Origin of the sequence: Lysinibacillus sp. FSL K6-0075 (assembly GCF_038592945.1) — a bacterium.
GTDB classification, from domain to species: Bacteria; Bacillota; Bacilli; order Bacillales_A; family Planococcaceae; genus Lysinibacillus; species Lysinibacillus fusiformis_F.
Genome location: NZ_CP151947.1, coordinates 4,265,005 through 4,322,675, shown reverse-complemented (window position 1 = coordinate 4,322,675; position 57,671 = coordinate 4,265,005). Strand labels below are relative to the sequence as shown.

Below are 57,671 nucleotides of genomic sequence, written 5' to 3'. Positions count from 1 at the left end.
CCTGTTGTGACAGATTACAAAGAAACATTAAATGCTTTATTAAAAGCACCGACGATTGCTTCTAAAGAGTGGGTTTATGATCAATACGATTATCAAGTACGTACATCAACAGTTGTTAAACCAGGCTCTGATGCTGCCGTTATTAGAGTACGTGGCACAAATAAAGGGTTAGCAATGACAACAGACTGTAACTCTCGTTATATCTATTTAGATCCAGAAGTGGGTGGTGCTATCGCGGTAGCCGAAGCAGCTCGTAATATCGTGGCAACTGGTGGTACGCCACTTGCGATTACAGACTGCTTAAACTTTGGTAATCCAGAGAAACCAGAAATCTTCTGGCAAATTGAAAAATCTGCTGATGGTATTTCGGCAGCTTGTACGGCATTAAATGCTCCAGTAATCGGAGGTAACGTTTCTCTTTACAATGAACGTTCAGGCGAAGCGGTGTATCCAACACCGACAATTGGTATGGTTGGTCTTATTGAAGACTTAGCACATGTAACGACACAGGATGTAAAAGCTGCAGGAGATATTGTCTTTGTTATTGGTGAGACAAAAACAGAATTTGGTGGTTCAGAGCTTCAAAAACTATTAAATAATGGTGTTATTTCAGGGAAAGCGCCAGCTATCGATTTAGAAGTTGAAGCGACACGTCAGCAAGCTTTATTAAAGGCGATTAAAGCAGGTCTTGTTCAATCTGCTCATGATGTAGCAGAGGGTGGTCTAGCTGTCGCGATTGCTGAAACAACATTTGGCGCTAACGGTCTTGGTGTGGATGTAACATTAACAGGCTCTGCAACAACTGCGTTATTCAGTGAGAGTCAATCTCGTTTTGTTGTCACTGTTAAAGAAGAAAATGCTGCAGCATTTGTAGAAATCATCAAAGATGCTCAAAAAATTGGTGTCGTAACAAACGATGCACTTGTGAAAATCAACGGGGACAAAGGTGTGCTTGTAGAAGGTACAGTGGAGGAATTCCGTTCTAATTGGAAAGGAGCAATCCCATGCTTGCTGAACTCAGAGGCTTAAACGAAGAATGTGGGGTGTTTGGTATTTGGGGTAACCCAAATCCAGCACACCTTAGCTATTACGGGCTTCATGCTCTTCAACACCGTGGACAAGAAGGTGCTGGAATTGTCGTTTCAGACGGACAGCATCTTCGCGCGGTGAAAGGCGAAGGACTAGTTAATGATGTTTTCAACGAAGATAAATTAAAAGCAGTGAACGGCAAAGCAGCTATTGCGCATGTTCGTTACACGACTGCTGGTGGTGGCGGTATCGAAAACGTACAGCCATTATTATTCCACTCCTCAACTGGTAGCCTTTCAATTGCCCATAACGGTAACTTAGTCAATGCGACACATTTAAAACAATATTTAGAGCGACAAGGTAGTATTTTCCATTCGAGCTCTGATACAGAAGTGTTGGCGCATCTTATTAAGAAAAGCTCGCATTCACCATTCCGTGCGAAGGTGAAAAATGCCCTATCTCTTTTAAAGGGTGCGTATTCTTTCTTAATTATGACAAAGGATGAAATGCTTGTTGCACGTGATCCACATGGTTTACGTCCATTATCTCTTGGAAAGCTAGGAGATGGCTGGGTGGTAGCTTCTGAAACTTGTGCATTTGATTTAATTGGTGCAGAATTCGTTCGTTCGGTAGAACCAGGCGAACTAATCATTATTAACGATGAGGGTGTAAAATCGGATCGTTTTGCTGACATGGAAAAACGTTCGATGTGTGCGATGGAGTATGTTTATTTAGCTCGTCCTGATTCGGATATTGATGGTATTAACGTTCATATGGCAAGAAAACGTATGGGTAAACAGCTTGCTCGTGAATGTACGCATATTGAGGCAGATGTTGTAACGGGTGTTCCTGATTCAAGTATTTCCGCAGCGATTGGTTTTGCAGAAGAAAGTGGAATTCCTTATGAATTAGGTCTTATTAAAAACCGTTATGTTGGGCGTACATTTATTCAGCCGACACAAGAGTTACGTGAACGTGGTGTAAAAATGAAACTTTCACCGGTTGTTCAAGTCGTAAAAGGAAAAAAAGTAGTAATGGTGGATGATTCCATTGTTCGTGGTACAACATCTCGTCGCATTGTCAAAATGTTAAAAGATGCTGGCGCAGCGGAAGTTCATGTTGTGATTTCTTCACCGCCAATGACAGATCCTTGTTATTATGGCATTGATACATCTACGCATGAAGAACTGATTGCTTCTAATCATAATGTAGATGAAATTCGTGAAGTAATTGGTGCAGATTCTCTGACTTTCCTTTCTGTTGAGGGGATGGTAGAGACTATTGCACGACCGTATGAAGATGAAAACCGAGGACTATGCCTAGCATGCTTTACAGGCAAATATCCAACAGAGATTTTCCCGGATACTATCTTGCCGCATGAAAAAGAATTATTACGTTAAGAAAAACATCGCAACAAATTAGTGTTCTCTAGTAGGTTTTACAGTCATTTCTATCTAGGAAACTTAGGCGACTTGGATGATAAGGAGGAACTCTGCGTGTCAAAGGCATATGAACAAGCAGGTGTAAATATTGAAGCGGGCTATGAAGCCGTAAAACGAATGAAGTCTCATGTTGAACGTACAAACCGTCTAGGTGTAATGGGGACGTTTGGTGGCTTTGGTGGCATGTTTGACTTGTCAGAACTGAATCTTAAAGAACCTGTTCTAATTTCTGGAACAGATGGTGTTGGAACAAAACTAAAACTGGCTTTCATGGTGGACAAGCACGATACAATCGGTGTGGACTGTGTAGCAATGTGTGTAAATGATATTGTTGCACAAGGAGCAGAGCCACTTTACTTTTTAGATTACGTAGCGCTTGGAAAAGCAGAGCCTGCAAAAATCGAACAAATTGTCAAAGGCGTTGCAGATGGCTGTGTGCAATCTGGTGCGGCACTAATAGGTGGCGAAACTGCAGAAATGCCTGGTCTTTATGAAGAAGATGAATATGATTTAGCTGGTTTTGCAGTTGGCGCCTGTGAAAAATCTGCCATTGTGACAGGTGAAAAAATTGTAGAAGGCGATGTACTTATTGGGATTGCTTCAAGTGGTGTACATTCAAACGGTTATTCTTTAGTGCGTAAAATTGTCTTTGCAGATCATCAATATGCGGTGGATGCGATTGTAGAAGGCTATGAAGATCTAGGACCAATCGGTGAGGCGCTTCTAGTGCCAACAAAGCTATATGCTAAACCTGTACTAGCAGCTTTAAAGGCAGCAGATGTACATGGTTGTGCACATGTTACAGGTGGAGGTTTCTATGAAAATCTACCACGCATGATGCCAGAAGGACTAGCAACGGAAATCGACTTAGGTTCTTGGCCTGTATTACGTATCTTTGAATTCTTAAAAGATAAAGGGCAGCTAGAAGATAAAGATTTATATAATGTGTTTAACATGGGTATTGGCTTTGTAATCGCTGTGCCAACAACTGAAGCTGATAAAGTAATCGCTGCAGTAGAAGCAAATGGTGAAAAGGCTTATACAATAGGACGTGTTATTAAAGGCGACGGGGTAGTATTTAATGGCTCACATGATGGGAGTTTAGTGTAATGACTGCACCAACAAAAATCGCCGTGTTCGCGTCAGGCAGCGGTAGTAATTTTCAAGCCATTCAAGAGGCCATTGAACGTGGTGAATTACATGCGAAGGTCGAACTTGTGGTCACAGATAAGCCTGGAGCATTTGTAGTAACACGTGCTGAAAACTTTGGGATTCCAGTATTAGCATTAAATCCAAAAGAGTTTACCTCGAAGGCAGCTTATGAAACAGCTATTATCGATGCTTTACATGAGTGCGATGTGAAATGGATTGTGCTTGCAGGTTATATGCGCTTAATCAGTGACGTATTATTAGCAGCCTTTCCACAGCGAATTGTGAATATTCACCCCTCCTTATTGCCGTCTTTTCCTGGAAAGGACGCTATTGGACAGGCCATCAATCATGGTGTGAAAATCACAGGTGTAACAGTGCATTTTGTTGATGAAGGAATGGATACTGGACCAATTATCGCTCAGGCAGCGGTACCTGTTATTGAAGGAAATCGTGAAGCAACAGAAGCTGAAATTCACAAGCAAGAGCATCTATTATATACAAAGGCTTTACAGCAATTATTACAGTAACTGAAGAAGGAGTTAGGTCGAGAACCATACTCAACAAGTAAGACCTAACTCTATGAATCTATTGAAGCAAGTCAGTTCGTGGACAGCACGATAAAAATTAGGAGGATATTGTTGTGACAAAACGTGCATTAATCAGTGTTTCCAATAAAGATGGTATTTTAGAATTTGCAAAGGAATTAGTAGCATTAGGTTATGAAATTTTATCAACTGGCGGTACAAAAAAAATGTTACAGGACAATGCAGTAGCTGTAACAGCGGTAGATGAAGTAACGAAGTTTCCTGAAATTTTAGATGGTCGTGTGAAAACATTAAATCCAATGATTCACGGTGGTCTATTAGGAAAATTTGACGATGCGTCTCATCAAGCACAGATGAATGAGCATGGAATTGAGCCAATTGAGATTGTTTGTGTTAATCTATATCCATTTGTTGAAACAATTTCAAAGCCTAATGTAACTTGGGATGATGCAATTGAAAACATTGATATCGGTGGTCCAACAATGTTACGTTCTGCTGCAAAAAACCATCAATATGTAACAGTAATCGTGGACAGCAATGACTATGCAACAGTATTAGAAGAACTAAAAGCAGACGGCGCAACAACGATTGAAACACGTCGTAAACTAGCTGCGAAAGTTTTCCGTCACACAGCCGCTTATGATTCTTATATCTCAAACTACCTGACTGAAGAAGAGTTCCCAGAGAGCTTAACGATGACATATGAATTAAAGCAAAATTTACGCTATGGCGAAAACCCTCATCAAAAAGCGGCTTTCTACCAAAAGCGTCTTGGCTCTGACTTTTCATTAGCCTATGCTACACAATTACATGGTAAAGAGTTATCTTACAACAATATTCAAGATGGTAATGCAGCATTGCAAATTGTGAAAGAATTTGAAATGCCAGCTGCTGTAGCAGTGAAACATATGAATCCATGTGGTGTTGGCACAGGTGTCACATTAGAGGCAGCTTTTGATAAAGCATATGAAGCAGATCCAACATCAATTTTTGGCGGTATTATCGCATTAAATATGGAAGTGGATGCAGCAACTGCAGAGAAGCTAAGCCATATTTTCCTAGAGATTATTATTGCACCTGCTTTCTCACAAGAAGCATTAGATATTTTAACGAAAAAGAAAAATATCCGCTTACTAACAATTCCTTTCGAGCAAGCGAAACAAGATTCATTCAATGTAGTATCAGTTGAGGGAGGCCTTCTTGTACAAGAGCCAGATCGCTATGGCTTTGGCAATGCGGATATTAAAGTAGTGACAGATCGTGAACCAACAGAACAAGAATGGGAAGCATTACAACTTGGTTGGTCTGTTGTCAAACATGTGAAATCAAATGCGATTGTTGTAACAGATTCTCAAATGACACTTGGCGTTGGCGCAGGTCAAATGAATCGCGTAGGTGCTGCTAAAATCGCCTTTGAACAAGCTGGAGAAAAAGCAAAAGGTGCTGCATTAGCATCAGATGCATTTTTCCCAATGAGTGATACTGTGGAAGCTGCAGCCGCTGCAGGAATTACAGCAATTATTCAACCAGGTGGTTCGATTAAAGATCAAGATTCCATTGATAAAGCTAATGAATACGGCATTGCTATGGTATTCACAGGCGTACGTCATTTTAAACATTAATTGTTGAAGCATATAGGAAACAAAACAGACCGAGATGTTGGTTCATCTCGGTCTTACTTACAAAGAGGAGGATTCTCTAAAATGAATGTATTAGTAATCGGAAGCGGCGGTCGTGAGCATGCAATCGCTAAACAATTTAGCATCTCTCCATCAGTTAACAACGTATTTGTAGCGCCAGGAAATGATGGGATGCGAGGCGAAGTAGAAGTTGTTGCTATTGATACAATGGATTTCGCAGGTCTCGCTCAATTTGCTAAGGAAAATGATATTGCATTAACATTTGTTGGCCCAGAACAGCCGCTTGCTGAAGGCATTGTCGATTTCTTTACAGCAAGAGGTTTACGTATTTTCGGCCCTACAAAGGCTGCTGCTCAAATAGAAAGCAGTAAATCCTATGCGAAAGAAATTATGAATAAATACAATATTCCTACAGCAGCACATGAAACGTTTACTGAAGCAGAAAAAGCCATAGCCTATATTAAAGAACAAGGGGCGCCTATTGTAATTAAAGCAGATGGTTTAGCGGCTGGTAAGGGCGTTGTTGTGGCAATGACAGAGGAAGAAGCAATTGAAGCTGTAGAGGATATGATTGGGAATCAACGCTTTGGTGAATCTTCTTCACGTGTTGTCATCGAGGAATTTTTAGACGGTGAAGAATTCTCCTTCATGTCCTTTGTACATAAAGGACAAATTTATCCAATGGTTATTGCACAAGACCATAAACGAGCTTATGACGGAGATAAAGGACCAAACACAGGAGGTATGGGTGCTTATTCTCCGGTACCACAAATCTCACAAGAGGTAGTCGATATTGCTTTTCAAACGATTGTAGAACCTACTGTTAAAGGGATGGAGGCAGATGGTGCTTCCTTTACAGGGATTTTATATGCAGGGTTAATTTTAACGAAAAAAGGCCCTCAAGTTATAGAATTTAATGCTCGTTTCGGTGATCCAGAAACGCAAGTCGTATTGCCACGTATGGTTTCAGATTTTGGTGCATTTATGATGGCATTAATGGATGAACAGCCTTTTGATTTACAATGGTCAGAAGAAGTAATGCTTGGTGTAGTCATTGCAGCAGAGGGTTACCCAGGAGACGTTGAAAAAGGTAAGGTATTACCGAATTTAGAGGCACTTTCTACATCACATGCAGTTTTCCATGCAGGTACAAAATTAGTAGACGGCCAATTCGTTGGTAACGGTGGGCGTGTACTGTTAGTTGGTGCAAAAGCAGCTACTTTACAAGAAGCACAGGAAAAGGTTTATGAAGGTATTGCAACGGAAACATGGGATCACTTTTTCTTCCGTAAAGATATTGGCTGGCGTACATTGAAGTAATTATTATTTTCACTAAATATTTTTTATCGTCTTTTGAAACCTCTTGTTGTTTCAAAACGTAAGAGGTAAGAGCCGTCTCAATAATAGATTGGGACGGCTCCTTTGACTAAGAAGGATTCTGAGCTTTATTCGTTGAAGAATCGCTACTATTTGAGGAATTTTGAGTTGAAGTACTGGTGTCAGATTGTTTTGAAGCAGTAGCTTGTGAACCTGAAGAATTGCCAGCTATAGCAGAGGAAAAATCCTTCATGAGCTTATCGATTTGTTCAGAAGACATAGAATTTTGCCCGCTGAACATACTTTGCATAGAGGTGTTCATGGCATTTTGCATATTGGAGCTTAAAATTGCTTTCGTTGGACAATATTTAAAGAGTCCCTCAGCCATTTTCATGGCACCTAATGCAATCATTAATCGACCTTTTGTACAATTAGGATTTCTAGAAACTTTAGCGATACCATATGCGGTCAAACTCGTCCCCATGGCAAAACGACAAAATGCATTCTTTTCGCTTAAATTTGCTTGCTGCATCATCATACTTCCTCCTTTAGTCATTGTGGAAAAAATAAGCGAGGTGCACTTTGCTTTATGAAAGTGCTGTGTTACGATTGAAACAAGATGATTGCATAAAGCATAATTTTTATGAAAATATGCGATTATGCAGTAGTAGTATGTGATTTCAAGTTGGATTTACACAATGAAAAATTACGTAATTTAGGAAGGAGCGAATAGCATGGATCCAGTATGGAAAATAACAAAAATACGTCAGCAATTAGCAGTAATCGATGGGAAAAAGGCACCAGATATCGTGCTGAAGAATGCACGTTATTTGCATAGTATGTTAAAACAATTTGTAGTAGGAAACATTTGGATTTTGGGAGATCGCATTGTCTATGCTGGTGACAGAATGCCTCCTTTATTAGAAGGAACAGAAGTGGTGGATTGTACAGGAAAAACAATTGTTCCAGGCTATATTGAACCACATGTACATCCATTCCAGCTTTATCATCCACAGTCATTTGCTGATTTTTGTGGTCAGCTTGGGACAACGACTTTTATTTCAGATAATTTAAGTTTTGTTTTAAATTTAGAAAATAAGAAAGCGTTTTCAATTTTAGAGAGTTTGAAAAAGCTACCATTTTCTTTTTATTGGTGGACGCGCTTTGATTCACAAACTGAATTGGAGCAAGAGGAAGAGGTTTTCTCTAATACCTCTATATTAGAGTGGTTAGAGCGAAGTGATGTCTTGCTTGGTGGAGAGTTGACAGGCTGGCCTAAGCTGTTGCATGGTGACGATCAAATGCTTTATCGTATGCAAATGGCTAAGGGACTGGGTAAAAAAATTGAAGGACATTTCCCAGGAGCTTCAGAAAGAACGTTGGCACGCATGAAACTGCTTGGTGCTGATGGGGATCATGAGGCAATGACAGTGGAAGAGGTAGAGCGTCGCATTATGCAGGGCTATGCTGTAACTTTACGTCATTCTTCCATTCGACCCGATTTACCACATCTACTAAAAGGAATAGTAGAAAAAGAACTTCCGATCTTTGATCACTTAATGATGACAACAGACGGTTCGACACCTTCATTCCATGAGGATGGTGTGATGGATAAATGTATTCAAGTAGCTTTAGATGCAGGGGTATCTCCTATTGATGCTTATCAAATGGCTTCCTATAATGTGGCACGTTATTATAACATGTCCAATTTACATGGTTTTATCGCGACAGGGCGTTTTGCTTCATTGAATATTTTACAAGATGAATATCACCCTGTTCCAGAAAGTGTTTTATCAAAGGGTGTCTGGTTGAAGCGTGATGGGAATCGTGTGCATAGATTAGCGACAATTGATTATTCTGCTATTCCAGCATTAGATTTAGATTTTTCATTAGATTCTCAAGATTTTCAGTTTTCTATGCCGTTTGGAATTCAATTAGTTAATGATGTGATTACAAAGCCTTATAACTCTTTAATTACGAAAGAAGGGCAGTTGGCGAATCATGATGAGTGTTATTTAATGCTAATTAATCGAAAAGGTAACTGGCATGTAAATACAATGATTAAAGGATTTGCAACAGATGTTCAAGGCTTTGCATCCTCTTATTCCAACACAGGTGACATATTGTTAATTGGAAAAAATAAAGAAGATATGATCAAAGCCTTCGAAGAAATGAAGGTAATGAATGGTGGTATTGTTCTTGTTGAAAAAGGTGAAGTGATAGCGGATATCCCATTAACAATTGGTGGACTTTTATATGATGGAGACTTAATCACATTAACGGAGAAAGAAAAGGCTTTAAAACAAGCTTTAGCAGATCGAGGCTATCAATTAGGAGATGCGATTTATACACTATTATTTTTACAATCTACTCATTTACCATATATTCGTATAACACCACAAGGGATTTTCGATGTGATGAAGAATAAGTTATTATTACCTGCTGTTATGCGCTAATTGATGAAAGTGTTTCAGTTGTTTAAACAGTTACAGATATGTGTAATTGTTCAAAGGAGAGATATGCTTGTGTTCAAATCGAAAAAATTATGGATTGCTATAGCATTTAGTGCTTTGGTAATCGGGGGATGTTCAAAGGATACACCAAAAGTCAAAGAAGATGATGAACCCATTGTAGAGGAAGAAACAGTAGTGGAGGAGCCTGTGCAACGACCAGCATTCGTCGCACCACTTACTGGGGAGGCTGTACAAGAAGAAATTACACAGAGACCTATTATCGTAACAATTAATAATCATCCAGCAGCACGTCCACAATCAGGATTAGCTGCTGCGGATATCGTTTATGAAATGCTTGCAGAAGGTAATGTAACACGCTTTTTAGCAGTATATCAAAGTGAACTGCCTGAAAATATTGGGCCCGTTCGTAGTGCACGCTCTTATTTTATCGATATGGCAAAGGGATTTGATGCCTTTTATGTAGCGCATGGCTATAGCCCAGAGGCGAAAACGATGCTTGATCATCGTATCGTCGACAATATCAATGGTATGGCTTATGATGGTATACTTTTTAAACGCTCTAACGACCGCGTTGCACCACACAATTCCTATATTACATCAGAAAACATTCTAAAAGGTGCTGAAATGGTAGGCGCTTCAATGAATTACAGTGAAAAAGTGCTTCAGGCTTTTTATGAACCTGATGAACGTGGTAAAATAGGTATTGAAACAAATCAAGTTGATATTTACTACGGAAATAATGAAGATTTCCATAACGCGTATGTGTATGATCATCAAAATAATCACTATGAACGACAATCGGCTGGCGTGGACACAAAAGATATGTTAACAGGCGAGACAGTGTCATTGGCAAATGTTCTATTTTTTGAAATGAATCACCGAACAATTGATGATATTGGTCGCCAAGCAATTGATTTAACGTCTGGTGGAAATGCGTATGTATTTCAAAATGGCTATTTGAGGGAAGTCAAATGGGCAAATGTTAATGGAATACCAATGGCTGTAGAGCAATCAGGGGAGCCTGTAAAGCTTGTACCAGGAAAGTCGTGGGTTCATTTCGTACCATCTTCACCAGGGTTACAAGCAATGGTGAAAACGCAGCCTTAAAGGGAGGAAAATTGCATGCAAATCGAAAAAATTCGGGGGCATCAAACAGATCAATTATTTAAAGCAGTGTTAGAGTTAAAGGACATCGAAGAATGCTATAAGTTTTTTGATGATTTATGTACGATTAGTGAAATTCAATCGTTGGCACAACGCTTTGAGGTCGCACATTTATTACGTTTAAAGAAAACCTACGAATCCATTAAAAAGGAAACAGGGGCAAGTACAGCAACGATTTCACGCGTGCGTCGCTGCTTTGATTATGGGAATGATACATATGATGAAATGTTAGGTCGTTTGTATCCTGATGAAAAACCGTTTCAAGCACCAAAAGAATAGTCAGACAAAAGGCTGAGTAGAAGTTCTACTCGGTCTTTTTCATTTTTTTGTCGTGAATCATAAGCTATACTTGTAAACGAATAGATAGAAAATGATAGGTGGTAAAATAGATGGATTATTTAGAATGGAGACATGTGTTCAAGCTAGATCCAGCGAAGGATATTTCAGATGAAGCACTAGAAAAAATTTGCGAGTCTGGGACAGACGTTATTTTAGTTGGGGGAACAGATAATGTAACGTTGGATGGCGTATTAGATTTACTTGTTCGCGTGCGTCGCTTTGAGGTACCGATAGCACTTGAAATTTCTACGATTGATGCGGTAACGCCAGGGTATGACTATTATTTCATTCCTACTGTATTAAATAGTGATGATCCAAAATGGATTAAAAATTTACATCATGAGGCTATTAAGGAATACGGCGATATTATGGTATGGGATGAATTGGTAGCGGAAGGATATTGTATTTTAAATTCTGATTGTAAAGTAGCCCATGTAACGGGTGCGAAAACAGATTTAACGATAGATGATGTGGTAGCTTATGCACGCATGGCAGAAAATTTCTTTAAGCTTCCTGTCTTTTATTTAGAGTACAGTGGAATGTATGGCGATCTGGAGGTTGTCAGTGCTGTGAAAAACGAACTGAAGCATACCAAACTCTTTTACGGTGGGGGCATAACATCTGCAAAGCAAGCAGAGGAAATGGCACAGATTGCAGATACGGTAGTAGTTGGAAATATTATTTATGAAGATTTAAAAGCTGCACTTGCGACTGTTAAGGCTGTTAAAAATACGTTATAATTTTAGAACAAATGTTTGTAAGGCGGTGCAAAATGGAACAGTTAACAAAAAATTTACTAGCAGGTATGAATCCTGAACAGGAAAGAGCGGTTAAAACAACTGAAGGACCATTACTCATTATGGCGGGTGCAGGGTCAGGGAAAACACGAGTTTTAACACATCGTATTGCTTACCTAGTTATCGAAAAGGAAGTATATCCTTCCAAGATTTTAGCGATTACATTCACAAATAAAGCAGCCAGAGAAATGCGTGATCGTATTGATGGCATTCTTGGTAATGGTACTGGCGATAGTATGTGGGTATCGACTTTCCACTCCATGTGCGTAAGAATTTTACGTCGTAATATCGATCAACTAGGCATTTCTCGTAATTTCTCTATTTTAGATTCGACAGATCAGCTTTCAGTCATTAAAAATGTGATGAAGGAAGAAAATATTGACCCAAAACGTTTTGAGCCACGAGCAATTTTAAATGCTATTAGTGCAGCAAAAAACGAGTGTATAACAGCGGATGAATACGCTGGACAAATGAACGATAAAAATCCTTATGAACAAACAGTTGCACGTGTCTATAAAGGCTACGAGAAAAGATTACGCCGCAACCAATCCCTCGATTTTGACGATTTGATTATGACGACGATTACGTTGTTTAAGCGTGTACCTGAAGTGCTTGAATATTATCAAAATAAATTTCAATATATTCATGTAGATGAATATCAGGATACCAATAAATCTCAGTATTTACTTGTGCAATTACTGGCAAAGAAATTTAAAAATATTTGTGTTGTAGGGGATTCAGATCAGTCTATTTATCGTTGGCGTGGTGCAGACATTGGGAATATCCTATCCTTTGAGAAGGATTATCCAGCTGCAAAGGTGATTATGCTTGAGCAAAATTATCGTTCAACTCAACGCATCCTACAGGCAGCCAATGACGTCATTCAAAATAATACAACACGATACCCAAAAGAATTGCGCACAGAAAATTCAGAGGGTGAAAAGATTGCACTATATAAAGCTTATAACGAGCAAGAAGAAGCGCAATTTGTTGTACAAACAATTCAACAGTTAATTGAAAAAGAAAATCGTTCATTTGATGACTTTGCTATTTTATATCGCACAAATGCTCAATCTCGTGTAATGGAGGAAGTACTAGTTAAATCCAATATGGCCTATCAAATAGTAGGCGGAACAAAGTTCTATGATCGAAAAGAGATAAAGGACTTACTAGCATACTTACGACTGATTGCCAATAATGACGATGATTTATCACTAGCACGTATTATTAATGAGCCAAAGCGCAGTATTGGCGCAACATCCTTTGAAAAAATGGCACGTTATGCGATAGATCAGGATCGTTCGATTTTTGACGCGATGAATGATCTTGTCTTCATGGGGCTATCAGGGAAAGCGGCAAATTCAGCTGAGCAATTTTATGCGATGATTAAAGGCTTTACACAAATGCAGGAATATTTATCTGTCACGGAAATTGTGGAGCAAGTTATTGATAAATCCGGTTATCGAGCAATGTTACAAAACGAAAAAACAATTGAAGCAGAAAGTCGTTTAGAAAATATTGAAGAGTTTTTATCTGTCACAAAGGCTTTTGAGGAGCGCAGTGATGATAAAAGCTTAATTGCCTTTTTAACAGATTTAGCTCTTATTGCTGATATTGATGCACTCGATAAAGAAGATACATCCAAGGGTAATATTATTTTAATGACGATGCATGCCGCTAAGGGCTTAGAGTTCCCAGTTGTCTTTATTATCGGTATGGAGGAAAACATCTTCCCACATTCTCGCTCACTAGACGATCAAGATGAAATGGAAGAGGAACGTCGCCTTATGTATGTTGGCGTGACACGTGCTGAGGAACGTTTATACTTAACATGTGCACAAAGCCGAACAATTTTTGGTCGTTCAAGCTTTAATAATGCATCACGATTTTTAGGTGAAATTTCTCAAGATATTACAGAGTCTATTTCTAAGGCAGGGACAAAATCAACAATACCATTTGCTACTAACAATCGTTCAACAGGTGGCCATCAAAAGCGTACACTTGGTGCTACTCAGCAAACACAACCTGCTACAGCACGTTTACAAGCAACGGGTGGAGATCAATTTGGGTGGAAGGCTGGAGATAAGGCGATTCATAAAAAATGGGGAACAGGTATGGTTGTTAGTGTAAAAGGTGAAGGTGATAGTACAGAGCTTGATATCGCATTCCCACAACCAATTGGTATTAAGCGATTACTTGCTCAATTTGCACCGATTGAAAAAGCGTAAGCGGAGGAACATAAATGAACGAAATAGAACAGCGTATAGCGGAGTTAAATAAATTATTGCATGAATATGGTTATGCCTATTATGTGTTAGATAAACCTGTCGTAGCTGATAGTGTCTATGACCAGTTATTACAGGAACTAATTGCATTAGAAGAAGCGAACCCATCACTCATATACCCTGATTCTCCTACGCAGCGTGTTGGTGGAGCAGTGGTAGAGGGCTTTAAAAAAGTGACTCATGATTACCCAATGCTTAGTCTTTCAAATGCTTTTAATGAAGCAGATTTACAAGAATTCGATCGTAAAGTTCGTCAGGCAATCGGAGATCAATTTTCATATGTATGTGAGCTGAAAATAGATGGTTTGGCTATTTCATTGAAGTATGAAAATGGCGTGTTTGTACAAGGGGCAACAAGAGGAGACGGTGTGGTAGGAGAAGATATTACTGCCAATTTAAAGACTATCCGAGCGATCCCACTACGTTTAAAAGAGCCTATTACAATCGAAGTACGCGGTGAGGCGTACATGCCGAAAAAATCATTTGAAAAATTAAATACGCAACGTGCTGACAATGGGGAAGAATCATTTGCTAATCCACGGAATGCCGCTGCTGGCTCATTGCGTCAATTAGATCCTAAAATTGCAGCAAGTCGCCAACTATCAACTTTTATCTATGCCATTGGTGGAGATGGTGAGATTTATGGAATGGATGGACATGCAGAAATGCTTGATTATTTAGAGGGGCTAGGCTTCCCTTCTAACAAAGAGCGCCAACGTTGCACAACCATTGAAGAAGTAATGGCCTTTATAGAACATTGGACAGAAAATCGTCCGAATTTAGCGTACGAAATTGATGGCATCGTGATTAAGGTGGATCGTTATGCGCAGCAAGACGAGCTAGGCTATACAGCAAAGAGTCCACGTTGGGCGATTGCTTATAAGTTCCCTGCAGAGGAAGTTGTGACAACGTTGCTGGACATTGATTTAACAGTAGGACGTACAGGTGTTGTTACTCCTACGGCTATTTTAACGCCAGTACAAGTTGCAGGGACGACGGTTCAACGTGCTTCTTTACACAATGAGGATTTAATTCGAGATAAGGATATTCGTCTTGGAGATACAGTTATTATTCGAAAAGCTGGAGATATTATCCCTCAAGTTGTAGGTGTGCTAATAGAGCAACGTCCTGAGGATTCAGCACCTTTTGTCATGCCAAAAAATTGCCCTGTTTGTGATAGTGAATTGATACGTATTGAAGGCGAAGTGGCCCTGCGCTGTGTAAACCCTGCTTGCTTTGCTCAAATTGCAGAAAGCATAAAATATTTTGTTTCTCGAAACGCGATGAATATCGATGGTCTTGGGGATAAAGTAGTGGAGCAATTATTGCGTGCAGATTTAATACATGATGTTTCGGATCTCTATCATTTAACGGTTGAGCAACTCGTGGAATTGGAACGCATGGGCGAGAAATCTGCAATGAATTTAGTCAATGCCATTCAAGCCTCGAAAGAAAATTCAATGGAGCGTTTATTAATTGGCTTAGGAATTCGACATGTGGGTGAAAAAGCAGCCAAAATCGTATCAGAGGAATTCGGTTCGATGGAAGCGGTGATGGCAGCAACGGAAGATCAGCTTGTGGCGATTTATGAGATTGGAGATAAAATGGCCTCATCGTTAGTGGAGTATTTCTCCAATGAAGATGCACGAGCAGTCATTGAGCGTCTTGCTGAGGTAGGCGTGAATATGACATATAAAGGTAAAAAAGTAGAAGTGGCGATAGGTGATAGTCCTTTTGCAGGTAAAACAATTGTCTTAACTGGTAAACTTGAGCAATTGACACGCAACGAAGCAAAAGCGAAAATAGAAGAGTTAGGTGGTACAGTCACGGGTAGTGTCAGCAAAAAAACGGATCTTGTGATCGCAGGTGCGGATGCGGGCTCTAAGCTAACAAAGGCTGAGCAATTAGGTATCGACGTTTGGACTGAAGATAACTTAATTGAACAACTTAACCTCATCTAATAAGTGCATGATGTCCTCCCCTTTATGAATTAGGAAGCGATGTCGAATGCACAACAGTTACATCAAGGCGTCGAGTAGTTTCGTCGACCTAAAATTGACTATTAGTAAAGGAGCACTAAATAATGAAGTCTTTTCGACTCATTCCAGCAATCGTAGCTGCTGCAATGCTAGTCGGCTGTGTGCCTTCTGACAAGAAGGAGACAGAGCTTACACAGGAAACGCAACAGAAAGAAAAAGCTGAAACAACAATTATCCCAAGCATACAAATTGATGAATCTTATTATAAGACGCTTATCCCTTATAAAGAGAGTGCAAGTAGAGGTCTAGTGGTATCTAACATTTATACGAAATACGATATGAAGGAAGTTGAATCGGGTTTAATGCGTCTATCTCAAAATGAGTTCGACACAGAAAACTACTACTTCCAAGAAGGTCAATATTTAGCTGAAAGTACAGTAAGCTCTTGGCTTGCTCGTAGTTCACAAACAGAAGATGGATTAAATCCACCGACAACAGACACAATGACACCAGAGGAACGAGCAATAAAGGCTCCAGTTTATTTATCCCATATTGTAGAGCAAAACTACTTAACAAAAACGAAGGATAATAAAGTGAAACTAGGTGGGATTTCAATTGGTCTTTCCTTAAATTCTATTTATTATTATCAAAAAGAACAGTATGGCGAATATTACGAGGAACCAATTTCAGAGGCTACTCTTATTGAGCAAGGCAAAAAAATGGCTGCTGAAATCGTTTCACGTTTACGTTCACGTGAAGAATTAAAAGATGTACCGATTGTTGTTGGTTTGTTTAAGCAGCAAGCCCGCAATCAAATTATTCCAGGAGCATATTTTAGCTATGGTGTAGCAAAAGCTGGACAGAACAACATTGCCGATTGGGAAGGAATAGATGAAAATTATGTCTTGTTCCCAACAGATGATTCACAGGATATATACCGAGATGTCAACAATAACTTCAAGAATTTCAAACAAGATGTTGATAAATATTTTTCGAACTATACAAGTGTGATCGGTACTGGTTTCTATCGCAATAAGCAAATACAAAATCTTTCGATTGAAATACCAATTCAATTTTTCGGCAAAGCAGAAATAATCGGATTTACGCAATATTTGACGGGTATTTTAATCAATCAATTTGATAATATTCATGTGGAAGTGAGCGTTACTTCAGTGAATGGTCCTGAGGCATTAATCATCAAAAAGGCCAATGATAAGGACCCTTACGTGCATGTCTATGATTAATATAGTCAGCCTTTGTGCTGACTATATTTTTTATTAGATGGATAGAAATAGAGGAACACAATAGGGAGATAGAGACAACACTTTGTTATAGTAGTGAAAGTTTCTATATTTTTAGTGAAAGTTGTGATTTTTAATATGAAAAATGTTATGATTATTGGCATGGTTAACTTTATTCAACCCTATTGTTATCAATAAAAACAATGAATTGAACAAGTATTCGGAGGTGTGAAAAATGGCTAAATTAACAAAAGAAGAAGTAAAGCACGTGGCAAATTTAGCACGTCTTGCAATTACAGAAGAAGAAGCAGAGAAATTTGCTGAACAGCTTGGAAAAATTACAGACTTTGCGGAGCAGTTAAATGAACTGGATACAACAAATGTTGAACCAACAACGCACGTTTTACCATTAGTGAATGTAATGCGTGAAGATGTAGCAGTAAAAGGTTTAGACCGCGAAGTAATGATGTTAAACGTAAAAGAACAAGAAGATGGTCAAGTAAAAGTACCAGCTATCATGTAATACTAAAACATAGGAGGATTCCTCATGACGTTATTTGAACGTTCAGCTAAGGAGTTACAAGCGGAAATTAAAGCGGGTAACTTATCAATCGCTGACTTAACGAAAGAAGCATACGAGCGTATTGCAAAGCTTGATGGCGATGTACAAGCATTCCTTGCTTCAAACGAAGAAAAAGCAACTGCACAAGCTGCTGAAATGGATAAAGTACCATTTGAAAAGCGTGGACCATTATTCGGTCTACCAATCGGTGTGAAAGACAACATCGTAACAGAAGGCTTAGAAACAACTTGTGCCTCTAAAATTCTGGAAGGCTTTATGCCAATCTACGACGCAACTGTTGTCAACAAGCTACGTGAAGCTGGCATGATTACAGTTGGTAAATTAAACATGGACGAGTTTGCAATGGGTTCTTCGAACGAAAACTCATACTATAAAACAACAAAAAATCCATGGAACTTAAACCACGTACCAGGAGGATCATCAGGTGCATCTGCAGCAGCAGTAGCAGCAGGTGAAGTACCATTCTCTCTTGGCTCAGATACAGGTGGTTCAATCCGTCAACCGGCAGCTTACTGTGGTGTTGTAGGGATGAAACCTACATATGGTCGTGTATCTCGTTTTGGTCTAGTTGCATTTGCATCTTCTCTAGATCAAATTGGACCAATTACACGCAATGTTGAAGATAATGCGCTATTACTAGAAGCTATTGCTGGATTAGATCCAAATGATTCGACTTCTGCAAATGTTGAGGTGCCAAATTACGCTGCAGCTCTTACTGGTGATGTAAAGGGCTTACGTATCGCTGTACCAAAAGAATTCCTTGGTGAAGGTGTTGGCGAAGCAGCTCGTCAATCAGTGCTTGCAGCATTAGAGGTATTAAAAGGCTTAGGCGCTACTGTAGAAGAAGTATCACTTCCTCATTCGAAATATGCACTTGCTGCGTACTATATCCTATCATCATCTGAAGCGTCTTCTAACTTATCTCGTTTTGATGGTATCCGTTACGGTTTCCGCGCAGAAAACGTGACAAATTTAATAGACCTTTATAAAGAAACACGTGCACAAGGCTTTGGTGATGAAGTAAAACGCCGTATCATGCTTGGAACATACTCACTAAGCGCAGGTACGTATGATGCGTACTACAAAAAAGCACAACAAGCACGTACACTGATTAAAGCGGACTACGATAAAGTATTTGAAGACTTTGATGTCATCATTGGACCAACAGCTCCAACACCTGCATTCAAAATTGGTGAAAATGTTGATGACCCAATGACGATGTATGCTAACGATATTTTAACAATCCCGATGAACTTAGCGGGCGTTCCAGCGATTTCAATTCCTTGTGGCTTTGAAAACGATCTACCACTAGGTTTACAAATTATTGGTAAATACTTCGATGAAGCAACAATTTACCGTGTAGCTCATGCTTTTGAACAAGCAACTGAGTTCCATAAACAAGTTCCTCAAATGTGGGAGGGAAAATAACATGAACTTTGAAACAGTCATTGGTTTAGAAGTACACGTTGAGTTGAAAACAAACTCAAAAATCTTCTCACCAGCACCAGCTCACTTTGGTGCTGAACCAAATACAAATACAACAGTAATCGATTTAGGCTATCCTGGTGTCCTACCAGTCCTAAACAAAAATGTAGTAGATTTCGCTATGCGTGCAGCGCTTGCACTCAATATGGAAATCGAACAAGAAACAAAATTTGACCGTAAAAACTACTTCTATCCAGATAATCCGAAAGCTTATCAAATTTCACAATTTGATAAACCAATCGGTAAAAACGGCTGGATTGATATTGAAGTAGACGGCTATACAAAACGTATCGGTATTACACGTCTTCATATGGAAGAAGATGCTGGTAAGCTTTCACATGCTGGTGACCACTCATTAGTCGACTTTAACCGTCAAGGTACACCGCTTGTTGAAATCGTTTCTGAGCCAGACATTCGTACACCAAACGAAGCATATGCCTACCTAGAAAAATTAAAATCAATTATTCAATATACAGACGTATCTGATTGTAAGATGGAAGAAGGCTCACTACGTTGTGATGCCAACATTTCTATTCGTCCTTATGGTCAAGAAGAATTTGGTACAAAAACAGAGCTTAAAAACCTGAACTCCTTTAACTATGTTCGTCGTGGTTTAGAGCATGAAGAATTACGTCAAGCAGATGTATTATTATCTGGTGGTGTGATTGAGCAAGAAACACGTCGTTTTGATGAAAAAACAGGTAAAACAATTTTAATGCGTATTAAAGAGGGAACAGATGATTACCGTTACTTCCCAGAGCCAGACTTAGTTCGTCTTTCAATTGATGATGCATGGTTAGAGCGTGTGAAATCTGAAATTCCTGAGCTTCCAGATGCTCGTAAAAAGCGTTATGTTGAAGAATTAGGCTTAACACCATATGATGCTGGAGTTCTTGTTATTTCTAAAGAAATCTCAGACTTCTTTGAGGCAATGATAGTGAAAGGTGCAGATGCAAAGCTTTCTGCTAACTGGTTAATGGGTGATGTTTCTGCTTACTTAAACGCAGAGCAAAAAGATCTTAAAGATACTGCACTAACACCAGAAAACCTTTCTGAAATGGTGAAATTAATCACGGACGGTACAATTTCTTCTAAGATCGGTAAAAAAGTATTTGCTGAGTTAGTAGAAAATGGCGGCTCTGCACAGGATATTGTGAAAGCAAAAGGCTTAGTACAAATTTCTGATGAAGGTGCATTACTAGCAATCGTAACAGAAGTTTTAGATAACAATGCACAATCTATCGAAGACTTCAAAAATGGTAAGGACCGTGCTATTGGCTTCTTAGTTGGTCAAATTATGAAGGCAACAAAAGGTCAAGCCAACCCACCAATGGTTAATAAATTATTACAACAAGAAATTGCCAAACGATAATACTCGTTGTAACATAATAGCCGAGAGAGCTTCATTGCTCCCTCGGCTATTAATTTTCAAAAATGTAACAAATTTGCATTTTGCGAAACTTAATAGTTGTTTAAAAAGAGTATTCATAGCAAAATATAGAATAGACAATAATAAGGGGGACGAGCCAATGAAAACAGAACAACAATATTTTAACGAAGCTATATCAATACAACAATATATGGAGAACATGACGACATTGAAAGAAGAAAGCTTTCGTATTTATGATGGCTTTGAAGTACCAACAACTGATGGCTTTATCGAGTTATTAAAGGATAAGCAACCAAAGATTTTAACGATTACAGAAGATTGGTGCGGCGACGCAATGCTAAACAATCCGATTATTCGTCGTATTGCTGAAGCGGCAGGATTAGACATGCGTACCGTTTTCCGCGATGCAGATACAGAGCTAATTGATCGTTATTTAACAAATGGTGGTCGTGCAATCCCAATTTATCTATTGTTAGATGATGCTGGTGAGGTTGTTGGAAAATGGGGACCCCGTGCACCTGAATTACAAGAGTTAGTCGTAACGAAACGAGCAAGCTTACCAGATAAAGAAGATCCAACATTTGAAGAGGCGCAAAAGGCTCTTTATGCAGAAATTCGTGAGGAAAATATCTCGAATCAAACATATTGGACATATGTTTATGAGGATTTTAAAAAGCAAGTAACAGAAGCATTACAAAAATAACAAGAGCATTGCAACATTTCAGCGTATAAATCGTTGAATGAAGTAGAATCTTATGAAGCAGGAAGGTATGTTATGAAACGAGCAAGAATCATTTATAATCCTACATCTGGACGCGAAGTGTTTAAGAAACATCTACCAGAGGTGTTGGAAAAACTAGAGGTAGCAGGCTATGAGACATCCTGTCACGCAACAACATGTGAAGGCGATGCAACGCTTGCAGCAAAAAATGCGGTAGAACGCGGTTTTGATATCATCATCGCAGTTGGTGGAGATGGCACATTAAATGAAGTTGTTTCAGGTGTAAGTCCATTTGAAAACCGTCCAAAAGTTGGTCTAATTCCGATGGGCACTACAAATGATTTTGCCCGTGCCGTGCATATCCCTCGAAATATTGAAGAGGCTGTAGACATTATTATTCAAGGCGACACATTACCAGTGGATGTAGGTCTCTTAAATGGCGAACGCTATTTCATCAATATTGCTGCTGGCGGACGTATTACAGAACTAACTTACGAAGTACCAAGCAAAATGAAAACAATGCTTGGTCAGTTAGCCTATTATGTGAAGGCGGTTGAGATGATTCCTTCCATCAAAGCCTCACATATGCGTATTGAATATGATGGCGAAGTATTTGATGGCGACGCTATGATGTTCCTATGTGGTTTAACGAATTCAGTAGGAGGCTTTGAAAAACTAGCGCCTGATGCAAGTATTAATGATGGTTACTTTACTTTAATCGTACTAAAAAAAGTAAGCCTTCCTGAGTTTATTCAACTAGCTGCCATGGCATTAAGAGGCGAACATTTAAATGATGATCGTGTCATCTATAAAAAAGCTAGCGTTGTCAAAGTCACTACAGAAAATGAAGTCCACCTTAACCTAGATGGCGAATATGGCGGAGACGCTCCCGCTACATTTGAAAACCTGAAGCGTCACATCGAAATCTTTGTTCCTCTCGCAGATATTCGAGAGGAAGACCGTATTTAATGGTTAATGAACCCGAAAAGCTCATCCGATTTTATTGAGGATGAGCTTTATTTTGTATTTCTATTTGATTGGTTGCTTGAAGTTGGTGTACTTCACTCGAAAGGATGTCTAGAACACTCCAAAAGGTGAGGACTCCTCTAGGGAAGTCGATTGAAGCGCTCATATAAGTGAGGAAGCCGCTCCAGAAGTTGATTGAAGTGCTCAAAAAGGTGAGGAAGCCGCTCCAGAAGAAGTGAAAAGTGATCAAAAAGATAAGGAAGCCGCTCCAAAAGAAGTGAAAAGTGATCAAAAAGATAAGGAAGCCACTCCTAATGATGTGAAAAGTGACCAAAAAGGTGAGGGAGCCGCTCCAAAAGAAGTGAAAAGTGATCAAAAAGATGAGGAAGCCGCTCCAAAAGAAGTTAAAAGTGATCAAAAAGGTGAGGAAGCCGCTCCAAAAGAAGTGAAAAGTGATCAAGAAGATAAGGAAGCCGCTCCAAAAGAAGTGAAAAGTGATCAAAAAAGTGAGGAAGCCGCTCCAAAAGAAGTGAAAAGTGATCAAAAAGATAAGGAAGCCGCTCCAAATGATGTGAAAAGTGCTCCAAGGTAAGGAAGCCGCTCCAAAAGAAGTGAAAAGTGATCAAAAAGGTAAGGAAGCAGCTCCAAAGGAAGTGAAGAGTGATCAAAAAGATAAGGAAGCCGCTCCATAAGAAGTGAAAAGTGATCAAAAGGATGAGGAAGCCGCTCCAAAAGAAGTGAAAAGTGATCAAAAAGATAAGGAAGCCGCTCTATAAGAAGTGAAAAGCGCTCCAAGGTAAGGATACTGCTCCAAAGGAAGTGAAAAGTGATCAAAAAGGTGAGGAAGCCGCTCCAAAAAAAGTGAAAAGTGATCAAAAAGGTGAGGAAGCCGCTCCAAAAGAAGTGAAAAGTGATCAAAAAGATAAGGAAGCCGCTCCAAATGATGTGAAAAGTGATCAAAAAGATAAGGAAGCCGCTCCAAAAGAAGTGAAAAGTGATCAAAAAGGTGAGGGAGCCGCTCCAAAGGAAGTGAAAAGCGCTCCAAAAGGTAAGGACCCCGCTCAAAATCCTCTTAACTGAATTTCCAGCACTAGAATAAAACTGGCTAAATCCCATAAACGAAGCTTTAGAAGTAAGATTGTGAATGAAATTAGAAAAATGTTTGGCAAATGTGCGTATATTACTTGAACAAAATTTGAAACCTTAATAATAGACTGAAATTTCGGTCCGTTATTAAGGTTTTTTTCGTTGGAATAGTGGAAAATGGGGGTATGGATAAGGGAAAGGAAGTGTTGCCTTTGTATAAGTCACAAGAAAAGAAGCTTATATGGCTAAGCTTTGGTGTTGCAATTATTATGCTACTTTCTATTCTTGGAAGAATATTCGGAAGTTAAGGGGGGCAATGAGATGATTAATGAATCAGCGGTCTATTGGAGTCGAGCATTAACGGAGTTAACATTATCGTTCCATATTATTTATGCAACGATTGGTGTGGGCGTCCCCTTAATGATTATGATTGCTCAATGGACTGGGTATAAAAAGAATGATGAGCATTATATCTTAATGGCAAGACGTTGGGCCCGCGGTTTTGTCATTACTGTAGCAGTTGGTGTTGTAACTGGAACTGCAATTGGCTTACAACTTTCATTATTGTGGCCAAACTTTATGCAACTTGCTGGTCAAACAATTGCGTTACCACTTTTTATGGAAACGTTTGCATTTTTCTTTGAGGCCATATTCTTAGGCATCTATTTATATACATGGGATCGCTTTGATAGTCAGAAAAAGCATATGCTACTGTTAATCCCTGTTGCTGTGGGAGCATCGATGTCAGCAGTATTCATTACAATCGTCAATGCTTTTATGAACGCACCAAGAGGATTTGATATTGTAGACGGAGAACTTGTTAATATTCAACCTTTTCTTGCAATGTTTAACCCCGCTATGCCAACAAAGGTTGCACATGTACTTGTGACAGCGTATATGACATCGGCATTTGTGCTAGCAGCTATTGCAGGATATAGAATGCTAAAAGGCTCGAAGCATGTATACCATAAAAAATCATTACTTTTACTAATGAAAATTGGCTTGATTTTCTCCATTGCAGCAGCTATTATAGGAGATTTTTCAGGAAAATACTTAGCTGAATATCAACCCGAAAAACTAGCCGCAGCAGAATGGCATTTTGAAACAGAGGGTAAGGCATCACTTGTATTATTTGGTGTCTTAGATGGGGAGGAAGTAAAATATGCTATCAAAATTCCGTATGCTTTAAGTATTCTTGCACATTTTAATCCTAATGAAGAGGTAATCGGCTTAGATCAATTTGAGGAACAGGATCTACCGCCACTCTATATTCACTATCTCTTTGATATCATGGTTTCCATTGGTATGTTTATGGTGCTAGTTTCATTACTTTATGTTGTAGGGAAAGCACGGGGCTGGCAGTTTATTCATTCACGATGGTATAGATGGATTATCGTAGCGGGAGGACCACTATCAATTATCGCGATTGAAGCAGGTTGGTGGCTTGCTGAAGTTGGACGTCAACCATGGATACTTTATGGCCTAATGCGCACACCTGAAGGAGCTACGACGAGTGACCATGTGGATTTAATGCTGCTTTTATTCGCAGGAGTCTATGCAGTATTAGCAGTGGGAAGTATTGTCGTATTGGTAAGAATGTTTAAAAAGAACCCAATCGAACGCGAGATTGAAGATCGCCACTCTGAAAAAGGCGGTGACATCCTATGACGTTAGAGATTTTAGGTATTTCAGTATTATGGATATTCCTATTCGGCTATGTCATTGTCGCATCGATCGATTTCGGTGCTGGTTTCTTTAATGCATACAGCCTACTTATTGGAAAAAATCATATTTTAACAAATATTATTAAACGTTATTTATCGCCTGTCTGGGAAGTTACCAATGTCTTTTTAGTGTTCTTCTTTGTAGGAATCGTAGGATTTTTCCCGCAAACTGCTTTTTATTACGGAACGATTTTACTTGTGCCAGTCAGTATTTCGCTTGTGCTATTGGCAATTCGTGGCTCCTACTATGCCTTTGAATCGTATGGTACACGGGGACATATCGGATATACGCTGACATATGGTGTAGCAGGTTTATTAATTCCCGCTTCTTTATCGGTTGTCTTTGCTATTGCAGGAGGAGGCTATGTTGATCTAATTAATGGGCAACCTGTGCTAAACTACTGGACTTTATATACAAGTCCATTTGCTTGGAGCATTGTGGTACTGAGTATCGCCGCTGTATTGTATATTTCAGCCGTATTTTTAACATGGTACGCACATAAAGCAAATGACATCGAAGCAACAAAACTGATGCGAAAATATGCACTTGTGTGGGCAGCACCGCTAATGATCAGTGCACTTGGCATTATGTATGAAATGAAATCCATCAACCCAGAGAGCTATAGTCATATGGTAAATTTATGGTGGATGTTTGCGATTTCAGCTGTCTTATTTATTGTCACAGTCGTACTCATTGCCATGCGTAAAAAGTACGGACTTGCAGTTGGACTCCTGATTGCTCAATTTGCTGTAGCCTTCTTTGCTTATGGAATTGCTCAATATCCGTACTTACTGTATCCGTATTTAACAATTTACGATAGCTTTACAAGCACACAAATGGCGATTGCTTTAGTTATCGCATTTATTTTAGGGCTATGTCTCCTTCTTCCTTCACTTTATTTATTGATGAAATTATTCTTGTTCAATAAAAATTATGTGACAGGAAAAGAAGACAATCACGCATAGGAGGAAAGCAGATATGCAAAGTTTTTTAATTTTTTATGCACCTTTTATTGTCGTCATTCTAGGGATCTTGTGTGCATTTTGGTGGGCACCAAGGGATTATCATATTACAAAAGAGCAGGAAAAGAGTCGCGAATAGCGACTCTTTTTTCAAGTTAATTAGCAGAGATACGTAACCACCATGTCTTGTTCTTTTTTCATTCGCCAACACATGCTACAATAAGGAGATTGAAATGGAGGATGTACGAATGTCAGCACCCGTGAAAAAAAATGAAAGACTTTCAGTTTATATAGAAGATCTAACGCATGATGGCAATGGTGTCGCAAAGGTTGGTGGTTATCCACTATTCATACAAGGCGCACTGCCAAACGAAACGGCCGAAATCCATGTGGTAAAAACCTTAAAAAACTACGGCTTTGCAAAGGTAATAGATATCATCAAGCCATCTCCAGACCGTGTTGAAGCACCTTGTGATTACTTCAAGCAGTGTGGCGGCTGTCAATTACAGCATTTATCCTATGAGGGACAGCTCAAATGGAAAGAAAATATGGTGCGCAATGTGATGCAGCGCATTGGTAAAATTAATGCACCTGTCCACCCAGTAAAAGGTATGAAAGAACCTTGGCACTACCGTAATAAAGCGCAAATTCCTTTCTCTGAAAATGAAGCAGGACAAGCGATTGCAGGCTTTTATAAAACAAAAACGCATAGCATTGTGGATATGGATCGCTGCTTGATTCAAACAGGAGAAGCAGATGCTATCCTTGCAGGCTTGAAAAAAGAATTAGCAGCGCTAGGTATTCGCTCTTACAATGAGCATACACATGAGGGCATGTTGCGTCATGTCGTTATCCGTAAAGCACGAGCAACAGGCGAAGTCATGGTTGTTCTTGTAACGAAAAAGAAAAAGTTCCCACAAAAAGAGGCAGCTATTGCAGTAATTCAAAAGCTAGTGCCAAACGTTACATCGATTATGCAAAATGTGAACAGTGAGAAAACCAATGTTATTTTTGGTGATGACACAATCAACCTTTGGGGTAAAGACGTTATAATTGATACAATTGGTGACGTACGTTTTGAAATCTCTGCTCGTTCCTTCTACCAAGTCAACCCAGAGCAAACAGAGGTCCTCTACAAGCAAGCATTGGATTATGCTGACTTGCAGGGAGATGAACGTGTCATTGATGCGTATTGTGGAATTGGTACGATCTCTTTATTCCTAGCACAAAAAGCCAAGGCTGTCATGGGCGTGGAAATTGTCCCACAAGCAATTGAAGATGCCAAACGTAACGCACAGCTTAATGGTTTTACAAATACTTATTTTGAGGCAGGCCCAGCAGAGGAAGTTATCCCAAGATGGTATAAAGAAGGCAAGGAAGCAGACGTACTAGTAGTTGATCCACCGCGCAAAGGCTGCGATGAAGCACTGCTAACTACTATTCTAGAGCAACGCCCAAAACGAGTGGTCTATGTATCCTGTAATCCAGCCACACTAGCACGCGATCTTCGCATTTTAGAGGACGGCGGCTATCAAACACAGGAAATCCAGCCAGTGGATATGTTCCCGCATTCGACGCATGTGGAGTGTGTCTCGCAACTCATTTTAAAAGAAGGCAACTAACCATGGCTAGTTGCCCTTCTAAACAGTTTTTATTCTACTTGTAAGGGGTTCATCCGTTGTACCTTTTTATGATTGATGACATAGCCTTGTACTTTTAATTCAAATAAAATGCGGCGATATCCATATTTTCCTTCATGTGTTTTAAAAAGTTGTAAAATAATTTCTTTCCACTCTTTATCTGGCTCTTCTTTCTTAAGTTGGTGTACTTGATAATGATACGTTGCTTCTGGAATGCCTACTACCTGAAGTATATCGATTAATCGGAACCCTTCTTCTTTGAGTTCGAATGCCATCGCTGCTTGTGCTTTTCGAGGTAGGCACTCGGGTTCTCCTGAAAAGCGTCTAACTTTTTTAAATAGGCAATTTCTAAACGCGAAGAAGCTCATTTTCACGTTCTAATTGTTCTTCACGAGATAATTCTTTTTCTACGTTCACTGGTTTCACTTTTTGTTTTTTAGATATAGGAGGTTGTCCTTTCGCTTTTTCTTTTAGACTTTCTATACCTACTTTTAGAAAAATACTGTTCCAGCCCGCGATTAAAGAGGGATTATTCATGTTAAATTCCATCGCTGTATCTAGGTAAGAAGCTCCTGTTTGCTTCATAAAGTTTAATACATCTAATTTGAATTGAACAGAATAAACTTGCTTTGTCCGCTTTCTACATAGCCCATCTTCACCAAATTCTTTATTGGCACGTACCCATTTTTTTAGTTGAGATTCAGCTGGAATACCATATTTAATGGCTAATAATTTATAGCCTAAAGTACCTTCTAAATATTCTTTAACAACGATTAGTTTAAAATCATCGCTATATTTTGCCATATGAAAACACCCCAAAAATTAGATTTTAACTCTAACTTTTAGGGTGCAGTATAAAATGGGCTTCTTTTTTGTAGGCACTTCTATCTGTTTTTTCTACTTATTAAACTTTCTAATAATATAGTATATGCTTTTTTGTGTAATTAATTTTTATTTTTTCATATGGAGTTAATAAATATATAGAATTACCTTCATTTAACAACTCCATATCTAATTCACCAATAGATGAAATCGAATTTAACGACTCTTCTCCAGTAACATTTGTACCCACATTTGTTCTTAATGGATATTTTTTATCGTTAATAACGATATTTAATTCCTTCCAATTTGAGGGATTTCCTAAAGGACTATTTAATTTAATTTTTACAATATCATCTTCAAGCGTAAAATTAGTTAATTCGATATAGCTATCTTTATGATGTATTTGAATTTTATCACTTAACATGAAAATATCTGCATCACTGAATATAACATTTTTTTTAATAAATACTACGGGTGAAGCTATTACGCAAAATATAATTACTATAAATAATAGATTTCTTTTATTATTCATCTTAGGCATATTAAGAAGTCTTTACAGAAAATGTAATTTGTCCTGAAGTATTGCCTGTATTACGAATGTATAATTTATAATCTGCAAGCCCTGAATCTAAATTAAATGTAAATTCACCCGTGCTATTAAAATTTGTAGAATCCACCGTTGCTCCAGTATCTCTGTTTATAAGAGTTACCTTTAAAGGTAGTGATGGATTTTTTTTAATAGTCACTTTAACTTTTGAATGTGTACCCCATAATACTCCACTATTGTCAAAGCTTACTAATGTATCCATACCCGCTCCTAAAGTTACAGTTAGAGTATCATTATAACTTCTCGGGCCAATCTCGATCGGTTGCGCAACATATTCTCCCTCTACAGATGTTTCAACTAATGTATAGGATACTTCAGTCGATTGTTCTTCTTGTATTGAAGATGTGTCTAACTCACTAGCAAATGCTTGTGGAGATAAACCTGGAAAAGTTAGAGTAGCTAATCCTAAAGCCATTACTGTTTTAAATTTTTTCATTTCTAATCCTCCAAAATATGTTTTTTGCCCACATATAAATATTACAATAATGTAAATTTATTGTAAATATGTATTTTGATTATTTTTGTATAAAATTGTCTTTTTGTGTCTAAGTTTTGCACATGCTCTGCTATGTTCTGAAGGATTTCATAGTTTGATGAATTTACTAACAATCAAATATAAAGACTAAATAATAGTTATATAAGTAATAAAAAACCCCATAAAAGGCCTGATAAGCTCCCCAATAGGTAGACAGATTATAAAATAAAATCTGTTTATCAGATGGGGAGTTTTTCTCATGCCTAAAAATCATTTTCATTAGATATAAAATTATTAGCACTTCAATATTTTGATTGGATAGAAGGAAAACTTAAAGATTTTAAATTAACAGATATACTTATCTTTTTAATGAAAAATAAAGAGGTAGAAAAAGTAATTAATAGGTATAAACTTCGAAAGGTTTGGGATGATATTGGTATGAATCTAAATAACTTTGTACATGCAAATGTTTTTTTGTATGTTCGGATGAAATATGCTAATTTTAATTCCAAAAGTATAGAAAGAATTTTAAAAGATATTAAATTTAAAATGGAATATATCATTTCAATATTTGTTATATTAATAATTTTAATAAAACCAAATTTGATAGCAGCTAGCGATTATGTAGATGCATTAGATTTGGGTATTCAACCCGAAATAGGTAGCCAGTATTTTGTAGCACCTTTCATTCAAAATTATCTTGATGAACATATTGTAAATCTTAATCCGGAGATAAAAACTTTATTAAAGATAGTGTGTATATGGATATTAATTAGTACTTGTTGATTGGAAATTCATAGGGAATTATTTCACTGAGCGACTTGAGAACATTGAATGGAGCCAAATAAATAGATCTGTTATAACCGCATTAACAAAACACTCTAATTTAACGAAGTATTATATTTGTGTACCTAGGGATTTTAACGACAGTAGAAAAAAAGCCCGAATGGAAAGTCTATTACTTCCTCATTGGGTAAATGGCAGCAGTACGTTAAAGAGTGGACTGAATTAGCTCAGTCGAAAAAAGTGAATGTGGAGTTTATTTATTCGCGACGCCACGAGTTGAACATGATGTTACAAACAGAAGATACTAATTATATCGGAAGATAAATTATTAGAATTGTTAAAAGTTCAGGAAGAAAAAACGAAAATAAAATTATTGAGGCTTATGAAATTTACTGAAAAATAAAAGAGTAGATACTTGGATGCTCGTATACTATTTAATAAATCATCAAACAAAATTTCAGAATCAAAATTTAAATCTAAGTAGAGAGTTATACTTTGAGTATAAAAATAATTCAAATATTTTTAACGTAAGAAAAAATATGCTGGTTGCTAAAGATTTATAGGGAGAACATATTAAATCAGTTTCTGAATGATTGTAGGTGTTAGCTCCGTTATTGGTTGTTTAGGGTTAAGTTGTCGTAGAATATGTGTTTTTTAATTCGGCAACATCTAAATTTGCATTATTATCCTCAAATTGAAGTTGATAATCATTATCATTTATATTACCATACAAATATGATGTGGATTGAAGGAGTCGAGATATATGTTGGAAGATGTGGATTCAACTAATCATTTTACAAAAGAAATGATCGATATGGCTGTACAGTTATGGACACGCTCATCCATTTCATTAATAGATGTTCGTTACAAAATGCTTCATCCAGACAAGCCGATCCAAAGTTACAGGATGCCGACTAGTATGTTGGTATATACCTGTGGGGGAACGGCTAATGTAAAACTGGATCACACATTATATCAATCGGAACGCTTTGGTATTTTTCATGGAGGGAAAGGAACGGAATTATCGATTCATCCTACTAGCAGAAGTCTTGAGACTTACATGGTGCTGTATAGAGCAGAAACTCCTCCAATTTACAAAAGACAAATTTATCGTTTGTTAGAACATATTAATCCGTTTATACAAACGTATGGATTCTCACCAGGGAATCCCATTTTTTTTAAGGAGAAGTTTTTGAATATGAAAGACCATTGGGATCAGGAATCTGTGTTAAATCAATTTTATTCAAAGATTGTTCTGTATCAGATTGTCTATGAGATTTACAATGAGTTGGAGAAGGGAGATATTCTTTATTTCCAGCCCGATTATGTGGCTTTAGCCAAGCAATATCTGGAGCAACACTATAGCGAACCTGTGTCTATTCAACAGCTTATTGAAATGCTACCCATTAGTAGGAGCCAGTTAATTAGGCTTTTTAAAAAACGCGAGCATAAAAGCCTTCAGGAGTACTTGAATGAGATAAGGCTGGATTCGGCAAAGCGGCATTTGCAATACACAAATGCTACTATTCAAGAAATCGCAGCTGGGTGTGGATTTGTGGACGGATTAAATTTAATCCGCATGTTTAAAAAATATAATCATATGACGCCAAGTGAGTATCGGATAAAAATGATAACTGAAATGGACATTAATGATATTGATAATGATTATCATCCTCATTACAATGAGAGAGTACTAGATAAATTAGTCAAATCTAAGGGAAATGAGGAATTATTAATGTTCGGAAAGATAAGAAATAAGGAAATAATATTGGCGGCAGCCATGAGTTTGATGTTGTTGTTATCGGGGTGTTCATCGACTGCGCCTGTCAATAATGGAGCGACGACGAGCCCGTCAGAGACGCAAACACAGACAACATCAAATGCTGATACTAAGGAGACGCCGCAAACGAGAATTGTACCCACGCTCAAAGGAGATGTGGAAGTGCCTGTTAACCCACAGCGGGTCGTTGTCTTGTATTTGATGGGCGATCTGCTTGCTCTAGGAATAAAGCCTGTTGGTATCTCCACTCTGGTGGGAGAAGGTGATGCGGCTATCGCTAGCGAATTGGATGGTATTACCACTTTGGGAGATGGGCAACCGAGCCCAGAAGCGGTGCTTGCCCTAGATCCGGATCTCATTATTGTTACAACAGATGAAATTTACGACAATCTTAATAAAATCGCCCCGACTCTTTATATACCATATGATTTACCTGTAGAAGAACGCATGGAAATCTTGGGGAAAGCATTTGGTAAAGAAGACCAGGCCAAAGAACTTTTGGACAATTTTTATAATAAGGTGGAACTAAGCAAGCAGAAGTTGCAGCAAGCTGGTATTTTGGACAAAACCGTCACAATTATGGAAAGCAACAAAGGTTCTATGGCTGTAATGGTGGGGATGGGTTACGGACGTGGGTCACAGATTATTTATCAATATTTAGGGATGAAAGCACCTGAAATTGTGCAACAGAAAATAGAAACCTCCAAAAATGATGCTACTAGCATGGATGTTTCCTACGAAGTATTGACTCAGTATGCTGGTGATTATGTCTTTCGCTCTGCCTTTGAAGGAATGGAAGATTTATCAGACAACCGCATTTGGAATAACATTCCGGCAGTGAAGGAGGACAGACTTATCGATATGAGCTTTGGGTTGTTCTTCTACAATGATATCTTTTCGCTAGATAAGCAGCTTGACTTTGTCGTGGATAGCTTGCTGAATACTGTGAAATAAGAGGAACCCCAATGAATGTAATAACGTAGATAATTAATCTGATAACGGTATCCTTAAAATCAAAAAAATTCTGCCTACAGTTTAATTACAGAATAGATGAGATAAAATTGACCATGGATAGATTGTGAAGCTGTCACGTGCTTGAAGTGGGTATAATAAAAGTAGATGAGATAGAGAAAATCTATACCATCTGCTTTTTTGTTTTTTAAAATACCATTTAGGACTGATTTTCGTTAAAATTAACATTGTTGATTTTTACATTGGCTAATGAGATAAATGTAACATTTGACTTTATAATTTTTAACTGAGAGCATAGAGTTTTATCCATAGTGAGAGGATTTGGAATTAACATGATAGATAATTTTTGGCGTGATTTACCAAGACCATTTTTTGTGCTTGCACCGATGGAAGATGTGACAGATGTTGTTTTTCGTCACGTTGTAAGTGAAGCTGGTCGACCAGATGTGTTTTTTACTGAGTTTACAAATTCGGATAGCTACTGTCATCCAGAGGGAAAGAAAAGTGTGCGTGGCCGTTTGCTCTTTACAGAAGATGAGCAGCCAATGGTGGCACATATTTGGGGAGATAATCCCGAGTATTTCCGTGAAATGAGTATTGGTATGGCAGAGCTGGGTTTTAAAGGAATTGATATTAATATGGGCTGCCCTGTACCGAATGTAGCATCAAGAGGGAAGGGGAGTGGCCTTATTCTCCGTCCAGATGTCGCGGCAGAATTGATTCAAGCAGCAAAAGCGGGTGGACTGCCTGTCAGCGTGAAAACGCGACTTGGTTACAAGGATGTAAATGAGTGGGAGGATTGGCTAACGCATATTTTAAAGCAGGATATTGCGAACCTTTCGATTCATCTGCGAACAAGAAAGGAAATGAGCCTAGTAGATGCGCATTGGGAGCTTATTCCGGAAATCAAAAAGTTACGTGACCGTATTGCACCCAATACGCTACTAACAATCAATGGAGATATTCCTGACCGTCAAACGGGACTGCAGCTAGCTGAACAATACGGTATTGATGGCGTGATGATTGGGCGAGGTATTTTTAAAAATCCTTTTGCTTTTGAAAAAGAGCCAAAAGAGCATAGCAGTAAAGAGTATCTTGATCTTTTAAGACTGCAGCTAGATCTTCAAGATCAATATGCGGAAGAACTACCATGTTCCATCACAGGGCTTCATCGTTTCTTCAAAATTTATGTCAAAGGATTCCGTGGAGCAGGCGAATTAAGAAGTCAATTGATGAACACAAAATCAACGGATGAAGTGCGTGCCTTACTGGATAACTTTGAATCAAACAATATTGAATGACAATGAAATAATGGAACTGCCAATAAAGTCGTAGTAAATAACATTAGAAGTAGGAGCAAAGATTTGGAGATAAGATTTTCCTTTCTTTGCTCCTTTTAATTTATCGCTGTTGGGGCGGCTTTTTATTTATACAAGCCCTACTTTTAGTCATACTAATTTAGAAAGGTGAAGAAAAAGTTCAATGTAGATTTGAAATAAAGTCACGATATTTATAAAAAGATTTGATTAAAAATCCTGTGTTGCTATGCAGGATTTTTTACTTGTTCCACAAACGGGCCAGATTGTTGAATAACATTATTTTACGCAATGGTACAAAAATCCGCTTATATGTTATAATTTACCAATAATATTAATTGAGGAGCGATTATCTTTTGAAAAAGCGATTTTTACATAGAAATGATTGGACTAGAATTATACAACGCGACTATTCCATAGAGCAGATAAATGACAAAGATTTTAATGGATTTATTGCTCTTATAAAAATGAATGAAGTAAAAGAACTGTTAATAACTGAATATTTAATTAAAAATCTTTGTATTGTTGATAACAATTACTTATGGTTACAACAACTACCACTCAATGAAAATTTCGCTATTACATCAATGTTTAATGAAAATGGAGAAATTATTCAGTGGTACATAGATATCACATATGAAAATGGCGTTGAGAATGGAGAACCCTATATGATGGACTTATTTTTAGATATTGTTGTATTACCAACTGGAGAAATCATTGAAAAAGATAAAGATGAATTAGAAGAGGCTCTACACAATGATTGGATTACAAAATCACAATACGATTTTGCCTATCGAGTTTTTAATCAAGTGTTGAAACAAATACACGAAGGTACTTTTAAATACTTTGATTTAAGTTTGAAGCATCGAGACTATTTATTAGGTAAGATTCGTGAATAAATCATGCTTTAATATTTCATTACCAAATGAAAGTTTGAGTTTTACTTTAGGGGCAGTTTAAAAAAGGATGTTCAACAATCGGACGCTATTCTTGAAGGTGAATTGTGACTTTTTCAGCAACTGGGCTATTTAATTGAATAAAATACAAGAATTAAATTGGACGTGGAAATTGTGAAGAAAAGTACTTAAACTAACGGCAATTTAGTAGAATAAGAATCATTATATAAGGAGGTTTTTTTATGGAAAATAATTCATTTCGCAAGTTTCTTGATTTTTATCTAGAAGTTTGGAGAAATTCATCATTAACAGACTTGAAAAATATAATTTCCAAGGATTATAAAGCAAGAGAGATTTCAAGTGGCGAATTAGTAGACTTTGGTTATGAAGAGTCAATAATTGGTTGGGAACAAGGCTTTAATTTCGCAAAAGAAAAAGAAAATAAATGGGATTTAAATGAAATTTCAATAATTCCTTTACGGGAAGATGAATTTATGGCTATCTTGTCTGCTACATTAGTTATCGGTGGAAAGAAGTTAGAGAATGTTAGCTTATTTTTTCAAACGTTTAAAAAGAAAGAAAACGATGATTGGAATTTGATACGAAGTTACATAGAAACAGGAGTACCTAATGATAATGTAAAAAAAATCCAATGCAACTAACGTGATTTTAGTTCAATAACAATCTTCAACAATCTGGCCAATAATTAAATTGGACGTAGAGGGTGTAAAGAAAAGTACTTAAACTCCTCCGAACTTAATCATCTTTCATTTTCTGTGATGTAGCGTTGGTTTTTAAGCTACTTGGATGGCTAAAGAGGCAGTTTAGTTCAATAGGAGTCGTTTATAGTGACAATTTTTTATAATAAGTAAAAAAATTTTTTATTGTAAATTATAGGTAAATTTGATAAAATACATTAATTTGTGTATTTGGCGATGGATCGCACGAAATCGCAAATTTTATGGGGGGAGACGTTTCGTTGGAATTTAAGGGATTTAGCGTTTACGATCAAACGAACTTTTTAAAAAATTACATGACTAGAAGAAACAGAAAAGATAGTCCGAATAATGCCATTGAAGGTCCGATTATCTATGAATTAATTGGGAGCTTTCAAGATAGTAGTATTTTAGATTTAGGGTGTGGAGATGCATCGTTTGGTAAAGAACTCTTACATTTAGGAGCAAAAAAATACACAGGAGTAGAAGGTTCAGAACAAATGGTTGAAGTGGCGCGCTCTAACATACTTGGGCAAAATGGAGAAATACACCTAGAAACAATGGAGTCCTATAATTATCCAATAGAGGCATTTGATCTTGTAACGTCTCGATTTGCTATTCATTATGTTTCAGACATTGACCGCCTGTTTCAAAATGTTCATAAAACACTTAAAGAAAACGGAAGATTTGCTTTTAGTATCCAACATCCACTTACAACTTCGTCTTTTGCTAGTAAGCAATCAGGGGATAAACGTGGCAATTGGATTGTCGATGACTATTTCTGTGAGGGGGAAAGAAAAGAGCCTTGGATTGACCAAATAGTGGTGAAGTATCATCGTACAATCGAACATTATTTTATAGCACTTAAACAAGCTGGTTTTTCAGTTCTAGATTTACGTGAAGGTACACCAAAGCGTGAACATTTTAGTAGTGAAGATGAATTTATTAGAAGACAACGAATTCCGATTTTACTGGCTTTTTCTTGTGTGAAGTAAATAAATTTCCTAATATTGATTCTTGAACTAATAGGGGCTTTAGTCGAATAACGATCTTCCACAATAGGGCGCGTTTGTTGAACAACATAGCTGGTAAATGATCAAACTTTTTTTCAAAAATCTCATACTTATAATCAATCTTTACTCCAAAGCTACGTCCAATTCTTTATAGAGTTGGGCTTTTTTGTTTGCAACGAATAGAGGATTTAGAGAAACATCAGAGAATTGTATATAAGTACCATTATATGTAATGACGTGCTTATAGGAGTTGTATGAAGATGATTGTGACAACTAGACCGTTAAAAATTAAATATAAAAAATCAGTAAATACTTTTCAGGAGTTTATGCAAATTAATCACAACAAACATTCCCTTACGAAGGAAGTTGTTTTTCTACGATATATAGGTATACCTGATTCTGTAGATTTTTATAAAGAAGATATTCTAAAAATGGAGGAGTATTTCTCCAAGCAAAACGTATTTTATTTACGACTACATAAGCTTGAGATCATCCGCAATAAGGAAGATGTAGATAGATTGTCGGAAAGTTGGAGAACGTGGCAGACCGCTGCTGACAACACGCAATTACTGTATAAGCTACCTATGTGCAGTAAATTAGCGAGCGATCAACTTGAATGGACAAAAAAGCTAAGCTTTAAACAGATGATTCAACTATTTAAAGAAAATCAGCCTTATCCTAATGAAACGTTGTTAAAAAATTTTGCAGTTAAATTTTTATACTGGATGGATTATTATTTACCACAAATTTTTTCTGAGGAAAATCAAACGTCCCAAAAAATTGTTTTTATAGGTGACATCACGCAGCATGAATTATTGTTTTTATATTTCTTATCGACACTGGGGTGCGATATTTGTTACATGAATCCTAAAGGAGATATGGCCAATTTGTACCCTATTATAGAAACGTCATCTACCTTACATATGTGTCGTCATTTCTATGAAAAAGAAATACCATTGCCTACTAAAAGTACTACAAGACAATTGAACATTCCGGCTCAAAATACGAATACGACAGAGGAGTGGAGCTATGAGCAATTAGCTTCCTTAGCCACATCTGTTGTGATGATTAAGACATTCGGAGAGGATGACAAGGTTTTATGCTTTGGCTCTGGTGTCGTTCTCCATCAAGCGGGTTATATATTGACGAACTTGCATGTTGTGGGCGGTGGAAAATATTATTCTGTGCTATATGAAAATGATACCAACGAGTATATTACCCATCAATTTGTGAAATATCATGATATGCATGATTTGGCTATTTTAAAGGTAGACAGAATAAGCCATCCTTTACCTGTTAAAATGGATGGACAATTAGTTCGAGGGCAAAAAATTGTGGCGATTGGCAGTCCTTTAGGATTGTTTAATTCGGTTTCTGATGGGATTGTTTCCGGCTTTCGTGATATACGACAAATGTCTATGATTCAATTTACGGCTGCTATTTCAAACGGCAGTTCGGGTGGTGCTTTATTGGATATGCATGGTCGATTGGTCGGATTGATTACAGCAGGCTTCGATGATGGTCAAAACCTTAATTTGGCTGTACCTGCCTATTTAATTTATCAGTTTGCTCAAAACTTTATAGAAATAGCGACTTAAATTTCCACTATTCAACCATTGCTTTTTCATTCGAAATCTTATAGAATGTAGAACGGTATAAATGAACGATATAAAAATCCTTTAATACGGTCCAGAGAGGCTGAAAAGGGCTATGTGATATTTTTAAGCTAATATCTTTGCTTTGTCATGCCCTTTTGTCCTCTGTGACGGAAGGGCTTTATTTTGTTCCATACCCCTCTTTTAAAGGAAGTCCCGTGAGGCTTCAAAAGAGAATGGACAAGACAGCTATAATCCATTCACTAAAAGAGATCGACAACTAGAAAATTGGAGGCTAGAAAGAATGGATTATCGTAAAAAAACCGTGGTCGCTTCAGTGGCTGGGTTAACGCTAGAAGGAATGGACATTATGTTTATTTCTTTTGCTATGACAATGATTATTGCAGAATTTAATATTGACCTTGCAACAGGTGGATTGATTTCATCCATCACGAATATTGGGATGCTACTGGGTGGTATTGTTTTCGGAGTGTTAGCAGATAAATATGGTCGAGTAAAAGTGTTTACGTATACGATTATTTTATTTGCCATCGGAACGGCCTTAACAGGAGTAGCAACAAGTATTGAACAAGTTTATGTGTATAGATTTATTGCTGGCTTAGGTGCAGGTGGGGAATACGGTATTGGTATGGCGCTTGTGGCAGAGGCTTGGCCAAAAAATAAACAAGGCAGAGCATCCTCCTACGTCAGTGTAGGTGCACAATATGGAGTAATTTTAGCAGCTTTGTTAAGTGCTATTATTTTACCAACATTAGGATGGCGAGCATTATTCTTTGTAGGATTACTACCAGTCATTTTCGCCTTTATCGTACGTAAAAATATTGATGAATCACCAGAATGGTTAGCAGCGCAGAAAAAACAAAAAAATAAGCAAGAGAACGGGAAATTGACACAGTTATTTGCTTCACCACGTATCACCATGACAACACTCTCTCTGATTCTAATGGCTACTGTTCAAATTGCAGGCTATAATGGTCTGATGATTTGGCTACCATCGATGTTACAGAAATCGCAAGGTTTATCGGTCTCAAGCTCAGCATTGTGGACAATTAGTACCGCAGTCGGCATGATCATCGGAATGCTGACGTTTGGTAGATTTATGGATCGTTTTGGTGCAAAGCGAACATTCGGTATCTTTTTATTAGCCTCTGCATGTGCTGTATTCCTTTACTCATTTGCAACAGGTGCAGTAGCGATATTAGTAGGCGGTGCGGTTGTAGGATTCTTCTCTAATGGCATGTTTGCAGGATATGGTGCATTAATTAGTAGCTTCTATCCAGTACAAATTCGCAGTACAGCAACAAACACCATTTTTAACTTTGGTCGAGCTATAGGTGGATTTTCACCAATCTTTGTCGGCTATATTTTACAAAGCTACGATATGACTGTCGTTATGATTTACTTAGCAGCACTGTATTGTATTTCCTTTATCATCATGCTAACGCTTAAGAGCTCAGGTAAGGAATTGCAAACAGCATAATTTTTTAGAGCACGAAAGAACGAATTCCATTTCTTCAAATGGCATTCGTTCTTTTCTTATTAGTATTTAATTATAATAAACCCTTTGAACGTTTTTCAGCGATTTCAACAAGGCGTTTTGTAATCTCTCCTCCAACGGAACCATTTGCGCGAGAAGATGCTTCTGGCCCAAGCTGAACGCCAAACTCTTGTGCAATTTCATATTTCATTTGATTGACAGCTTCATGTACACCCGGTACTAGAAGTTTATTTGAACTGCGGTTATTATTAGCCATTGTTCTCACCTCCTTGACCTTAGAATGGTTGTGATTAAACTTTTCATACATTTAAAAAGTAGGAAATGCACACGCTAATTGCTAACAACAACAACTTGTGGAAAGCTAGTAATAATCAGCAAACTCTCTGTTATAATTAAGCCTGGCTCTTTACTATATAAGGTTAATTAAAGGAGGAATAACATAATGACGAATAACGATATCTTAATTCGTTTACGCTATGCGTTCGATATAAAAAATGTAGATATGGTAGAAATTTTCAAACTAGGTGGCATGGATTATACAAAGGAAGAAGTATTAAATATGCTGATTAAGATTAATGATGAGGAAGAAGCGCCGGAAGAATACATCAAATGTAATAACAAAATGTTAGAGGCTTTTTTAAATGGATTAATTACTTTTAAACGTGGGCCTCAAAAACCAAAGGAAGGACAGACAGAGGGGCCGCTACCTTTGTCTGGTAAAGAAAGCCCAAATAATATGCTATTAAAGAAAGTGAAAATTGCTTTAGCTTTAACAACTGAGGAGATGCTTGAGCTTTTATACGATGGCGGCATAAAAGTTACAAAAGGTGAATTAGGTGCTATTTTAAGAAATCCAAGTCATCGTAATTATAAAGAGTGCGGCGATTCATTCGTACGAAATTTTTTAAGAGGCTTAACATATAAATATAGAGCGTAACGCACGAAGGATATCAATCATAAAGTGCCATTTTTTTCTTTGAAACTCGTTGACATTTTGTGACGAAATTGTGTACAATAAAATTATCACAAAATGTTCACAAAAAAGATGAAAAATGTTCACAAACAAAGGGGTGCTTGTATGATTTATTTTGACATCTTATTAGTAGCTATTGCATGTATTACAATGCCTTTTATTGTTGCAGTTATGTTAGATATTTTTTATGCGGAGCGAAAAAAAGTACGCTTTTCATTACGTCGTACTTCAGTATGGTATATCGCTATGTTTGCATTATCCTTTATACCATCCGTATTACTTGTCACACAAAATGTATAATTTATTCAAACACTTAGGGGTAAGTGAAATGAAAATAGACAGTTACAACGTTAATTGAGGTTGTAGCTGTTTTTATTTTGTTCAATAAGATGAATAAAAACTTCTTAATGATGTATTTTCAAACACAAAAATAATTGTTATTGATGGATAAGATAGTATAAAATATGTATATTTTAAATGGCGAGCATTGACTACTTTTACCTATTGTGTTAATTTTGGTATGGAAATATAGGCAAATTTACTGAAAAGTAGAGACGCAAAGCTACAGGTCTAAGGCAATAAATGCTATGACGGCTGGGTTGCAAAAGAGTGCTAGTTGTATCATTCCAATTCTAGTTTTTGTTCTTTTATGCCTATTTCTTTTGAAATAGGCTATTTTTTTTTTGTAAGAAAAATTCAAAAGGGGAAAAGGGGTAATGAAGTTGTTAAAAAACACATCATTAAAAAACAAGCTTTTACTAACAGTCTCTATCGTTGTTTTACTGCTTATCGCCATTATTACAACGCAAAGTATTAGTGAATTGAATAATCGGATGAATGTGGATTTGGAGCAGGAATTAAAAAGTGTTGGCTTATTAACAGCTATGAATTTAGACAGTGATGAAGTGAAAGACTTGCTGTCCGAAAAAGGGGAAACAAACGCAAAGTTTACAAAAATCCAAAAGCAACTTGATATGATTCAAGAACAGCAAGGTATTATGAGCTGGAGTTATATTTGGGATGTAAAGGATGAGGGTGGTGTCAACCCCATTGGCTATACCTCTAATCTAAATGAAGTATACGAAGCTGGTGAAATTTTTACTGAATTAGCGGATGAACATGTAGAAACAGCAAAATTAGCTATTGAAAATAACAGTACGGAAGTAACAGATATTTTCGAAGATCCTTTTGGCTCTTGGAGAACTGTTTTTAGTCCCATTAAAGATGATAGTGGACAACTGATTGCCCTATTAGGGATTGATTACTCCGCTGATTATATCAATACGATTATTAAAACAAGTGTAATCAAACAAATTGTCATTGCCATTATCGGCATTTTAATTTTATTAGTTTTAGTTTACATAATTATAGATCGACTTTTAAAACCACTGAAAAAAGTGGTGAATGTTGCCAATCAAGTGGCAAATGGTGAATTAATAGATGTTGACTTAGAGACATCAAAGGATGAAATTGGAAAATTATCTGAATCCATTCGGACAATGGTGGCTAATTTGCAACATATTATTTTAAACATACGAAATACATCCAATCATGTGTCTTCAGCAGCTAATCAGCTCACTGTACATGCTGGTGAAACCTATAGCAGCTCCACAAATATTGCATTAGATATGAATCAAATTACGCAAAATGCTGAGGCCTCGATGACCATGACCGAGGAAACAGCCGCTGCTATGGAGGAAACAGCAACAGGTATTCAGCAAATTGCGGATTCTGCAAACACTGCTGCGGAATCGTCTATCTCAGCATCACAGGCTTCTGAGCGAGGCAATGAAGTTGTACAACAGGTTATTGCACAAATGGAATTAATTAATGATTCTGTTGAACAAATAGGGACAACCATTAATGGACTACATGTTAATACTAAAAAAATAAGTGAAATTGTTAGCTTAATTACTGCTATTGCCGATCAAACAAATCTATTAGCATTAAATGCTGCCATTGAAGCAGCACGAGCAGGTGAGCATGGTAAAGGCTTTGCCGTTGTTGCGGATGAGGTGAGACGCTTAGCTGAACAATCCTCTCAATCAGCAACAGAAATTTACAATCTAATTAGTTCTATTCAATCTGATTCAAACGCTTCTATTACGGTCATGGAGAAGGGCAAAGAGGATGTTAAGGTAGGGATGGCATTTACGACTGAAGTAGGAGAAATCTTTAAAGAAATTCTTACTTCCTCAGAAGAAGTGGCTAGCCAAATACGTGAAATTTCTGCAGCCTCACAACAAATTTCCGCATCCTCAGAGGAAGTGGCGGCATCTGTTAATAATATTAAACAATCTGCAGAGCAGTCAGCGGAATTCTCTTCGAATGTATCGAAATCTACACAAGAGCAATTATCTACCATGCAGGAAGTAAAGGATGCCTCTTCGTCACTGGGCAAAACAGCAGAAGAACTGCAAGGTCTTGTGGCAAAATTCAAATTGGAGAATGATCATAATGGACATTAATTTTACAGGAAAAAATGTTTTAATTACAGGCTCTAGTAAAGGAATCGGCAAAGCCATTGCATTAGGATTTGCGCAACATGGAGCGAATATTTTAATCAATTATATAGGGAATGAGCAAGAGGCAGAAGCGGTTCGTAAAGAAGCAGAAAAGCTTGGTGTAAAAGCTTTAACATTCTATGCCGATGTTTCTAATTCACAGGAAGTAAAAGCGATGTATCAATTTATGGACGAGCAGTTTGGAGATATTGATATTCTTGTGAATAATGCAGGCTTTGCACAGGGTTCAAGCATTACAGATTTAACGGACGAGCAGTGGGATCGCATGATTAAAGTTCATTTATATGGTTGCTTCTACAATTGTCGTGAAGCAGCTAAAAGAATGAAAGAACGTAATAGAGGAAAAATCATAAATATTTCATCTGATATTGGTAGCTTAGGTTGTGAGGAATTCTCACATTATTCAGCTGCGAAGGGTGCTATTAATGCTTTTACCAAGTCTTTAGCAAGAGAATTAGCACCTTCGATACTTGTCAATGCAGTTGCCCCTAGTGGAACATTTACGGACATTTTAAAAGAATTTGGCGATAACTATGTGGAGGAAGAATCAGCAAAATATCCATTAAAACGTTTAGCGCAACCAGAAGAGATTGCGAAAAGTGTTTTATTTTTAGCCTCTCATCATGCTGACTTCTATACAGGTCAAGTTTTAACGCCTAATGGTGGAGTCGTGATGAACGGATAATGGAAAACTAAGGAGTAAACAATGTTAAATATTATTATCTTTTGCTTATACTTATTATTTATCTATTACATTGGCTATAAAGGCTATAAGCGTGTCAACACAGCTGAGGATTTAATTGTTGCTGGCTGGAGCATGCCTTTATCCGTTGTAACGGGTAGTTTAGTCGCTGCCCTACTAGCTGCCCCATTCTTTTTTGCAGCAGTAGGTTCAGGTTATACAAGCGGTGGCTTTGAAGGATCGGCAACAATGGGTGGTTTAGGGACTTGTATGATTCTTGGAGCACTCATTTGGACAAAACCATTACGACGTTTGAAGGGCTGGACTTTAGCAGATTACTACGGTTTACGCTATGGCAGCAAAAAGCTAGGAGCCTATACAGGAGTCGTTATGGCAATTGCTTTTGGTGTTTTTAATGCAGCGGCGTTAACAGTTGGCGGTACCTATATTATTCAGCAATTGTTGCAAATTGATTTTATTCCTGCGGCACTTCTATTTGTATCGCTAACGGCTATTTATTCAGTTATTGGTGGTTTATGGGCAGTTGCCTATACTGAAATCGTGCAAGGTGCGCTTGCAGTAGCCGGTATTTTGGGTATTACCATTTTTATTTTGTTTTACTATCCAGACGTTACATTTAATCCTGATTGGTGGAATATCGGTACATTATTTGAGAAGGCAGGAGCAGAGTTTTGGACTTTATATCTTGTACTAGCACTTGGAGATATCCCTGCAGTTGATCTTGGGCAGAGGGTAGCTGCAGCGAAAAGTCCACGAGTGGCACAGCGCAGTATGATTATTGCTGGTATTATTGTCATTGCAATTAGCTGGATTCCAGGGATGCTAGGGGAAGCCTTCAAGTCAATTTATCCTGAAAGCTCTAACCCAGAAACATTGATGCTTACCTTTGCACAAGGTTATTTTCCGCCCTTATTAGCAGCTATTTTCTTAACAGCCATGGCAGCCATGGGGATGTCTACAGTAGCTGCATGTTATGTAGCGACTTCGGGGATTGTGACAAAGAATATCTATTTAGATTTTATTAATCGTAACCCTGATCCTAAGAAGCTATTAAGATTTTCACGATCTATTATTCTAGCTAGTGCTTTATTAGGTTTAGTGCTAGCTGTAAGCTTTCAAAAAGTCATTGATTTAGCTTATTTAGCATGGGATATTATTTTCGTGACAATATTCTGGCCAATCGTTTTAGGACCATTTTGGAAACGTGTGAGTACACCGGCAGTTTGGGCAAGTATTTCTGTTGGCTTAGTTTATTACATTGTAACATCACTAACATTCGTACCTAGTCTGACAATCCAATCAGAAGGCTTCATAGGTCTATTAAATGAATTATGGCAGGCTCCTGTATTTTCAGGTGTTGTGATAACGGGTATCACGATTGTCGTGGTGAGCTTACTAGTACCACCATCTGAGCATGTTCTTGAGATGCACAAAATAGAAAAAGATAAAACATTAGACGACGTAAGTAGTAAAGAAGAGTTAATGGGTCGTTAAAAATGAAAGCACGGGTTCATTGAAAAGTTCAATGGATTCGTGTTTTTTATTAGAATGAAAAGCTAGAATCAAGAATACTATTGCTAGTACATCAACTGAATTTTTCTAGTGAGTATCTTGATAAAGGCGGGATTTGGATGAAAAATATTTTCTTCATTTTATTAGGGATTGTCTATCTTTTTCTAGCAAATGCCATTGGATTAGTCATTATTAAGCAGCTATTTTTTTTAATTGGGCTAGCTTTAGTCGGTATAGGTAGTATTCGTTATTTAAAAGAGCGTTATATTGCTGCACAAACTTTGGCAGCCATGACAGAAGCTAGTGAGGAGGAGATAATGGCTATTCCTCATACCCAATGTACACTTTCAGGTGATGCGTTGAATGCCTTATTGTTAAATGAACAGACAAACACGCTTATTTTCGCACGTAGAGAAGCTTTAGACGAAGAACTGAAAATAATAGAGATTCCGTTTAACAAAATATATGAAGTGGCCATCATGGAAGATGAGGTGTTTATGGTTAGAACAAAGAATCACCTAATGAGTGGGTCCTTACTTGCAGAGGCGGATGAAGTAGAAGAAGAGGTAGAAGAAGATACAATCTCACAGCTATCGTTAAAGCTAGTAGTAGATCATTTATCAGAGCCTATTCAAGAATATATGTTTATGGATAATAGTGAAGAGCCCATCTCGAAAGAGGAAGATGACTATAAAGAAGCCATGGAGCTTTGTGAGAAATGGTTTCAAAAGATAAGTGTCATTATTAAACGTCATGAATTGGAACGCGTTCCGATAAGTCATTGGCAATAATAGAAAAGGCTATCTCAAAATAGAGAAATTTGAGATAGCCTTTGTTGTGTAGTTGATTAAATCTTAAATTGCTGTAGCTGCGTATTTAATTCCTCGGCCATGCCAGCAAGCTGATTTGCACTTCTAGCGATTTCATCCATTGTAGCGGCCGTTTCCTCTACAGTCGCTGTTGTTTGCTCAACACCAGCAGCAGATTCTTGCGAAATAGAGGCCATATCATCAATAGAAGCATTAATGGTTTCAGAATTTTGAGCAAGCTGATTTAAATTCGTTGATATGGTTGTAATATTATCGATCATATCCTCAACAGCATCAGAAATTTTTTCAAATGTTTCATTTGTTTGATCGAGCTGGGTTGTTCCTTTTTTTACTTCCTCATAGCCAGTTTGGAGGGCAGATGTAACATTGCCCGTCTCACCTTGAATACGATGGACAATTGTTGCAATATCCGTGACAGAGAACTGTACTTGTTCAGCAAGCTTTCGGACTTCATCTGCTACAACAGCAAAGCCCTTGCCATGCTCACCTGCTCGTGCTGCTTCAATTGCTGCATTTAATGCAAGTAAATTTGTTTGGTTTGAAATATCATCGATAACAGACACAAGCTTGGAAATTTCAGCAGATTGCTCATTTAAATTTTCCACCTTTTTCACAGAGTCTAATACAATTTCATTTATTGTAGCCATTTGTTTGGTAGATTGCACCATTAAGCTTTTTCCGGAAACCGTTAAATTTTGAACATGACTAGAATGTTTGCTTAACTCAATGCCCTCTTGTGTAGTTTCATGAATGCTACGCTTGAATGCTGTCATTGTCTCTGCCAAATCACCTGTTGTGGAGGCTTGTGTTTCTGTACCTGATGCAAGCTCTTGCATCGTTACTGTAATTTGCTCAGTACCTGCTTGTACTTCATTCCATACTTGTATTGGAATTGTAAGTGTAGGTTGTAAAGCTAACTACTAAAACTAACAAAAGAATAAATGCACTTAAAATTCGAGCTTTAAGTGTTTTAAACTTGATAATGCCCTTCATTTTCCCATCCCTTTACTATCTCATTGAGAAATTTTTTCAAACACAAATACTATTTTATAACTATTTATGCATATTAATAAGCCTTTCGATAGAAATATTTAAAAATAGTTTTTTAGTACAATGATATAATTGTTTTCCTTTTATTAATAGTTAAATATATATAGATGTTTAATAACAAATTCATGTATTTATGTAGAATTTCCTATGTGGAAAGAAAATGCACCTGAAGCAACATGCTTCAAGTGCCATAAGTAAAAAATTATCTACTGTTTTTGTTTTTTTGCTTGCCGCTCCCATTGTAGTAAGGAAGGATAAGGATCGAAAGCCCATTCGGTTCTTCCGTTAAATTTATAAATCCCATAATGAAGGTGTGGAGGGAATTTACCAGATGTACCTTCTTTTCCGTATCCAGAGCTTCCCACATAGCCAAGAACAGTACCAGGTTTTACAATTGTACCGACTTCAATTTCCTTATGATAGCTACCGAGGTGGGCATAATAGTGGTAGGAATTATGATTGTCGCGAATACCAATACGCCAGCCACCAAATTGATTCCATCCTTTTACCTCGACAATTCCATAAGAGGTTGATAACACTGGCGTTCCATAGCTTGCAAAAATATCAGTTCCCTCATGAATTCGGCGACCACCCCAACCTCGATTGGCGCCCCATGTGCCCTTGTAACTGTAATCAGAGCGAATATTTAGTGGGAAAGTATGTGCGTCAAGTTCAATTGTTTTAAAATGTCTGTACAATGTGGAGATGGTAAATATTTGATTGACCGCTTCTTCGCTCCCATAATATTCCCATAATGCTAATTTAAAATCTTCATCAGTCGTTCCAAATTTTCCTAAATAACTAGCCATCGAAAAAATGACATCCTCATCATCCTTTGGACTAGCGAGCCCATCGTGATTACCATCAAGGCCCATTCCTCCGAAATAGCTAATTGTCTCAGGAGAAGTGTCTTCTTTTACAGGATTTAAAGCGCCTGACCAGTATTCATCAGAAAATTGGATAGCCAAATAGCCTTCTCGTTTAGGGATGTCTTTACGGACAGATTGTAAATTTCTTTCATACTGATCGATAGCAGCCAAAAAGTTCCAAGGAATGAGTAATTCATCGAATTGTACATAATAGGACATACGCTGCTGTAAAATTTCTTCTTCTGTTAGATCCTCCTTTGCCAAAGAGGCAGTAGGGTACAGCATTATCCCTAAAAATAAAAATGTGAAAAGAAATGTAAAATGGCGATGCAATGATGGACCTCCTTTCTAACGTTAGAATAACCGAAATTTTTATCTTCATTCAGTAAGGTTCTATGTATTAAAACAGTTGATATATCCGCAATCTTTTTGCCAAAAAAAATAGAAATAATAAGAAGAAACTTCATCAAAGAAAAAGTAATGGTATCATCATGCCATTAACTTCATACTATGTTATAAATCAAGCCCTGAATGGAGGGAAGGCTATTAACATTTTAGATAAAGTGAAAAACTATCGCGAAGAAGAAAACAGGCTGAAGTGGGAAGGAACATTTGCAGATTATTTAAACATCATTAGGGAAAGACCTGAAGTTGCTCAAACAGCCCATTCACGCGTCTACAATATGATAAAAAGTTCTGGTGTAGAGGAACGCGATGGGCAAAAAATGTACAAATTTTTCGGACAAGAAATTTTTGGGCTTGAAACAGCAATTGAAAGACTGGTGGAGGAATATTTCCATCCAGCAGCGCGCAGGTTAGATGTTAGAAAACGTATTTTATTATTAATGGGACCAGTTAGTGGTGGTAAATCAACAATCGTTACCTTACTGAAACGTGGATTAGAACAATATTCGCGAACAGATGAGGGTGCAGTTTACGCAATTAAGGGATGTCCAATGCATGAAGATCCACTCCATTTAATTCCACATCATTTGCGTAATGAGTTTTTTGAGGAATATGGTATTAGAATTGAAGGAAGTTTATCGCCTTTAAATACAATGCGTCTTGAAAAGGAATACGATGGGCGCATTGAAAATGTGATGATTGAACGTATTACGTTTTCAGAAGACAAACGTGTTGGTATTGGGACATTTACACCATCAGATCCTAAATCGCAGGATATCGCTGATTTAACAGGAAGTATTGATTTTTCCACAATAGGTGAATTTGGTTCAGAGTCTGATCCTCGTGCTTACCGCTTTGATGGGGAACTGAATAAGGCCAATAGAGGAATGATGGAATTCCAGGAGATGTTGAAGCTTGATGAAAAATTCTTATGGAATTTATTATCTTTAACACAGGAAGGGAATTTTAAAGCGGGAAGGTTCGCTTTAATTAGTGCAGATGAGTTAATTGTTGCCCATACAAACGAAACTGAATATAGATCATTTATTTCGAATAAAAAGAACGAGGCATTACATTCTCGAATTATCGTTATGCCCATTCCCTACAACCTAAAAGTTAGCCAGGAAGAGCATATTTATGAAAAGATGATAAATGAGAGTGATATGGCCCATGTCCATATTGCACCGCATGCTTTAAAGGCCGCAGCAATCTTTTCGGTTCTCACTCGATTGGAAGTACCGAAAAAACAAGGTGTGGATCTGATTAAAAAAATGCGCTTGTACGACGGAGAAAATGTGGAGGGATTTAATTCCGTTGACTTAGAGGAGCTGAAAAAAGAGTTCCCAAATGAAGGCATGAACGGTATTGATCCACGCTATATTATTAACCGTATTTCTTCTGCTATTATTCGCAAAGAGATACCATCAATAAATGCATTAGATGTTTTACGAGCATTGAAGGATGGATTGGATCAGCATGCGTCTATTTCTCAAGAGGATCGTGAAAAATACATGAATTACATTGCGGTTGCTCGTAAGGAATATGATGAAATTGCTAAGAATGAAGTACAGAAGGCTTTTGTGTACTCATATGAAGAATCGGCAAAAACATTAATGAACAACTACCTTGATAATGTAGAGGCATTTTGTAATAAAAATAAAATTTACGATCCTCTGACTGGGGAAGAAATGAACCCAGACGAAAAATTAATGCGCTCGATTGAGGAGCAAATTGGCATTTCAGAAAATGCTAAAAAGGCATTCCGTGAAGAGATTCTCATTCGAATTTCTGCCTATGCACGAAAAGGTAAACGTTTTGACTATAATTCTCATGAAAGATTGCGAGAAGCTATTCAAAAGAAATTATTTGCAGATTTAAAAGATATTGTGAAAATTACAACTTCTTCTAAAATGCCAGATAAATCGCAACTGAAGAAAATTAATGAGGTCGTTGCAAGGCTTGTTGATGAACATGGCTATAATACAACATCGGCAAATGAGTTGCTACAATATGTAGGAAGTTTACTCAATCGATAGCTTGATGTTGATTGTTCCAAGTCAGTTAGGAGTGTCCCATTTTAGGGCACTCCTTTTACTATCAGGATGAGAGATTTAACTTGATTCAGCAGAAAATATCCACCTCTATAGGTGGTGAGATAAAAGCCCCAGCGGATGTCATAGATATTGAAGCGGAGCTTTTCGAGCAAGCTCGAAAAAAATCTGGACGCAATTACGCTGAGGCGTGATTAATAGGTGCACAATTGATTTTATGAAAAAAGTTCAAAAATTTGGCTCACAAGCATAGTATAGAAAAAGCGAATTTGATAGATGGGTGAGGATAAAAATGACTGAACACGAAAATAAACGCTTTGTCATTTCTCAGGAAAATTGGTCCCTCCATCGTAAAGGGCACCAGGACCAGGAACGCCATATGGAAAAAGTAAAAGATGCGATTAAAAATAATTTACCAGATTTAGTTAGTGAAGAAAGTATTGTGATGTCCAATGGTCGCGAGGTTATTAAAATACCAATTCGGTCACTTGATGAATATAAAATTCGATATAACTATGATAATTCTAAGCATGTTGGGCAAGGACAAGGGGATAGTAGTGTCGGGGATGTAGTAGCCCGGGATGGCAGTAAAGCCAATCAGGCTCAAGGCCAAGGAAAAGAAGCAGGTGACAAGCCTGGCCAAGATTACTATGAAGCGGAAGTCAGTATTGAGGAAATCCAAAATGTCTTATTCCATGAACTTGAGTTACCTAATTTACAGCAAAAAGAAAAGGCAGATATTAAAACAGAAAAAATAGAGTTTAATGATATTCGAAAAAAAGGGCTAATGGGTAATGTTGATAAAAAGCGAACGATTTTAAATGCATTAAAGCGCAATGCAATGCATGGGAAAGCGGAAATTACGCCTATCCACAATGACGATTTACGTTTTAAAACGTGGGATGAAGTGGAGAAACCAGAATCCAAAGCCGTAGTACTCGCCATGATGGATACAAGTGGCTCGATGGGAGCTTTTGAGAAATATTGTGCACGAAGCTTCTTCTTTTGGATGACGAAGTTTTTACGATCAAAATATGAAACCGTAGAGATTGAATTTATTGCCCATCATACAGAGGCAAAGGTTGTCACTGAAGAGGAATTTTTTACAAAGGGAGAGAGTGGGGGAACTATTTGTTCTTCAGCTTATAAAAAGGCATTGGAGTTAATTCAGGATAAATATCATCCGTCTCGCTACAATATCTACCCTGTCCATTTCTCAGATGGTGAAAATATTTCGATGGATAATGAAAAGTGCTTGAAACTGGTAGGAGAGTTAATGGATGTATCCAGCATGTTTGGCTATGGTGAGGTGAATCAACATAACCGTTTCTCAACGCTTATGTATACGTATAAAAAAATTGATGATCCTAAATTCAGATACCATATTTTGAGAAAAAAAGGCGATGTATATGATGCCTTAAAGAGCTTTTTCAAAAAAAATGAAGAATAACATGGATGTTTGCACAGTACGACGTTCAAAGGAGGGGGCGTAAAATGGACACAAAAGAGCTTCAACGAGCAATAGATGAAATTACCGAAATTGCCTCAAGCTTTGGCTTAGATTTCTATCCAATGCGTTATGAAATTTGTCCAGCAGATATTATTTATACATTTGGCGCCTATGGTATGCCTACGCGTTTTTCCCATTGGAGCTTCGGGAAACAATTTCATAAAATGAAGCTTCAATATGATTTAGGACTTAGCCAGATTTATGAGCTTGTGATCAATTCAAATCCTTGCTATGCGTTTTTACTCGATACCAATACATTAACCCAAAATAAACTGATTATTGCTCATGTTTTAGCACACTGTGATTTCTTTAAAAATAATGTGCGTTTTTCCAATACAAGAAGAGATATGGTAGAGAGTATGACCGCAACTGCCGAGCGAATAGCTGGTTATGAAAGAGAATACGGCAAGGATGAGGTTGAGCAGTTTTTAGATGCAGTTTTAGCTATTCAGGAACATATTGATTCATCTATTTTACGACCGAAGCTAACCTGGAGTGAGGACGATGATCTTGAAGAGGAAAAATCTCCAACGAAATCACCATATGATGATTTGTGGAGTATAGAAGAAAAAGAAAAAGTTTATAAACCAATTAGACGAAGATTAAAGCAATTTCCGCCAAAGCCAGAAAAAGATTTGTTGCTATTCTTGGAGGAGTATAGCCGTGAATTGGAGGACTGGCAACGAGATATTTTAACAATGATGCGGGAGGAAATGCTTTATTTTTGGCCTCAATTAGAAACAAAAATAATGAATGAGGGCTGGGCGTCCTTCTGGCATCAACGCATCATGCGGGAGTTAAAACTAACCACTGCTGAGACAATTGAATATGCCAAATTAAATGCAGGGGTTGTGCAGCCATCCAAAACATCGATTAATCCATATTACCTTGGAATAAAAATTTTCGAGGATATTGAAAATCGCTATAATAATCCTACAGAGGAAATGAAGCGGCTAGGTGTACAGCCAAATACGGGGCGTGAAAAGATCTTTGAGGTAAGAGAAATAGAATCGGATATTTCCTTTATTCGAAACTATTTATCAAAGGATTTAGCGAAGCGTGAAGATTTGTATTTGTTCCAAAAGAAAGGTAATGAGTATCGTATAACGGATAAGGATCATGAGATGGTTCGAGATCAGCTTGTATCCATGCGTGTAAACGGGGGCTTCCCATATATTGTAGTGAAAAATGGTGATTATTTGCGTAATGGTGAGCTCTATTTAGTACATGGTTACGAAGGGATGGAGTTAGATCCTCGCTATTTAGAAAATGTATTGCCTTATATTTATCAGCTATGGGGACGGCCCGTTCATTTAGAAACCTATGTGGATAAAAAGCCGATGCTTTATTCATATGACGGCACTAAAAACTATAAACGCAATGTATGACAAAAAAACTTCTATCTGTTGACGGTATCATCAAACAGATAGAAGTTTTTTTCATAGTGTTGAAAAAATGGGAGTTAAGTAGTCTTCCACTCCAATCCACAATGTAACAAAGGTTTTCAAATAAAGTGAAGCTGTTCCTACTCATTTTATGGAGGGGTATTGTCATTCATCACTTCTCCACATTAAAAATAAGAGCCTATCCTTTCACTAATTATACAAATAATGAGCTATGTTGATCGCTACGGCTAGTATGAAAGATAAGGAATGGACACTTTTGTAGAACGGGAAACAATAACTCGCCTTGTCAAAAGGTCTTTTTCTGCTAGTGACATGATCTTTTTTCAACCAATCTCTTAGTGTTGAAAAACAAAACAATCAATTGAAAGGTAGAAATGGATTTCCGTTGCAGGCTACTTGCTTTCCTGTGGGCGAGCGCCGAATCGCTTCCTCCGCTACCGCTCCGTGCAGGGCTTCGCCTGTCTCGCTATCCCACGGGAGTCAAGTAGCCTTCCACTTCAACCCACTGACTTTTTAGCAAAGATTTTCAAATAAAGGGAAGGTGTTCACTACTCTTTATGAAGAGGTGTTGTCACTACACATTGAAAATAAGAGCCTATCTAATTATACAAATCATGTGCTATTTTGATCGCTACGGCTAGTATGAAAGATAAGAAAAAGACACTTTTGCACATGGTTGATTGGAGTGGAGCCAGCGTCACTCCAAGGGGATTTAGCGTCACAGAGGAGACCCTGGAGCGAATGCTAGTGAGTGAAGCGGCTCATCGGACGCCCCCTGGAAAGGACGCTGGCGGAATGGAAATCAACCCCTCACCTTGCCAAGTTGCTTTTTCTGCCGTTGACATCATCTTTTTTCAACAACATGATCTACTCATTTTCTTCAGTTAATACATCAGTTTCTTCATTACTTTCACTATGATTAGAGGATGAATGTATATCACTTTCAATGACTAGGCTATCCCGTACTTTTATGCCTTGTTGGCCACCAGCCTCATCATTATGATTACCAGCAATACCGCTTCTTCCATTACCGTCAGCAAATTGCGAATTGACATTTCGTGTATGACTACCGTTACTAGCATTTTGTCCACCTTGGTTAGCATTTGTGCCTACATCATGATTGATTTGACCTCCGCCTTCCGCTCGTTGCTCAAAGTGGAAATCGGTGTTTCCTATATTGAATGTAAAATTAATCGTTATATGATTTTTCCCTTGCTTGTTAGAGGATTCCTGCTCAGGTTCGTCAGGTCCATAAAATTTTTTAGAATTAAAACCAGACATCGTTTCTCCTCCCTTCGTTTCATCTTACTATTAAGATATTAGCGCTTCATGAACCCACTTGTACGTGTAGCCATGTTACCTAGAGAAAAGGTAGGACTGCCCAGATGAAAGCTCAACGATTTTTGCTATCTATCCAATAAATTTGTTAGAATGAATGAGATTTGATTATTTAGTGAATGGGAACGGAGAAGCAACATTGAGAACATTTAAAAAGGTTTATATAGAAATAACGAGTGTTTGTAATTTAGCCTGTAGTTTTTGCCCACCTACAGCTCGTGCAAAGGGGCTTATAAAAGTCGAACAATTTAATAAAATATTAGATGAAATTCGTCCACATACAAAATATATTTATTTGCATGTAAAAGGAGAGCCATTACTACATCCAAGAATCGATCAGCTATTAGATGCTGCCCATGCAAAAGGGTTTAAAGTCAATATTACAACGAATGGTACGCTAATAAAAAAGAATCGTGAGAAAATATTAGGAAAACCAGCATTACGTCAAATTAATTTCTCGTTGCATAGCTTTGATGGGCATGAGGGCTCTGAAAACCGTGAAAAATATTTAGGGGATATCTTGAACTTTGTGCGAGAATCAAGGGAGTACAATACGATTATTTCCTATCGTTTATGGAATCTACAACAGGATCATGTTTCGGATGTTGCAGCACGTCGTAACCGTGAGACTTTAGAAATATTAGAAAATGAGTATAATCTTGATTACCGCATAGAAGAAAAAGTAGAGCCTGGGAAAGGAGTAAAAATTGCCCCTCATGTTTATTTAAATCAGGATCATGAATTTAGATGGCCAAGTCTCCTAGAGCCAGAGGATGAAGGGAAGGGTTTCTGTCATGCTCTGCGTAGCCAAGCGGCTATACTTGTGGATGGAACCGTTGTGCCTTGTTGCTTGGATGGGGAAGGTGTCATTAATTTAGGAAATGTACACGATAAACCCTTCTCAGAAATTGTAGAAGGGGAACGTGCCAATAAGATTGTAGAGGGCTTTTCACGAAGAGAAGCTGTTGAAGAACTATGTAGAAAATGTGGCTATCGTCAAAAGTTTGGTATGTAGCTACTAAAAGTTAATTTTAATAAAGAAACAGCTCCAATTGTCATTGACCGTTGGAGCTGTTTTTCTTCGATTGAGAATCAATTGTATCTAAAAAATCTTTCGTAATACGAACTACATATTTTACCTCGTCTAAATTTCGTTCTCTTAGTAATGAGCGATGAATGTCTAGCATGAGGTTTTTTTCCTCAATATCAGTAACGCCAGATAGTTTTTGAAAATTAAATAGCTCCTCAGGGGTAATGTCTAATGCCTTCATGATTGTTTCCAAAGTACTTAAGGTAATATTAGATTGTCCATGTTCAATATTAGAAACTCTTCCTTTACTGAAACCTAACTTCCCTGTCCGTTCAGCCACTTCTTCCTGGCTAAGTCCTTTGGATAATCGAATAATCCGAAGTTGTTCACCTACTAGCTTTAAAAAATCTGACATATGATTCACCTCTATGTTAAAAGCTAGTGAAAAACAAGGGAAATGACTATACTATTATAGTGGTATAATGGAGAAAAAGTTCCGTTAAAATGGTACAATTATTAGAGTAATACTTTTCATCAGACAAATGACCTAAATAAAAAGCTAGGTATAATGCGTTAATGAAGATTGTATTAAGGGTATTAATTGGGACAGAGGATTGGAGGGTTCATACATGGTGAAGCAGTTTTTTTTAGAAGAAATAGCAAAAATACAAATTGGTCATTTGATTGTGAATGATCAATGTTTTACTAGGGAAGATACTCCTTTTATCACCGAAGAAATGCTAATGCAATTATTGAGAGAAGATGATTTTAGTCAAGTGCCAAAGGTTGATCACACAGTTGATTCATTTAATTTGTCAATCGTGCCTGCTAAAAGCATTCTTCTAAATAAATTTAATTTACAGGAAACCTTGATTTATCAATGTAAAAAAGCTGTGTGTATCGGTCAGGATATCATTGCCATTATTCCGAATGAATCCATTGTTGTCAGTGATTATTTATTTCACTTTTTTAAATGGTTTCAAATAAATAAGGAGAGACGTAATATCTTT

At 37.5% G+C, this 57,671-nt stretch carries 53 protein-coding genes and 1 riboswitch (2 of these 54 only partly in view); of the genes, 43 read left to right on the top strand and 10 right to left on the bottom strand.

The window, feature by feature from the left end:
• The 6 genes from purL to purD all read left to right on the top strand — a co-directional run.
• Positions 1 to 1,029 carry the 3' end of a phosphoribosylformylglycinamidine synthase subunit PurL gene (gene purL, locus MHB65_RS21585; RefSeq protein ID WP_342441676.1) on the top strand. Its footprint begins 1,206 nt before the window's first position, so 1,029 of the gene's 2,235 nt are visible here — the last part of the coding sequence; the start codon falls outside the window, past its left edge; it ends in the stop codon at positions 1,027 to 1,029.
• Positions 1,005 to 2,429 (top strand): amidophosphoribosyltransferase, encoded by a 1,425-nt coding sequence (gene purF, locus MHB65_RS21580; protein WP_342441675.1) that lies wholly within the window; start codon positions 1,005 to 1,007, stop codon positions 2,427 to 2,429. Before purL ends, purF begins: the two co-directional genes overlap by 25 nt.
• A 96-nt stretch (positions 2,430 to 2,525) precedes the next feature.
• A complete protein-coding gene (purM, locus tag MHB65_RS21575; protein WP_205445736.1) occupies positions 2,526 to 3,581 on the top strand; it encodes a phosphoribosylformylglycinamidine cyclo-ligase in 1,056 nt (351 codons plus the stop codon).
• On the top strand, positions 3,581 to 4,150 hold the full coding sequence (gene purN / locus MHB65_RS21570; RefSeq protein WP_342441674.1) for a phosphoribosylglycinamide formyltransferase: 570 nt from the start codon (positions 3,581 to 3,583) through the stop codon (positions 4,148 to 4,150). The genes purM and purN overlap by 1 nt, the downstream gene beginning before the upstream one ends.
• 113 nt (positions 4,151 to 4,263) lie before the next feature.
• The gene (gene purH / locus MHB65_RS21565) at positions 4,264 to 5,790 is read left to right on the top strand and encodes a bifunctional phosphoribosylaminoimidazolecarboxamide formyltransferase/IMP cyclohydrolase (RefSeq protein ID WP_342441673.1); all 1,527 of its coding nucleotides are present in this window, start codon (positions 4,264 to 4,266) and stop codon (positions 5,788 to 5,790) included.
• Positions 5,791 to 5,871: 81 nt separating this feature from the next.
• Positions 5,872 to 7,128: a phosphoribosylamine--glycine ligase gene (purD, locus tag MHB65_RS21560; RefSeq protein ID WP_342441672.1), complete on the top strand. Its 1,257-nt coding sequence runs from the start codon at positions 5,872 to 5,874 to the stop codon at positions 7,126 to 7,128.
• A gap of 106 nt (positions 7,129 to 7,234) precedes the next feature.
• On the opposite strand, the gene MHB65_RS21555 is transcribed toward purD, so the two are convergent.
• A complete protein-coding gene (locus MHB65_RS21555) occupies positions 7,235 to 7,660 on the bottom strand; it encodes a YgaP-like transmembrane domain (RefSeq protein ID WP_243456322.1) in 426 nt (141 codons plus the stop codon).
• A gap of 199 nt (positions 7,661 to 7,859) precedes the next feature.
• On the opposite strand from MHB65_RS21555, the gene MHB65_RS21550 reads away from it, so the two are divergent.
• From MHB65_RS21550 to rlmD, 18 genes are all read left to right on the top strand, one after another.
• On the top strand, positions 7,860 to 9,581 hold the full coding sequence (locus tag MHB65_RS21550; RefSeq protein WP_342441671.1) for an adenine deaminase C-terminal domain-containing protein: 1,722 nt from the start codon (positions 7,860 to 7,862) through the stop codon (positions 9,579 to 9,581).
• 69 nt (positions 9,582 to 9,650) lie between these two features.
• Positions 9,651 to 10,706: a DUF3048 domain-containing protein gene (locus tag MHB65_RS21545; RefSeq protein WP_342441670.1), complete on the top strand. Its 1,056-nt coding sequence runs from the start codon at positions 9,651 to 9,653 to the stop codon at positions 10,704 to 10,706.
• 15 nt (positions 10,707 to 10,721) lie between these two features.
• Positions 10,722 to 11,042, top strand: coding sequence for a YerC/YecD family TrpR-related protein (locus tag MHB65_RS21540; protein WP_004225717.1), 321 nt, complete (start codon positions 10,722 to 10,724; stop codon positions 11,040 to 11,042).
• A 110-nt stretch (positions 11,043 to 11,152) separates the two neighbouring features.
• A complete protein-coding gene (locus MHB65_RS21535; RefSeq protein ID WP_342441669.1) occupies positions 11,153 to 11,842 on the top strand; it encodes a heptaprenylglyceryl phosphate synthase in 690 nt (229 codons plus the stop codon).
• Positions 11,843 to 11,874: 32 nt separating this feature from the next.
• Positions 11,875 to 14,127 (top strand): DNA helicase PcrA, encoded by a 2,253-nt coding sequence (gene pcrA, locus MHB65_RS21530; RefSeq protein ID WP_342441668.1) that lies wholly within the window; start codon positions 11,875 to 11,877, stop codon positions 14,125 to 14,127.
• A 14-nt stretch (positions 14,128 to 14,141) separates the two neighbouring features.
• Positions 14,142 to 16,145 (top strand): NAD-dependent DNA ligase LigA, encoded by a 2,004-nt coding sequence (ligA, locus tag MHB65_RS21525; RefSeq protein WP_342441667.1) that lies wholly within the window; start codon positions 14,142 to 14,144, stop codon positions 16,143 to 16,145.
• A gap of 122 nt (positions 16,146 to 16,267) precedes the next feature.
• The gene (locus tag MHB65_RS21520; RefSeq protein WP_342441666.1) at positions 16,268 to 17,407 is read left to right on the top strand and encodes a CamS family sex pheromone protein; all 1,140 of its coding nucleotides are present in this window, start codon (positions 16,268 to 16,270) and stop codon (positions 17,405 to 17,407) included.
• Between the two features lie 232 nt (positions 17,408 to 17,639).
• Positions 17,640 to 17,927 carry an Asp-tRNA(Asn)/Glu-tRNA(Gln) amidotransferase subunit GatC gene (gene gatC / locus MHB65_RS21515; RefSeq protein ID WP_004225708.1) on the top strand — a complete coding sequence of 96 codons (288 nt, stop codon included), beginning with the start codon at positions 17,640 to 17,642 and terminating at the stop codon, positions 17,925 to 17,927.
• A gap of 24 nt (positions 17,928 to 17,951) precedes the next feature.
• Complete coding sequence (gatA, locus tag MHB65_RS21510; RefSeq protein ID WP_342441665.1) at positions 17,952 to 19,415, top strand: Asp-tRNA(Asn)/Glu-tRNA(Gln) amidotransferase subunit GatA; 1,464 nt, start codon at positions 17,952 to 17,954, stop codon at positions 19,413 to 19,415.
• A 1-nt stretch (position 19,416) separates the two neighbouring features.
• Positions 19,417 to 20,844 carry an Asp-tRNA(Asn)/Glu-tRNA(Gln) amidotransferase subunit GatB gene (gatB, locus tag MHB65_RS21505; RefSeq protein ID WP_342441664.1) on the top strand — a complete coding sequence of 476 codons (1,428 nt, stop codon included), beginning with the start codon at positions 19,417 to 19,419 and terminating at the stop codon, positions 20,842 to 20,844.
• Between the two features lie 157 nt (positions 20,845 to 21,001).
• A complete protein-coding gene (locus tag MHB65_RS21500; protein WP_342441663.1) occupies positions 21,002 to 21,565 on the top strand; it encodes a thioredoxin family protein in 564 nt (187 codons plus the stop codon).
• A gap of 72 nt (positions 21,566 to 21,637) precedes the next feature.
• Entirely contained in the window at positions 21,638 to 22,552 is a 915-nt protein-coding gene (locus MHB65_RS21495) for a diacylglycerol kinase (protein ID WP_004225701.1), read from the top strand.
• 232 nt (positions 22,553 to 22,784) lie between these two features.
• On the top strand, positions 22,785 to 23,141 hold the full coding sequence (locus tag MHB65_RS21490; protein ID WP_342441662.1) for a hypothetical protein: 357 nt from the start codon (positions 22,785 to 22,787) through the stop codon (positions 23,139 to 23,141).
• Positions 23,142 to 23,368: 227 nt separating this feature from the next.
• Positions 23,369 to 23,629, top strand: a complete 261-nt coding sequence (locus MHB65_RS21485) for a hypothetical protein (protein WP_342441661.1) — start codon at positions 23,369 to 23,371, stop codon at positions 23,627 to 23,629.
• Between the two features lie 327 nt (positions 23,630 to 23,956).
• Positions 23,957 to 25,303, top strand: coding sequence for a cytochrome ubiquinol oxidase subunit I (locus tag MHB65_RS21480; protein WP_342441660.1), 1,347 nt, complete (start codon positions 23,957 to 23,959; stop codon positions 25,301 to 25,303).
• Positions 25,300 to 26,325 (top strand): cytochrome d ubiquinol oxidase subunit II, encoded by a 1,026-nt coding sequence (locus MHB65_RS21475; protein WP_205445708.1) that lies wholly within the window; start codon positions 25,300 to 25,302, stop codon positions 26,323 to 26,325. The genes MHB65_RS21480 and MHB65_RS21475 overlap by 4 nt, the downstream gene beginning before the upstream one ends.
• Positions 26,326 to 26,338: 13 nt before the next feature.
• On the top strand, positions 26,339 to 26,461 hold the full coding sequence (locus MHB65_RS21470; RefSeq protein WP_004225690.1) for a hypothetical protein: 123 nt from the start codon (positions 26,339 to 26,341) through the stop codon (positions 26,459 to 26,461).
• 109 nt (positions 26,462 to 26,570) lie between these two features.
• Positions 26,571 to 27,944: a 23S rRNA (uracil(1939)-C(5))-methyltransferase RlmD gene (rlmD, locus tag MHB65_RS21465; RefSeq protein ID WP_342443774.1), complete on the top strand. Its 1,374-nt coding sequence runs from the start codon at positions 26,571 to 26,573 to the stop codon at positions 27,942 to 27,944.
• A 29-nt stretch (positions 27,945 to 27,973) separates the two neighbouring features.
• Here the strand turns inward: rlmD and MHB65_RS21460 are convergent, their stop codons facing one another.
• From MHB65_RS21460 to MHB65_RS21445, 4 genes are all read right to left on the bottom strand, one after another.
• Positions 27,974 to 28,237 carry an IS3 family transposase gene (locus tag MHB65_RS21460; protein ID WP_342441659.1) on the bottom strand — a complete coding sequence of 88 codons (264 nt, stop codon included), beginning with the start codon at positions 28,235 to 28,237 and terminating at the stop codon, positions 27,974 to 27,976.
• Positions 28,238 to 28,310: 73 nt separating this feature from the next.
• Complete coding sequence (locus MHB65_RS21455) at positions 28,311 to 28,766, bottom strand: transposase (protein WP_342441658.1); 456 nt, start codon at positions 28,764 to 28,766, stop codon at positions 28,311 to 28,313.
• 109 nt (positions 28,767 to 28,875) lie between these two features.
• Positions 28,876 to 29,325, bottom strand: a complete 450-nt coding sequence (locus tag MHB65_RS21450; RefSeq protein WP_342441657.1) for a hypothetical protein — start codon at positions 29,323 to 29,325, stop codon at positions 28,876 to 28,878.
• A 1-nt stretch (position 29,326) separates the two neighbouring features.
• A complete protein-coding gene (locus MHB65_RS21445) occupies positions 29,327 to 29,827 on the bottom strand; it encodes a hypothetical protein (protein ID WP_342441656.1) in 501 nt (166 codons plus the stop codon).
• 477 nt (positions 29,828 to 30,304) lie between these two features.
• On the opposite strand from MHB65_RS21445, the gene MHB65_RS21440 reads away from it, so the two are divergent.
• The 8 genes from MHB65_RS21440 (at position 30,305) to MHB65_RS21405 (ending at position 40,441) form a co-directional block, all read left to right on the top strand.
• On the top strand, positions 30,305 to 30,652 hold the full coding sequence (locus tag MHB65_RS21440; RefSeq protein ID WP_342441655.1) for a hypothetical protein: 348 nt from the start codon (positions 30,305 to 30,307) through the stop codon (positions 30,650 to 30,652).
• 763 nt (positions 30,653 to 31,415) lie between these two features.
• On the top strand, positions 31,416 to 33,386 hold the full coding sequence (locus MHB65_RS21435; protein WP_342441654.1) for an AraC family transcriptional regulator: 1,971 nt from the start codon (positions 31,416 to 31,418) through the stop codon (positions 33,384 to 33,386).
• A gap of 350 nt (positions 33,387 to 33,736) precedes the next feature.
• Positions 33,737 to 34,705, top strand: coding sequence for a tRNA-dihydrouridine synthase (locus MHB65_RS21430; RefSeq protein WP_342441653.1), 969 nt, complete (start codon positions 33,737 to 33,739; stop codon positions 34,703 to 34,705).
• A 371-nt stretch (positions 34,706 to 35,076) separates the two neighbouring features.
• Positions 35,077 to 35,619 carry a DUF402 domain-containing protein gene (locus MHB65_RS21425; RefSeq protein ID WP_342441652.1) on the top strand — a complete coding sequence of 181 codons (543 nt, stop codon included), beginning with the start codon at positions 35,077 to 35,079 and terminating at the stop codon, positions 35,617 to 35,619.
• A gap of 239 nt (positions 35,620 to 35,858) precedes the next feature.
• Positions 35,859 to 36,278, top strand: a complete 420-nt coding sequence (locus MHB65_RS21420) for a flavoprotein (protein ID WP_342441651.1) — start codon at positions 35,859 to 35,861, stop codon at positions 36,276 to 36,278.
• Between the two features lie 317 nt (positions 36,279 to 36,595).
• Positions 36,596 to 37,327, top strand: coding sequence for a class I SAM-dependent methyltransferase (locus MHB65_RS21415; protein WP_342441650.1), 732 nt, complete (start codon positions 36,596 to 36,598; stop codon positions 37,325 to 37,327).
• A gap of 278 nt (positions 37,328 to 37,605) precedes the next feature.
• On the top strand, positions 37,606 to 38,943 hold the full coding sequence (locus tag MHB65_RS21410) for a trypsin-like peptidase domain-containing protein (RefSeq protein WP_342441649.1): 1,338 nt from the start codon (positions 37,606 to 37,608) through the stop codon (positions 38,941 to 38,943).
• A gap of 301 nt (positions 38,944 to 39,244) precedes the next feature.
• Positions 39,245 to 40,441 carry an MFS transporter gene (locus MHB65_RS21405; RefSeq protein ID WP_205445695.1) on the top strand — a complete coding sequence of 399 codons (1,197 nt, stop codon included), beginning with the start codon at positions 39,245 to 39,247 and terminating at the stop codon, positions 40,439 to 40,441.
• 70 nt (positions 40,442 to 40,511) lie between these two features.
• Here MHB65_RS21405 and MHB65_RS21400 read toward each other — a convergent pair whose 3' ends face one another.
• Complete coding sequence (locus MHB65_RS21400) at positions 40,512 to 40,715, bottom strand: alpha/beta-type small acid-soluble spore protein (RefSeq protein WP_004225662.1); 204 nt, start codon at positions 40,713 to 40,715, stop codon at positions 40,512 to 40,514.
• Positions 40,716 to 40,901: 186 nt separating this feature from the next.
• On the opposite strand from MHB65_RS21400, the gene MHB65_RS21395 reads away from it, so the two are divergent.
• The 6 genes from MHB65_RS21395 (at position 40,902) to MHB65_RS21370 (ending at position 46,963) form a co-directional block, all read left to right on the top strand.
• Positions 40,902 to 41,396 (top strand): DUF1456 family protein, encoded by a 495-nt coding sequence (locus tag MHB65_RS21395; RefSeq protein WP_342441648.1) that lies wholly within the window; start codon positions 40,902 to 40,904, stop codon positions 41,394 to 41,396.
• A 141-nt stretch (positions 41,397 to 41,537) separates the two neighbouring features.
• Positions 41,538 to 41,732: a hypothetical protein gene (locus tag MHB65_RS21390; RefSeq protein ID WP_004225659.1), complete on the top strand. Its 195-nt coding sequence runs from the start codon at positions 41,538 to 41,540 to the stop codon at positions 41,730 to 41,732.
• Positions 41,733 to 41,953: 221 nt separating this feature from the next.
• Positions 41,954 to 42,039, top strand: a riboswitch (cyclic di-GMP riboswitch).
• 109 nt (positions 42,040 to 42,148) lie between these two features.
• The gene (locus MHB65_RS21385) at positions 42,149 to 43,900 is read left to right on the top strand and encodes a HAMP domain-containing methyl-accepting chemotaxis protein (RefSeq protein WP_205445692.1); all 1,752 of its coding nucleotides are present in this window, start codon (positions 42,149 to 42,151) and stop codon (positions 43,898 to 43,900) included.
• A complete protein-coding gene (locus MHB65_RS21380; protein WP_342441647.1) occupies positions 43,890 to 44,642 on the top strand; it encodes a 3-oxoacyl-ACP reductase family protein in 753 nt (250 codons plus the stop codon). Before MHB65_RS21385 ends, MHB65_RS21380 begins: the two co-directional genes overlap by 11 nt.
• A gap of 21 nt (positions 44,643 to 44,663) precedes the next feature.
• A complete protein-coding gene (locus tag MHB65_RS21375; protein ID WP_342441646.1) occupies positions 44,664 to 46,154 on the top strand; it encodes a sodium:solute symporter family protein in 1,491 nt (496 codons plus the stop codon).
• Between the two features lie 137 nt (positions 46,155 to 46,291).
• Positions 46,292 to 46,963 carry a hypothetical protein gene (locus MHB65_RS21370; RefSeq protein WP_342441645.1) on the top strand — a complete coding sequence of 224 codons (672 nt, stop codon included), beginning with the start codon at positions 46,292 to 46,294 and terminating at the stop codon, positions 46,961 to 46,963.
• 56 nt (positions 46,964 to 47,019) lie between these two features.
• Here the strand turns inward: MHB65_RS21370 and MHB65_RS21365 are convergent, their stop codons facing one another.
• Both MHB65_RS21365 and MHB65_RS21360 read right to left on the bottom strand, forming a co-directional pair.
• The gene (locus MHB65_RS21365; protein WP_342441644.1) at positions 47,020 to 47,838 is read right to left on the bottom strand and encodes a methyl-accepting chemotaxis protein; all 819 of its coding nucleotides are present in this window, start codon (positions 47,836 to 47,838) and stop codon (positions 47,020 to 47,022) included.
• Between the two features lie 420 nt (positions 47,839 to 48,258).
• Positions 48,259 to 49,254, bottom strand: a complete 996-nt coding sequence (locus MHB65_RS21360) for a M23 family metallopeptidase (protein ID WP_342441643.1) — start codon at positions 49,252 to 49,254, stop codon at positions 48,259 to 48,261.
• Positions 49,255 to 49,412: 158 nt separating this feature from the next.
• Here MHB65_RS21360 and MHB65_RS21355 point away from each other — a divergent pair, with 158 nt between their 5' ends.
• The 3 genes from MHB65_RS21355 to MHB65_RS21345 all read left to right on the top strand — a co-directional run bounded on the left by MHB65_RS21355 (position 49,413) and on the right by MHB65_RS21345 (position 54,275).
• Positions 49,413 to 51,362: a PrkA family serine protein kinase gene (locus MHB65_RS21355; RefSeq protein WP_279381307.1), complete on the top strand. Its 1,950-nt coding sequence runs from the start codon at positions 49,413 to 49,415 to the stop codon at positions 51,360 to 51,362.
• A 307-nt stretch (positions 51,363 to 51,669) separates the two neighbouring features.
• Positions 51,670 to 52,827, top strand: coding sequence for a sporulation protein YhbH (yhbH, locus tag MHB65_RS21350; protein WP_205445682.1), 1,158 nt, complete (start codon positions 51,670 to 51,672; stop codon positions 52,825 to 52,827).
• A gap of 44 nt (positions 52,828 to 52,871) precedes the next feature.
• Complete coding sequence (locus tag MHB65_RS21345) at positions 52,872 to 54,275, top strand: SpoVR family protein (protein WP_342441642.1); 1,404 nt, start codon at positions 52,872 to 52,874, stop codon at positions 54,273 to 54,275.
• A gap of 885 nt (positions 54,276 to 55,160) precedes the next feature.
• On the opposite strand, the gene MHB65_RS21340 is transcribed toward MHB65_RS21345, so the two are convergent.
• Positions 55,161 to 55,574, bottom strand: coding sequence for a hypothetical protein (locus tag MHB65_RS21340; protein ID WP_205445679.1), 414 nt, complete (start codon positions 55,572 to 55,574; stop codon positions 55,161 to 55,163).
• A gap of 196 nt (positions 55,575 to 55,770) precedes the next feature.
• On the opposite strand from MHB65_RS21340, the gene MHB65_RS21335 reads away from it, so the two are divergent.
• Entirely contained in the window at positions 55,771 to 56,646 is an 876-nt protein-coding gene (locus MHB65_RS21335; RefSeq protein ID WP_342441641.1) for a radical SAM/SPASM domain-containing protein, read from the top strand.
• A 40-nt stretch (positions 56,647 to 56,686) separates the two neighbouring features.
• Here the strand turns inward: MHB65_RS21335 and MHB65_RS21330 are convergent, their stop codons facing one another.
• Positions 56,687 to 57,076 (bottom strand): helix-turn-helix transcriptional regulator, encoded by a 390-nt coding sequence (locus MHB65_RS21330; protein ID WP_004225641.1) that lies wholly within the window; start codon positions 57,074 to 57,076, stop codon positions 56,687 to 56,689.
• A 214-nt stretch (positions 57,077 to 57,290) separates the two neighbouring features.
• Here MHB65_RS21330 and MHB65_RS21325 point away from each other — a divergent pair, with 214 nt between their 5' ends.
• Positions 57,291 to 57,671, top strand: the 5' portion of a protein-coding gene (locus tag MHB65_RS21325) for a restriction endonuclease subunit S (protein ID WP_342441640.1). It continues 273 nt past the right edge of the window; only the first 381 of its 654 coding nucleotides appear in the window; its start codon is at positions 57,291 to 57,293; the stop codon falls past the right edge of the window.

Excerpts from the sequence above, each read along its gene's own strand:
- MHB65_RS21540 (WP_004225717.1), top strand. The coding sequence starts at position 10,722 with ATGCAAATCGAAAAAATTCGGGGGCATCAAACAGATCAATTATTTAAA.
- MHB65_RS21365 (WP_342441644.1), bottom strand. The coding sequence starts at position 47,838 with ATGCAAGAGCTTGCATCAGGTACAGAAACACAAGCCTCCACAACAGGT.
- MHB65_RS21480 (WP_342441660.1), top strand. The coding sequence starts at position 23,957 with ATGATTAATGAATCAGCGGTCTATTGGAGTCGAGCATTAACGGAGTTA.
- MHB65_RS21460 (WP_342441659.1), bottom strand. The coding sequence starts at position 28,237 with ATGGCATTCGAACTCAAAGAAGAAGGGTTCCGATTAATCGATATACTT.
- MHB65_RS21405 (WP_205445695.1), top strand. The coding sequence starts at position 39,245 with ATGGATTATCGTAAAAAAACCGTGGTCGCTTCAGTGGCTGGGTTAACG.
- rlmD (WP_342443774.1), top strand. The coding sequence starts at position 26,571 with ATGTCAGCACCCGTGAAAAAAAATGAAAGACTTTCAGTTTATATAGAA.
- MHB65_RS21495 (WP_004225701.1), top strand. The coding sequence starts at position 21,638 with ATGAAACGAGCAAGAATCATTTATAATCCTACATCTGGACGCGAAGTG.
- gatB (WP_342441664.1), top strand. The coding sequence starts at position 19,417 with ATGAACTTTGAAACAGTCATTGGTTTAGAAGTACACGTTGAGTTGAAA.
- gatA (WP_342441665.1), top strand. The coding sequence starts at position 17,952 with ATGACGTTATTTGAACGTTCAGCTAAGGAGTTACAAGCGGAAATTAAA.
- MHB65_RS21400 (WP_004225662.1), bottom strand. The coding sequence starts at position 40,715 with ATGGCTAATAATAACCGCAGTTCAAATAAACTTCTAGTACCGGGTGTA.
- purN (WP_342441674.1), top strand. The coding sequence starts at position 3,581 with ATGACTGCACCAACAAAAATCGCCGTGTTCGCGTCAGGCAGCGGTAGT.
- MHB65_RS21370 (WP_342441645.1), top strand. The coding sequence starts at position 46,292 with ATGAAAAATATTTTCTTCATTTTATTAGGGATTGTCTATCTTTTTCTA.
- MHB65_RS21355 (WP_279381307.1), top strand. The coding sequence starts at position 49,413 with ATGCCATTAACTTCATACTATGTTATAAATCAAGCCCTGAATGGAGGG.
- gatC (WP_004225708.1), top strand. The coding sequence starts at position 17,640 with ATGGCTAAATTAACAAAAGAAGAAGTAAAGCACGTGGCAAATTTAGCA.
- MHB65_RS21435 (WP_342441654.1), top strand. The coding sequence starts at position 31,416 with ATGTTGGAAGATGTGGATTCAACTAATCATTTTACAAAAGAAATGATC.
- MHB65_RS21475 (WP_205445708.1), top strand. The coding sequence starts at position 25,300 with ATGACGTTAGAGATTTTAGGTATTTCAGTATTATGGATATTCCTATTC.
- MHB65_RS21385 (WP_205445692.1), top strand. The coding sequence starts at position 42,149 with ATGAAGTTGTTAAAAAACACATCATTAAAAAACAAGCTTTTACTAACA.
- pcrA (WP_342441668.1), top strand. The coding sequence starts at position 11,875 with ATGGAACAGTTAACAAAAAATTTACTAGCAGGTATGAATCCTGAACAG.
- MHB65_RS21520 (WP_342441666.1), top strand. The coding sequence starts at position 16,268 with ATGAAGTCTTTTCGACTCATTCCAGCAATCGTAGCTGCTGCAATGCTA.
- MHB65_RS21410 (WP_342441649.1), top strand. The coding sequence starts at position 37,606 with ATGATTGTGACAACTAGACCGTTAAAAATTAAATATAAAAAATCAGTA.
- MHB65_RS21430 (WP_342441653.1), top strand. The coding sequence starts at position 33,737 with ATGATAGATAATTTTTGGCGTGATTTACCAAGACCATTTTTTGTGCTT.
- MHB65_RS21445 (WP_342441656.1), bottom strand. The coding sequence starts at position 29,827 with ATGAAAAAATTTAAAACAGTAATGGCTTTAGGATTAGCTACTCTAACT.
- MHB65_RS21375 (WP_342441646.1), top strand. The coding sequence starts at position 44,664 with ATGTTAAATATTATTATCTTTTGCTTATACTTATTATTTATCTATTAC.
- MHB65_RS21555 (WP_243456322.1), bottom strand. The coding sequence starts at position 7,660 with ATGATGCAGCAAGCAAATTTAAGCGAAAAGAATGCATTTTGTCGTTTT.
- MHB65_RS21330 (WP_004225641.1), bottom strand. The coding sequence starts at position 57,076 with ATGTCAGATTTTTTAAAGCTAGTAGGTGAACAACTTCGGATTATTCGA.
- purF (WP_342441675.1), top strand. The coding sequence starts at position 1,005 with ATGCTTGCTGAACTCAGAGGCTTAAACGAAGAATGTGGGGTGTTTGGT.
- MHB65_RS21420 (WP_342441651.1), top strand. The coding sequence starts at position 35,859 with ATGGAAAATAATTCATTTCGCAAGTTTCTTGATTTTTATCTAGAAGTT.
- MHB65_RS21345 (WP_342441642.1), top strand. The coding sequence starts at position 52,872 with ATGGACACAAAAGAGCTTCAACGAGCAATAGATGAAATTACCGAAATT.
- MHB65_RS21380 (WP_342441647.1), top strand. The coding sequence starts at position 43,890 with ATGGACATTAATTTTACAGGAAAAAATGTTTTAATTACAGGCTCTAGT.
- ligA (WP_342441667.1), top strand. The coding sequence starts at position 14,142 with ATGAACGAAATAGAACAGCGTATAGCGGAGTTAAATAAATTATTGCAT.
- MHB65_RS21390 (WP_004225659.1), top strand. The coding sequence starts at position 41,538 with ATGATTTATTTTGACATCTTATTAGTAGCTATTGCATGTATTACAATG.
- MHB65_RS21440 (WP_342441655.1), top strand. The coding sequence starts at position 30,305 with ATGAATCTAAATAACTTTGTACATGCAAATGTTTTTTTGTATGTTCGG.
- yhbH (WP_205445682.1), top strand. The coding sequence starts at position 51,670 with ATGACTGAACACGAAAATAAACGCTTTGTCATTTCTCAGGAAAATTGG.
- MHB65_RS21470 (WP_004225690.1), top strand. The coding sequence starts at position 26,339 with ATGCAAAGTTTTTTAATTTTTTATGCACCTTTTATTGTCGTCATTCTA.
- purD (WP_342441672.1), top strand. The coding sequence starts at position 5,872 with ATGAATGTATTAGTAATCGGAAGCGGCGGTCGTGAGCATGCAATCGCT.
- MHB65_RS21550 (WP_342441671.1), top strand. The coding sequence starts at position 7,860 with ATGGATCCAGTATGGAAAATAACAAAAATACGTCAGCAATTAGCAGTA.
- MHB65_RS21455 (WP_342441658.1), bottom strand. The coding sequence starts at position 28,766 with ATGGCAAAATATAGCGATGATTTTAAACTAATCGTTGTTAAAGAATAT.
- MHB65_RS21395 (WP_342441648.1), top strand. The coding sequence starts at position 40,902 with ATGACGAATAACGATATCTTAATTCGTTTACGCTATGCGTTCGATATA.
- MHB65_RS21500 (WP_342441663.1), top strand. The coding sequence starts at position 21,002 with ATGAAAACAGAACAACAATATTTTAACGAAGCTATATCAATACAACAA.
- MHB65_RS21340 (WP_205445679.1), bottom strand. The coding sequence starts at position 55,574 with ATGTCTGGTTTTAATTCTAAAAAATTTTATGGACCTGACGAACCTGAG.
- MHB65_RS21535 (WP_342441669.1), top strand. The coding sequence starts at position 11,153 with ATGGATTATTTAGAATGGAGACATGTGTTCAAGCTAGATCCAGCGAAG.
- MHB65_RS21450 (WP_342441657.1), bottom strand. The coding sequence starts at position 29,325 with ATGCCTAAGATGAATAATAAAAGAAATCTATTATTTATAGTAATTATA.